This is a genomic window from Pseudomonas sp. BN411 (assembly GCF_029871235.1).
Classification (GTDB): Bacteria; Pseudomonadota; Gammaproteobacteria; order Pseudomonadales; family Pseudomonadaceae; genus Metapseudomonas.
On record NZ_SSOM01000077.1, the window covers coordinates 1 to 42,971 of the forward strand.

Annotated in this window: 44 protein-coding genes; 13 read left to right on the forward strand and 31 right to left on the reverse strand. The window is 64.5% G+C overall.

Features of this window, described 5'->3' with window-relative positions; translation table 11 throughout:
- The 7 genes from phnX to phnD form a co-directional block, all read right to left on the reverse strand.
- On the reverse strand, positions 1–677 hold a 677-nt coding region (phnX, locus tag E8F06_RS22200), incomplete at its 3' end, for a phosphonoacetaldehyde hydrolase (protein ID WP_280366638.1).
- An 87-nt stretch (positions 678–764) separates the two neighbouring features.
- Complete coding sequence (locus tag E8F06_RS22205; protein ID WP_280371087.1) at positions 765–1,646, reverse strand: LysR substrate-binding domain-containing protein; 882 nt, start codon at positions 1,644–1,646, stop codon at positions 765–767.
- 41 nt (positions 1,647–1,687) lie between these two features.
- Positions 1,688–2,989: an MFS transporter gene (locus tag E8F06_RS22210; protein WP_280371089.1), complete on the reverse strand. Its 1,302-nt coding sequence runs from the start codon at positions 2,987–2,989 to the stop codon at positions 1,688–1,690.
- A gap of 108 nt (positions 2,990–3,097) precedes the next feature.
- The gene (psrA, locus tag E8F06_RS22215) at positions 3,098–4,189 is read right to left on the reverse strand and encodes an iron-containing alcohol dehydrogenase PsrA (protein WP_280371091.1); all 1,092 of its coding nucleotides are present in this window, start codon (positions 4,187–4,189) and stop codon (positions 3,098–3,100) included.
- 168 nt (positions 4,190–4,357) lie between these two features.
- A complete protein-coding gene (phnE, locus tag E8F06_RS22220) occupies positions 4,358–5,176 on the reverse strand; it encodes a phosphonate ABC transporter, permease protein PhnE (protein WP_280371093.1) in 819 nt (272 codons plus the stop codon).
- A gap of 1 nt (position 5,177) precedes the next feature.
- Positions 5,178–5,975 carry a phosphonate ABC transporter ATP-binding protein gene (gene phnC / locus E8F06_RS22225; protein ID WP_280371095.1) on the reverse strand — a complete coding sequence of 266 codons (798 nt, stop codon included), beginning with the start codon at positions 5,973–5,975 and terminating at the stop codon, positions 5,178–5,180.
- On the reverse strand, positions 5,972–6,841 hold the full coding sequence (gene phnD / locus E8F06_RS22230; RefSeq protein ID WP_280371097.1) for a phosphonate ABC transporter substrate-binding protein: 870 nt from the start codon (positions 6,839–6,841) through the stop codon (positions 5,972–5,974). Before phnD ends, phnC begins: the two co-directional genes overlap by 4 nt.
- 109 nt (positions 6,842–6,950) lie before the next feature.
- Here phnD and E8F06_RS22235 point away from each other — a divergent pair, with 109 nt between their 5' ends.
- Complete coding sequence (locus tag E8F06_RS22235) at positions 6,951–7,835, forward strand: LysR substrate-binding domain-containing protein (protein ID WP_280371099.1); 885 nt, start codon at positions 6,951–6,953, stop codon at positions 7,833–7,835.
- 550 nt (positions 7,836–8,385) lie between these two features.
- On the opposite strand, the gene E8F06_RS22240 is transcribed toward E8F06_RS22235, so the two are convergent.
- Positions 8,386–8,964: an ABATE domain-containing protein gene (locus E8F06_RS22240; RefSeq protein ID WP_280371101.1), complete on the reverse strand. Its 579-nt coding sequence runs from the start codon at positions 8,962–8,964 to the stop codon at positions 8,386–8,388.
- Positions 8,965–9,142: 178 nt separating this feature from the next.
- On the opposite strand from E8F06_RS22240, the gene E8F06_RS22245 reads away from it, so the two are divergent.
- From E8F06_RS22245 to E8F06_RS22255, 3 genes are all read left to right on the forward strand, one after another.
- Complete coding sequence (locus tag E8F06_RS22245; protein ID WP_280371103.1) at positions 9,143–10,030, forward strand: alpha/beta hydrolase; 888 nt, start codon at positions 9,143–9,145, stop codon at positions 10,028–10,030.
- 190 nt (positions 10,031–10,220) lie between these two features.
- Entirely contained in the window at positions 10,221–10,853 is a 633-nt protein-coding gene (locus tag E8F06_RS22250) for a TetR/AcrR family transcriptional regulator (RefSeq protein ID WP_280371105.1), read from the forward strand.
- Positions 10,854–10,918: 65 nt separating this feature from the next.
- The gene (locus E8F06_RS22255) at positions 10,919–11,902 is read left to right on the forward strand and encodes an MDR family oxidoreductase (protein WP_280371108.1); all 984 of its coding nucleotides are present in this window, start codon (positions 10,919–10,921) and stop codon (positions 11,900–11,902) included.
- 16 nt (positions 11,903–11,918) lie between these two features.
- Here the strand turns inward: E8F06_RS22255 and E8F06_RS22260 are convergent, their stop codons facing one another.
- The 11 genes from E8F06_RS22260 to E8F06_RS22310 form a co-directional block, all read right to left on the reverse strand.
- Positions 11,919–12,785, reverse strand: a complete 867-nt coding sequence (locus tag E8F06_RS22260) for a methyl-accepting chemotaxis protein (RefSeq protein WP_280371110.1) — start codon at positions 12,783–12,785, stop codon at positions 11,919–11,921.
- A 178-nt stretch (positions 12,786–12,963) separates the two neighbouring features.
- Positions 12,964–14,223: an OprD family porin gene (locus tag E8F06_RS22265; protein ID WP_280371111.1), complete on the reverse strand. Its 1,260-nt coding sequence runs from the start codon at positions 14,221–14,223 to the stop codon at positions 12,964–12,966.
- Between the two features lie 130 nt (positions 14,224–14,353).
- Positions 14,354–15,568, reverse strand: coding sequence for a benzoate/H(+) symporter BenE family transporter (locus tag E8F06_RS22270; protein WP_190834696.1), 1,215 nt, complete (start codon positions 15,566–15,568; stop codon positions 14,354–14,356).
- Between the two features lie 119 nt (positions 15,569–15,687).
- Entirely contained in the window at positions 15,688–17,019 is a 1,332-nt protein-coding gene (locus E8F06_RS22275) for an MFS transporter (protein ID WP_280371113.1), read from the reverse strand.
- Between the two features lie 188 nt (positions 17,020–17,207).
- The gene (locus tag E8F06_RS22280; protein WP_280371115.1) at positions 17,208–17,984 is read right to left on the reverse strand and encodes a 1,6-dihydroxycyclohexa-2,4-diene-1-carboxylate dehydrogenase; all 777 of its coding nucleotides are present in this window, start codon (positions 17,982–17,984) and stop codon (positions 17,208–17,210) included.
- A gap of 105 nt (positions 17,985–18,089) precedes the next feature.
- On the reverse strand, positions 18,090–19,103 hold the full coding sequence (benC, locus tag E8F06_RS22285) for a benzoate 1,2-dioxygenase electron transfer component BenC (protein ID WP_280371117.1): 1,014 nt from the start codon (positions 19,101–19,103) through the stop codon (positions 18,090–18,092).
- Between the two features lie 10 nt (positions 19,104–19,113).
- A complete protein-coding gene (gene benB / locus E8F06_RS22290) occupies positions 19,114–19,602 on the reverse strand; it encodes a benzoate 1,2-dioxygenase small subunit (protein WP_280371119.1) in 489 nt (162 codons plus the stop codon).
- On the reverse strand, positions 19,599–20,957 hold the full coding sequence (gene benA / locus E8F06_RS22295; RefSeq protein WP_280371121.1) for a benzoate 1,2-dioxygenase large subunit: 1,359 nt from the start codon (positions 20,955–20,957) through the stop codon (positions 19,599–19,601). Before benA ends, benB begins: the two co-directional genes overlap by 4 nt.
- A gap of 254 nt (positions 20,958–21,211) precedes the next feature.
- Positions 21,212–22,171, reverse strand: a complete 960-nt coding sequence (locus E8F06_RS22300; protein ID WP_280371123.1) for an AraC family transcriptional regulator — start codon at positions 22,169–22,171, stop codon at positions 21,212–21,214.
- Between the two features lie 168 nt (positions 22,172–22,339).
- On the reverse strand, positions 22,340–23,689 hold the full coding sequence (locus E8F06_RS22305) for an MFS transporter (protein ID WP_280371125.1): 1,350 nt from the start codon (positions 23,687–23,689) through the stop codon (positions 22,340–22,342).
- 374 nt (positions 23,690–24,063) lie between these two features.
- The gene (locus E8F06_RS22310; RefSeq protein WP_151133526.1) at positions 24,064–24,906 is read right to left on the reverse strand and encodes an IclR family transcriptional regulator C-terminal domain-containing protein; all 843 of its coding nucleotides are present in this window, start codon (positions 24,904–24,906) and stop codon (positions 24,064–24,066) included.
- Positions 24,907–25,469: 563 nt separating this feature from the next.
- Here E8F06_RS22310 and E8F06_RS22315 point away from each other — a divergent pair.
- The gene (locus E8F06_RS22315) at positions 25,470–26,822 is read left to right on the forward strand and encodes a hypothetical protein (protein ID WP_280371127.1); all 1,353 of its coding nucleotides are present in this window, start codon (positions 25,470–25,472) and stop codon (positions 26,820–26,822) included.
- Positions 26,823–26,879: 57 nt separating this feature from the next.
- Here the strand turns inward: E8F06_RS22315 and E8F06_RS22320 are convergent, their stop codons facing one another.
- The 9 genes from E8F06_RS22320 to E8F06_RS22360 all read right to left on the reverse strand — a co-directional run bounded on the left by E8F06_RS22320 (position 26,880) and on the right by E8F06_RS22360 (position 33,285).
- Positions 26,880–27,512: a malonic semialdehyde reductase gene (locus tag E8F06_RS22320; RefSeq protein WP_280371129.1), complete on the reverse strand. Its 633-nt coding sequence runs from the start codon at positions 27,510–27,512 to the stop codon at positions 26,880–26,882.
- Positions 27,513–27,909: 397 nt separating this feature from the next.
- The gene (locus tag E8F06_RS22325) at positions 27,910–28,839 is read right to left on the reverse strand and encodes an AEC family transporter (RefSeq protein ID WP_280371130.1); all 930 of its coding nucleotides are present in this window, start codon (positions 28,837–28,839) and stop codon (positions 27,910–27,912) included.
- A gap of 14 nt (positions 28,840–28,853) precedes the next feature.
- The gene (gene zapE, locus E8F06_RS22330; protein WP_280371132.1) at positions 28,854–29,954 is read right to left on the reverse strand and encodes a cell division protein ZapE; all 1,101 of its coding nucleotides are present in this window, start codon (positions 29,952–29,954) and stop codon (positions 28,854–28,856) included.
- Positions 29,944–30,549: a protocatechuate 3,4-dioxygenase subunit alpha gene (pcaG, locus tag E8F06_RS22335; RefSeq protein WP_280371134.1), complete on the reverse strand. Its 606-nt coding sequence runs from the start codon at positions 30,547–30,549 to the stop codon at positions 29,944–29,946. Before pcaG ends, zapE begins: the two co-directional genes overlap by 11 nt.
- A gap of 12 nt (positions 30,550–30,561) precedes the next feature.
- The gene (gene pcaH / locus E8F06_RS22340; RefSeq protein ID WP_280371136.1) at positions 30,562–31,281 is read right to left on the reverse strand and encodes a protocatechuate 3,4-dioxygenase subunit beta; all 720 of its coding nucleotides are present in this window, start codon (positions 31,279–31,281) and stop codon (positions 30,562–30,564) included.
- 117 nt (positions 31,282–31,398) lie between these two features.
- Positions 31,399–32,328, reverse strand: a complete 930-nt coding sequence (gene pcaQ, locus E8F06_RS22345) for a pca operon transcription factor PcaQ (RefSeq protein WP_280371138.1) — start codon at positions 32,326–32,328, stop codon at positions 31,399–31,401.
- Positions 32,329–32,491: 163 nt separating this feature from the next.
- Entirely contained in the window at positions 32,492–32,776 is a 285-nt protein-coding gene (locus E8F06_RS22350) for a Rho-binding antiterminator (RefSeq protein WP_280371140.1), read from the reverse strand.
- Positions 32,777–32,786: 10 nt separating this feature from the next.
- Positions 32,787–33,041: a DUF2024 family protein gene (locus E8F06_RS22355; RefSeq protein ID WP_190834725.1), complete on the reverse strand. Its 255-nt coding sequence runs from the start codon at positions 33,039–33,041 to the stop codon at positions 32,787–32,789.
- A gap of 13 nt (positions 33,042–33,054) precedes the next feature.
- Positions 33,055–33,285 (reverse strand): thioredoxin family protein, encoded by a 231-nt coding sequence (locus E8F06_RS22360; protein WP_280371142.1) that lies wholly within the window; start codon positions 33,283–33,285, stop codon positions 33,055–33,057.
- Positions 33,286–33,392: 107 nt separating this feature from the next.
- Here E8F06_RS22360 and E8F06_RS22365 point away from each other — a divergent pair, with 107 nt between their 5' ends.
- A complete protein-coding gene (locus tag E8F06_RS22365) occupies positions 33,393–33,962 on the forward strand; it encodes a MarR family winged helix-turn-helix transcriptional regulator (protein WP_280371144.1) in 570 nt (189 codons plus the stop codon).
- 8 nt (positions 33,963–33,970) lie between these two features.
- On the opposite strand, the gene E8F06_RS22370 is transcribed toward E8F06_RS22365, so the two are convergent.
- Positions 33,971–34,231, reverse strand: coding sequence for a hypothetical protein (locus E8F06_RS22370; protein ID WP_280371146.1), 261 nt, complete (start codon positions 34,229–34,231; stop codon positions 33,971–33,973).
- 267 nt (positions 34,232–34,498) lie between these two features.
- Here E8F06_RS22370 and E8F06_RS22375 point away from each other — a divergent pair, with 267 nt between their 5' ends.
- Both E8F06_RS22375 and E8F06_RS22380 read left to right on the forward strand, forming a co-directional pair.
- Positions 34,499–34,933: a carboxymuconolactone decarboxylase family protein gene (locus E8F06_RS22375; protein WP_280371147.1), complete on the forward strand. Its 435-nt coding sequence runs from the start codon at positions 34,499–34,501 to the stop codon at positions 34,931–34,933.
- Between the two features lie 191 nt (positions 34,934–35,124).
- Positions 35,125–36,558: a PLP-dependent aminotransferase family protein gene (locus tag E8F06_RS22380; protein WP_280371149.1), complete on the forward strand. Its 1,434-nt coding sequence runs from the start codon at positions 35,125–35,127 to the stop codon at positions 36,556–36,558.
- 342 nt (positions 36,559–36,900) lie between these two features.
- On the opposite strand, the gene E8F06_RS22385 is transcribed toward E8F06_RS22380, so the two are convergent.
- Both E8F06_RS22385 and E8F06_RS22390 read right to left on the reverse strand, forming a co-directional pair.
- The gene (locus E8F06_RS22385; RefSeq protein WP_280371151.1) at positions 36,901–38,280 is read right to left on the reverse strand and encodes an aldehyde dehydrogenase family protein; all 1,380 of its coding nucleotides are present in this window, start codon (positions 38,278–38,280) and stop codon (positions 36,901–36,903) included.
- 252 nt (positions 38,281–38,532) lie between these two features.
- Positions 38,533–38,979: a hypothetical protein gene (locus E8F06_RS22390; RefSeq protein ID WP_280371153.1), complete on the reverse strand. Its 447-nt coding sequence runs from the start codon at positions 38,977–38,979 to the stop codon at positions 38,533–38,535.
- Positions 38,980–39,788: 809 nt separating this feature from the next.
- Here E8F06_RS22390 and E8F06_RS22395 point away from each other — a divergent pair.
- The 5 genes from E8F06_RS22395 to E8F06_RS22415 all read left to right on the forward strand — a co-directional run bounded on the left by E8F06_RS22395 (position 39,789) and on the right by E8F06_RS22415 (position 42,729).
- A complete protein-coding gene (locus E8F06_RS22395) occupies positions 39,789–40,001 on the forward strand; it encodes a hypothetical protein (protein ID WP_280371154.1) in 213 nt (70 codons plus the stop codon).
- Between the two features lie 240 nt (positions 40,002–40,241).
- The gene (locus E8F06_RS22400) at positions 40,242–40,553 is read left to right on the forward strand and encodes a DUF2282 domain-containing protein (RefSeq protein ID WP_280371155.1); all 312 of its coding nucleotides are present in this window, start codon (positions 40,242–40,244) and stop codon (positions 40,551–40,553) included.
- 24 nt (positions 40,554–40,577) lie between these two features.
- Complete coding sequence (locus E8F06_RS22405; RefSeq protein ID WP_280371157.1) at positions 40,578–41,447, forward strand: DUF692 domain-containing protein; 870 nt, start codon at positions 40,578–40,580, stop codon at positions 41,445–41,447.
- On the forward strand, positions 41,444–42,220 hold the full coding sequence (locus E8F06_RS22410; protein ID WP_280371159.1) for a DNA-binding domain-containing protein: 777 nt from the start codon (positions 41,444–41,446) through the stop codon (positions 42,218–42,220). The genes E8F06_RS22405 and E8F06_RS22410 overlap by 4 nt, the downstream gene beginning before the upstream one ends.
- A complete protein-coding gene (locus E8F06_RS22415) occupies positions 42,217–42,729 on the forward strand; it encodes a DoxX family protein (RefSeq protein ID WP_280371162.1) in 513 nt (170 codons plus the stop codon). The genes E8F06_RS22410 and E8F06_RS22415 overlap by 4 nt, the downstream gene beginning before the upstream one ends.
- The last annotated feature ends 242 nt before the right edge of the window (positions 42,730–42,971 follow it).

Sequence of the window (42,971 nt, forward strand, 5' to 3'; positions counted from 1 at the left end):
TTCGGCAGCGCCTTGAACTGTTCGTACGTCAGGCCCAGGGCGTTGCCCGAGCAGGTCAGGGCCACGGTCCACATGCCGGCGCTGCGGCCTTCGAGGATGCCCGGCCAGGTGTCGTCCACCTTCACGCAGGCGGCGACGTCGTCGATGCCGAGGGCGATCACGTTGGCCAGAGACTGGGCCGGGTACGGACGGCCGTTGGGCACTTCGTCGGTCGCCACCACGTGGTCCGGCGTGTAGCCGTTCTCGCGGGCCAGTTCCACCACCTTGGCCATCACCACCGCCGGGTAGCCGGAGCAGGTACCGATCTTCAGGCCCTTGCCGCGCAGGGTGGCGATGGCGTCGAGGGCGCCGGGGATCAGGGCCGAGTGCAGGCCGATCTTCTCGATCTGCAGCGGCATGAAGCGTTCGTAGATGGCGGTGACGTCATCGTCCGTCGGCAGGCGGCCGAAGGCAGCGCGGTAGCGTTCGCCGATCGCCGGCACGTCGCAGAGGGTGCGGATGTGGTCCCACTTGCCCATGCCCATCGGGCCGCGGGCTTCTTCCAGGGAGACGGCGACGCCGAACTCACCGAAGGCCTCGACGAAGATCTGGGTCGGCGCGAAGGAACCGAAGTCGACGACGGTACCGGCCCAGTCGAGGATGGCGGCTTTCAGTTGGGTGGGTTGCTTGTAGTGCATGGTGAATCTCCGGTTTTTCAGGGATGAGAGGGGCCGCTCCTTGCCGCTGGCAGGAGTCGGGCTGTGTGGCTGGAATGTCGTTTCAGGTCAGGGAGGCGTTGACTCGGGCACCGCGCAGGAGTCGAACAGTTCGCCAATGATCGGCCGCTTGCGGCGGATGCCCAGGCAGCACAGGTAGTAGTCGATGTGGAACGGGTGATCGACGAAGGTGATGGGCCGCGTACCCGGCGTCTGCGCATACTCCACCGCCGACACGAAGCCGATGCCGATCCCCTGGGCGATGGCATGGACAATGGCCTCGCGGCTGTTCAGCTGCATGACGCAGTCGAGTCCGATGCCACGCCGCTGGCACTCCTCCTCCACCAGTTGGCGCGTCCGCGAGGCACGTTCGCGCAGCACCAGGCGCTGGCCGCTGATCTCTTCGACGTGAACCTGTTCCTGGCTGGCCCAGGGATGGTCGTCGCGCACCACCGCGATGATCGGATAGCTCCGGTAAAGCTGGGTACTGAGCCTGTCGTCGAACTCCGACAGCGCGAGGATGGCGACGTCTATGTCGAAGTTGTACAGCCGCTCCAGCGTCCCACCCTCGGTGGTGAAGGAGGTTTCCAGTTCGATGTCCGGGTAGCGCTGCATGAGCTGGTAGGTGAGGCTCATGGCGATTGGCGGCGACACCGCGCCCAGGCGCAGCATGCCCGCCTTGCGCTGTTTGAAGCTCTGCAGCAGTTGCACCGCTTCGTCCTCCTGGCCGAACAGCCCCTGGGTAATCGCGTGGAGCTGGCGTCCTGCCTCGCTCAGTTCGATGAAGCGCCCACGCCGATGGAACAGTTCCACCGAAAACTGCTTCTCCAAGGCACTCACCTGTTCGCTCACGGTCGGCTGGCCGACGCTCAGGAAGTCCGCCGCCAGGGTAAAACTGCCAGTCCTGGCGACGGCGTGAAAGGAGCGGAGCCACTTGTGATACTGGTACATGGAGTCTTCCTGTTCCCGAGGCGTCAGCAGCCGATCATGCATCAACGCCGAACGAAGAGCGCGACCAGCGCACTACTGAGGCAGGCACCGGTGACCACGATGAAGATGAGCGAGGTGTTGCCGCTGATATCCAGCAGGCGCCCGATCAGGGGTTCGGCGAGACCGGCGAACAGATAGGACGAGAAGTTCATCACGCCGGTCGCGGTCCCCGCGCGCTTCGCGCCCACCAGGTCCGGGCACAGCGCCCAGAAGCTGGATGCCGGGCCATAGACGAAAAAGCCGCAGAGGAACAACGCCACGAGGCCGATGGTGCTGTGGGCCGGCAGGCTCCACATCCACAGACTGGTCAGGGCACCGAGCACCATGTAGAGCATGATCGCCAGGTAGCGCTTGGAGCCGAACAGTTTGTCCGAGACCCAGCCGTTGCTCAGCGCACCCACCGCCATGCCCACCGGAAGCGCCACGGTGATCCACTTCGGGTCGAGCCAGCCGTCGCCGCCGCTTTTCCAGTCGGCGCCGAGGAAGTGCACCGGCACCCAGACGATCAGGCCGTAACGCGCGGCATTCTGGAAACCGAGGGAGACGGCCGCGATGATCAGCTTGGCGTTCTTCAGCACCGCCTTGTAACGCTGGGCCGAGGTTTCCGACTCGCCCTGCGCCACTTCCTGACCCTTGTCGTCGGCATTGGCCACACCCGTGTCGGCAAGCGGATCGAAGCCCAGGTCCTGCGGTCGCTCGCGGGCCACCAGGAAGAACATGATGCCGCCGGCCAACATCAGCAGCACCGGCAGGCGGAAGATCCAGCGCCATTCCAGTTGCAGCACTTCCAGCACGACGATGGAGGTGACATAGGACAGGATCGAGGCGCAGCCGGCGGCGAATACATAGAAACCGTAGACCTTGCCCCGCTCCGACACGCCCCACCAGTTGGACAGCAGACGGCTACCCGGCGCCCAGCCAAGGGCCTGGAAGTAGCCGTTGATGCCCCAGGGCAGGATCAGGCTCATGAAACCACCGGCGAAACTGGTGACCCAGTTGGCGCCGCAGGACAGCACTGCGCCCAGGCTCATGATGCGGCGCCCGCCGAACTTGTCGGCGAGGTTGCCGTTGATGGCCTGGCCAACGGCGTAGGTCCAGAGCATGGCGGTGGAAATCCAGCCAAGGGTTTCCTTGCTCAGGCCAAACTCGGCCTGCATGCCGGGAATGGCGAAACCGAAGGTCTGTCGTCCGGTGTAGAAAAACAGGTAGCAGAACATCGCCGCCAACAGCATGCGCCATTGCGCGACACGGAACGAAGGTGAATGGGACATCGTCAAGCCAGACAGGGTATCTGCACGATTCATGGTGTTTTCCTTTTGTACGGTCCTCCGGTCAAGCCGGGGGCGGCACTCTTTTTCGGTGCAACAGGAAAGGGGCGGCCGAAGCCGCGCTCAGATCGGGGAGGCAGGTCCCTATGCGGCATGCGAGCCGATGAAGTTCCTGCCCCGCGCGCCCTGCATGGCGTACTCGATGATGGCTTCGGCCTCCTTCGGCGTTACGCCGTAGTCACCGAATTCGGTTTTCACCTCGAGGCTGTGAAGGAATTCCCGCAGGCGCGCCTGGGCCTTGCGCAAGTCGGAGCCGAATACCCGCTGCAGCGTGCGGTCGCGTTCCTGGTCACGCCCCCAGGCCAGTCCCAGTACCAATGGCAGGGTGAAGGAACAGGCGATGCCGTGGGGCAGCCCGTAGCGCAGGGTCATCTCGTAGGAAATCGAATGGGCCAGCGCCGTCTTGGTGTTGGAGAACGCCATGCCGGCCTTCAGTGCCGCCAGGGCCATGCGCGTGCGCAGCTCGCGGTTGCCGAGGTCGCGGCGCAGTAGCGGCAGGCATTCGAGGATGTCCTCGATGGCGGAGATGGCGAAGGTGTCGGAAATCGGATTGGCGTTGTGGTTCCAGATGGATTCCAGGGCGTGGGACAGTGCATCCAGCCCGGTGGAAACGGTGACGCCGGCCGGCACCGTCATCATCAGTTCCGGATCGACGATGGCCACCTTCGGCCAGGTGCAGTCCAGGTGCAGGGAGTACTTCTTCTGGCTGGCGGAATCCCAGATGGTGGCCCAGGGCGTCACCTCGCTGCCGGTACCGGCAGTGGTGGGCGCGGCGATCAGCGCCTTGGCACGGGCCGGCACGAAGGGTTGGCCGGTGGAGAGCAGCGCCAGCAGCTCGTCGAAGCTGCCGCTGGCGGTGCCGACGATCAGCGCCTTGGCGGTGTCGATGGCGCTGCCGCCACCTACGGCAACCACCGTCTGGCAGTCCCCCGCTTCACGCCAGAAGGCTTCGTAGGTACGGCGCAACCAGGCCACGTCCGGGTTGGGCTGGACATCCTCCACCACATGCACCAGGCGTTCGCCCAGCAGCACCTGAAGGCGGTCCAGCAGCCCAAGGGCGCGGGCTTCTGGGAAGACCACCAGGGCGACCTTCTGGTTCTCGGTCAGGGCGGCGAGCTGGCGGAGGCTGCCGCAGCCGAATCGTGTATCGACGGGGTTGTGAAAACGGGCGGTCATGGTGAGCACCTTTCTTGTTGTTGTCGGAAGCTGGGCAGATAGTCGACGGCCCACGACAACGGCTCAAATCGATTGTTTGCAGGTCTGCATCGGCCTGACCGATACAGCCGGGCACGCCTGGGCCCGCCGCACCGGAAGCGATCCGGGCAGCGGTCATGGCAGGTCAGGTCAGTGGGAGGCGCCGCGCTGGATGGCGTTGCGCAGTCGGCTTGAGGCCGTGTCGGCGATGATCACCATCAGGGTGATCACGATGATGCAGGTAGCGGTTTCCTGGTACTTGAACAGCTTGAGACTGCTCACCAGCTCGAAGCCCAATCCGCCGGCACCGACCATGCCAAGCACGGTGGCCGAGCGCAGGTTGACCTCGAAGCGGTACAGCACCACCGCAATCCAGGCGGTGATCACTTGCGGCAGTACCCCGAAGACGATCACCTGCAACGGCCGCGCGCCGGTGGCCTGTAGCGCCTCGATGGGGCCCTGGTCGATCTCCTCGATGCTTTCGGCGAAGAACTTGCCGAGCATGCCCAGGCCATGGAGTGCCAGGGCCAGCACACCGGGGAAGGGTCCCAGCCCCACCGCCGAGACGAACACCAGCGCCAGGATCAGCTCGTTGATGCTACGGGTCAGGTTGAGGAACTGCCGGGTGGCGCCATAGAGCAGCCGGTTGCGAGTGAGGTTGCGCGCCGCAAGGAACGACAGCGGGATCGCCAGCAGCACGCCGAGCAACGTGCCCCAGATGGCGATCTGAACGGTTTCCAGGGCCGGCGCAACGAGCCGCGGCAGAATGCTGAAGTCCGGCGGCATGGTGCGGCTGAGGAAGTCGCCGATCTGCGGCAGGCCGGCAGCCAGCTCGCCCAGGCTGAGCTGCGCGCCTTCGGCGCTCCAATGCAAGGTGAGGATGACCGCCAGCACCAGGGCACCGGTGCTGAGCCAGCCACGGGAGCCTTGTGGCAGGTCGACGGTCCAGAGGTAGTTGCGTGGTTGCATGTCAGTTCCCCAGTCCGGTGGCGTAGCGCATCCGCGCCTGGTTGGCCGGGTGCAGGTCTTCCGCCTCAGCGGCCTGGCCCGGATAGATGCGTTGCAGGTCGGCATCGGTCAGGCTCTCGCCAACGCCGTCGAATACCAGCCGACCGTGAGCCAGGCCGACGATGCGGTCGCCGAACTCGCGGGCGTAGTCCACCTGGTGCAGGTTGCAGACCACCGTGATACCCAGCTCGCGGGTTGCGTCGCGCAGGTACTGCAGCACCAGGCGCGCGGTCTTCGGGTCGAGACTGGCCACCGGCTCGTCGGCAAGGATCACCTTGGGCCGCTGGGCCAGGGCACGGGCGATGCCCACGCGCTGCATCTGCCCGCCGGACAGCGCATCGGTGCGCGAATGGGCCTTGTGCGCGAGTTCCACGCGCTGCAGGCAGTCCATGGCCAGGGCCACATCTTCACGGCGGAACAATTGCAGCACCGAGGACAGGGTGGACACCGCGCCAAGGCGGCCGGTGAGCACGTTCTTCAGTACCGAGAGACGCGGCACCACGTTGTGGTGCTGGAAGATCATCGCCACCTGGCGGCGCAGTTCGCGGGTATCGCGGCAGGCCATGGCATCGATCCCGGCCACTTGCAGCGCGCCGGAATCGGCCTGGGCCAGACGGTTGATGCAGCGCAGCAGGGTCGACTTGCCCGCCCCCGACTGGCCGAGCACCACCACGAACTCGCCCGCCCCGATCTCCAGGTCGATGCCGCGCAGCACGGCATTGCTGCCGTACTGCTTGGCCAGTTGGCGAACGCTGATCATTTCATGCTCCGCAGGTCGAGATCGAGGACCTTGGCGGTTTCGCGGACCACGTCGTAGGCCGCGTCATTGGTGGGCTGGAAGCCGTCCAGCTGGCCCTGGTCGCCCCAGGGTACGTCCTTGATCGAAGCCAGGGCGCCGGCGACCTTCTTCTTCAGTTCCGGGTCCATGTCCTTGCGCCAGACCATGGGCGACTCGGGGATCGGGCGGGAGGTCCAGACCACCTGGAAGTCGCCCTGCTTCACCATGCCCTTGGCCACGGCGTTGGCGAGGATGCGGTCGGCCACGGCAGCAGCGTCCACCTTCCGGTTCTCCACGGCGAGGATGCTGGCGTCATGGGAGCCGGAGAAGATTACCCGCGAGAACAGCTTGTCAGGTTCGAAGCCGGCCTGCTCCAGGCCGGCCTTGGGGAACAGGTGACCGGATGCGGAACTCGGATCGACGAAGGCGAAGGTATGGCCCTTGAGGTCGGCAAGGTCGCGAATGCCGCTGTCCTTGCGCGCCAGGATCAGGCTCTTGTACGCGCTCTGCCCGGTCTTCTTGGTCACCGCGACGGAGAACGCCTCGACATCGGCAACTGTGGTGGCCAGCACGTAGGAGAACGGGCCGAGGTAGGCCACGTCCAGCTTGCCGGCGCGCAAGGCTTCGATGATGCCGTTGTAGTCGGTGGCGACGAAGGGTTCCACCTCCATGCCGAGCTGTTGCTGCAAGCTGGCGAGCACCTGTCTGCTGGACTCGATCATGGCCTGGGAGTCTTCGGAGGGGATCAGGCCGATGGTCAGTTTGTCGGCGGCGAGCGCCTGACCAGCAGCGACCAGGGGAAGGATGGCGAAACCGGCGACGCGGAGGAACTTGGCAAGGGTTTTCATGGCATTCCCAGCGGTTGTGGTTGATGGACACAGGCTAGGAACGTCACGTGACAGTCATACCATCAATTCAATATGGGATTCAGTAGCCAAGTATTGATGGAGTCTATGGATGTCCAGCGCCAAGTTGCGGGCGTTCCTGGCCGTTGCCCGGCATGGAAGTTTCAGTGCGGGAGCCCGTGCCCTGGGCCTCAGCCAGCCCACCCTCACCACCCAGGTGCAGAGCCTGGAGCGCCAGCACAACGTCGAGTTGTTCCACCGCCGTGGCCGGCGCATCGAGCTGTCCGACGTGGGTCAGCAATTGCTGCCCATCGCCCAGCGCCTGGCCGCGCTGGAACTGGAGGCGCACAACCTGTTGCGGGACTCCGGAAGGCTGGACAGCGGCCAACTCAAGCTCGGTGCCGTGGGGCCTTTCCATGTGATCGAGATGGTGGACAGCTATCGCCAGCGCTACCCGCGCATCGACGTGTCGATCCGCGTGGGCAACTCGGCCGAAGTGCTGGCCGACCTGGAGCAATACGTCACCGACATCGCCGTGCTGGCCGGCCTGCATGAAGATCCGGGGCTCTGCGCCGTGCGCTATGCGCGCCACGCCATCATCCTCTTCGCTCGCAACGACCATCCCCTCGCCCGGCGCGGCAGCATCGCCATCGAAGAGTTGGAGGGGCAGCCATTGCTGCAACGCGAGCCGGGCTCCACCACTCGCGCAGCGCTGGAACGGGCACTGGCCGAAGCCGGCGTGACCCCGCGCATGGCGATGGAGATCGGCAGCCGCGAGGCCCTGCGCGAAGCCGTGGTGCGCGGCATCGGCCTTGGCGCGGTGTCCGAGGCGGAGTTCATCCCCGACCCGCGCATCCAGCCGATCCGCATCGACGGCGACCCGGTGCACACCGAGACCTACCTCTACTGCCTGGCGGAACGGCGCGGCAGCCGCCTGATCTCGTCCTTTTTCGATGCAGCAATAGATGCGGGTCGGGCCCAGGGAGCGGTCAGCTAGTGAATTCGCCCTCACAACAGGCGCCAAGCCCTCGGCCATTGTAGGTTGCGGCTGAGGCCACGAAGCCCAACGTGCGAACTCAAATCCGGAGTGTTGGGCTTCGCTGCGCTCTGACCAACCTACGGGAGGCCTGCGGCCTCCTCCGCGAATGAATTCGCCCCCACAAAAAGGCAATAGGCCAAGCCCGGCACAAACCCTGTGGGGGCGATTTCAATCGCTGAGCGGACCGAAGGTTCGCCATACGAACCCCACAGCAGGCGCCAAGTCTTCGGCCATCGTAGGTTGCGGCTGAGGCCACAAAGCCCAACGCGCGAAGTCGAACCCCGCTGCGTTGGGCTTCGCTGCGCTCTGCCCAACCTACGGGAGGGCCCGATCACGATCGGCGCAAACACTGTAGGGGCGAATTCAATCGCCAAGCGGACCGAAGGTTCGCCATTCGAGCCCCCACCCGCGGTCATCGTACGGGAGGCCTGCGGCCTCCTTCGCGAATGAATTCGCCCCCACAAAAAGGCAAAAGGCCAAATCCGGCACAAACCCTGTAAGACCTGAATCACTGCTGCTTGCGTTTGCGGAACTCGGCCACCTTATGCCTGTTGCCACACAGCGCCATGCTGCACCAGCGGCGGCGGTGGGACTTGGTGCGGTCGTAGAACCAGAGCACGCAGTCCGGGTGCTCGCATTCGCGTACCAGGTTGAAGTCGCCTTCCACCAGCAGCTCCGCCGCCGCCTCGGCCAGGGGTGCCAGGTACTGTTCGGCGGTGGCGCTCGTCCGCACCTTTTCCAGACGCAGGTCTCCGTTTGCCGACCAGTCCAGCCTCAGGTGGCTGGGCGTTCCCAGGAAACGATTGAGTACATCCGGCGCCCCCTGACCTCCCGCCTTGCGCTGCTCCACCAGTTCGCGCACCGCTTCACGCAGTGTCACCGCCGCCTTCAGCAACTCGCCCTTGGCGAAGCTCGCCTCGGGCAGACCCCAGCCAGTAAGGGCCAGCCAGGCCCGGACATCCTCATCGCTGCGCCAGAACTCAAGGGGAGCGCCATCCACCGCGGCCTGGGTGTTGAGCATGTCCAGCACGGGGTGGTCGGCCAATACGAAGGGTTCAAGGGGCGACGAGGAAGCGGCGGTGGTCATGGTGACGCTCCGGAAAGTTGAATGGCGAAAGAGTAACCCCATAAAGCACAAATGAACAGTTACGACGAATGGCACGAGTAACCGTTATTTATTCTATTGACAGGTTACTTTACGGAGCCATACTCAGCCCCCAGCAGTAACCCTCAATGTCTACTTTACAAGTTACGGAGTGATCGCCATGACCTCGCCCATCGTGCATACCCCGGTTCGCCACCAGTTCGTCGAAGCAGACGGTGTTCGCGTCTTCTACCGTGAAGCCGGAGACCCAGCCGCGCCCACGCTGCTGCTGGTGCACGGCTATCCCAGCTCGTCACACCAGTTCCGCGACCTGATCCCGCTGCTCGCCGACAAGTTCCACATCGTCGCGCCGGACCTGCCGGGGTTTGGCTTCACTGAAGTCCCCGCAGAGCGCGAATACCGTTACAGCTTCGATGCCCTGGCCGCCACCCTCGGGGCCTTCGCCGAGAAGCTGGGCCTCGAACGCTACGCCCTCTATGTGTTCGACTACGGCGCTCCCACCGGCCTGCGCTTGGCCCTGGCCCATCCCGAACGGGTCACCGGGCTGATCTCGCAGAATGGCAACGCCTACCTGGAGGGCCTGGGCGATGCCTGGGAGCCGATCCGCGCGTACTGGGCCCAGCCCGGCAACCCGGAACGTCGCAAGGTGGTGCACGATGCCGTACTGAACCTGGAAGGCACCCGCTGGCAATACGTGCATGGCGTGAAGGACCTGGCGCTGGTGGCCCCCGAGTCGTACTACCTGGATGCGCTGCTGATGGAACGCCCGGGCAACAAGGACATCCAGCTCGACCTGTTCCTCGACTACGCGAACAACCTGAAGCTCTATCCGGCGTTCCAGGCCTTCTTCCGCGATACCCGGCTGCCGACCCTGGTGATCTGGGGCGAGCACGATCCCTTCTTCATCCCGCCGGGCGCCGAGGCCTTCAAGCGCGACAACCCCAATGCGGTGGTAGAGCTGCTGGATACCGGGCACTTCGCGCTGGAAACCCATGTCGGCCATATCGCCCAGCGGATTCGTGAGGTGTTGGGGGATATTCCGGCCTGACCTTCCGGCACGGCCTGGATTTTTTGTGGGGGCGAATTCATTCGCGAAGCAGGCCGAAGGCCTGCCAACCATGCCAGGGGCTGCTACGCAGCCTTCAGCGAATGAATTCGCCCCCACAGTAGTACGGCCCCCAATTTTCGACATTCGTAGCGATTGACCTTCTAGACGATCAGTCTAAAATCCCTTCCCCATGACTGACATCCAACCCAAACCCCGTCGCGGCCGGCCGCCCAAGGTTGAACGCGATTTCGACGATACCCGTGCCGCACTGATCCGTTGCGGCATGGAAATCCTTACCGAGCAGGGTTTCATGTCCACCGGCATCGACGCGGTGCTCAAGCGCGTGGGCGTGCCCAAGGGCTCCTTCTATCACTACTTCGACAGCAAGGAAGCCTTCGGCCAGGCAGTGCTGGAGAGCTACGCCGGCTACTTCGCCCACAAGCTGAACCGTTACCTGCTACAGGACGACGTGTCCCCGCTGCAGCGCCTCTGCAACTTCGTCGAGGACGCCAAGGCCGGCATGGTCAAGCACCAGTTCTGCCGGGGCTGCCTGGTGGGCAACCTGGGGCAGGAAGTGGCCATCCTGCCGGAGGGTTTCCGCCTGCAACTGGAAGCCATCCTGTGCAGTTGGCAGGACCGCCTGGCCGAGTGCCTGCGCGAAGCCCGCGCTGTTGGCGAGCTGTCGGCCAATGCGGACTGCGAGGGGCTGGCTGCGTTCTTCTGGATCGGCTGGGAAGGCGCCGTGCTGCGTGCCCGGCTGACGCGGGACAACGTCCCGCTGGATGTGTTCTTCAAAGGTTTTATCGCCGGACTGCCGCGCTAGCCCCCAGGGGCGGCGCGGTTTTTCGGGCCTATTTATAGACGACTGGTCTAATTGGAGGTGTGAGCATGTTCAACGCAATCCTGATCGAGAAGGACGAGGCCGGTTACCGCGCCCGCAATGCACAGCTGGACGAGGCGCAACTGCCCGAGGGCAACGTCACCGTTCGTGTGGACTACAGCACGCTGAACTACAAGGACGGCCTGGCCATCACCGGCAAGATCCCGGTGGTGCGGCAGTTCCCCATGGTGCCGGGCATCGATCTGGCTGGCACGGTGGAAGCCAGCGGCCACCCGGACTACAAGGTAGGCGACGCGGTGCTGCTCAACGGTTGGGGCGTGGGTGAAACCCATTGGGGCGGACTGGCCCAGAAGGCACGCCTGAATGGCGACTGGCTGATCCCGCTGCCCACCGCCTTCAGCCCGCGCCAGGCCATGGCCATCGGCACCGCCGGATACACCGCCATGCTCTGCCTGCTGGCCCTGGAACGTCATGGCCTGAAACCCGGCCAGGGCGACGTGCTGGTCACCGGTGCCAACGGTGGCGTGGGCAGCTTCGCTATCGCCCTGCTCGCCCGCCTCGGCTATCGCGTGGTGGCCGCCACCGGCCGTACCAGCGAAGCGGACTACCTGAAGGGCCTGGGCGCCGCCGAGATCATCGACCGCGCCGAGCTTTCCGAACCGGGCCGTCCGCTGGCCAAGGAGCGCTGGGTTGCCGCTATCGATTCGGTAGGCAGCCACACCCTGGCCAACGTCTGCGCCGGCCTGCGCGCGGATGGCGCCGTGGCCGCCTGCGGCCTGGCCCAGGGCATGGATTTCCCCGCTACCGTGGCGCCCTTCATCCTGCGTGGCGTGAGCCTGCTGGGGATCAACAGCGTCACCCGCCCGCGCGCCGAGCGCATCGAAGCCTGGGACCGCCTGGCGCGGGACCTGGACTTCAAGCAGCTGGACGCCATCACCCGCGAAATCGGCCTGGGCGATGCCGTCGCCGTGGCCGACGACCTGCTGGCCGGCAAGGTGCGCGGCCGCATAGTGGTGAACGTGAACGCCTAACGCCGGAGGGCGCCGCTCAGGCGCCCTCTTCCAACAACCCCGCCATGCGCTGCGCCAGGCTCCGCTGCCCGGCCAGGCGCTGGACGATCCGCTCGACGATCTCCACCCGCGCCGCCGCTCCCGCACGCATCTCACCCATGGCCTGCAGGGCGGCGGCGGATTTCTCCAGACCGGCGCGGGTGGAGCCGCTGACATGCTCCATCCCCGCCCTCGCATCGATGGCCGCCTTCTGCAAGCCTTCGGCGATCAGGCGGATCTGGCCACTGGACTCGTTGGCGCGCAGCGACAGGTTGCGCACCTCGTCCGCCACCACGGCGAAGCCGCGTCCGTGGCTGCCGGCCCGTGCCGCCTCGATGGCGGCATTGAGCGCCAACAAGTTGGTCTGTTTTGCGATGTCCTGGATGCTCCCGACGATGGCGCCGATGCGCATGGACTGGCTGCCCAGCTCGTTGAATACCTGGCCGATATGCGCCATGTAGGCATCCAGCTCACCGATGGCACCGGCCGTGGCTTGCATGCTTTCTGCGCCCAGCTGCACCTTCTCGCCAGCCGCGCGGGCCAGGCTGTTGGCGTACTGCATGTCCGCTTCGCAGTGGAGGATGGCGTCGAGCAGCTCGCCCAGGGGTGCGTTCAGATGCATGTTCGAGGTGGCCGGTGCAGGCTCCGGACGGGATTCGCTGACGACCGGGCGCGCCGGCTCGTATACGGGAACCTCGACTCGCACCTCGACCAGCCAGGGCGGCTGCAGGTGGTAAAGCACGCCGCCTGCGGCGATGGCAATCAGGGACAGGCCCAGCAACCACGCGCTGGTGGCGAGAAAGGCGAGAAGACAAAGAAGGACGCCACTGCCAAGCAACAGTGCGGCCAGGAGATTGCGGGGCATCAAGAAAGCTCCTTCTACATTGCGGGATACAAGGTCCTGTAGGGGCGAATTCATTCACCAAGGGCAGCGCACTGCCCCATCTGGGCCTGAACGTGGCGGGCCTCCGGCCCGCCTGGCGATTGAAATCGCCCCTACAGGTAAAGCAGGCCGCGCCCATGCCAGGCAGCGGCACCCGATATCAGAACAGCGTCCAGGTGTAAGACAGGATCAAGCGGTTCTCGTCGATATCGGTACGGTAGTTGGAGCGCGCGGTGACGTTACGCACGCGCACGCCCAGACCCTTGAGGGTGCCGCTCTGGACGGCGTAGCTGATGTCCAGGTCGCGCTCCCAGTCCTTGCCTTCGAAGCCGAGGCCCGTGTCCACGTTGTCACCAGTGATGTAGCGGGTGCTGGCCACCAGGCCGGGAATGCCGAGAGCGGCGAAGTCGTAGTCGTAGCGCGCCTGCCAGGAGCGTTCGTCGGCGAAGGCGAACTCGTAGGTCGGCACCTCGTTACCCAGGGGGCTGACGTTGGCGAACACCCGTGGGAAGGAGCTGTCGCCGAACATGGCCTGGTAGCCGACGAAGAAGGTGTGGCCGCCACGCTTGGCCGACAGCAGCGAGAAGAAAGCCTGGTTGTCGATGTCGCCGATCAGTTTCTTGCCATCCTCACTGGAGTCGAAGTAACCGACGTTGGCGCCCAGCACCCAGTCGCCCACCGGCTCACTGTGCTTGAGGCCGAAGAAGCGCTGGTCGTAGATGTCTTCCAGCTGCGCAAACCAGGCGCTGACCGTCGTGCGGTTGGCATTGAACGCGTAATCGGCACCCGCGTAGTTGAAGGCGTCGCTGGACGCCTGGCGCTGCGGCAGATGGCCGAGCATGGCCTGCATCTTGTCGTCGCCGGCCTCGTTGCGCAGGCTGGTACTGGTGAGGTGGCCGCCCTGCAGAGTCAACCCGGCGATCTCGTTGGAAGTGATGCTGGCGCCCTGGTAGCTGGGCGGCAGCAGGCGGATATCGCTGAACACCAGCACCGGCAGGTTGGGCTGCAGCTCGCCGGCCTTCAGCTCGGTCTTGGAGAAACGCATCTTCCCGGCCACGCCGAGGCGGCTGTATTCGTCAGCGGCTTCGCCGTCTTCCTGTACCGGCAGCAGGCCGGTGTTGACCCGGTCGGGGCTGCTGTCGAGCTTGATGCCGAGAGTGCCGATGGCATCCAGGCCGAAGCCCACCGGGCCCGGGGTGTAGCCGGACTTGAAGTTGAGGATGAAGCCCTGGGCCCACTCCTCGGCCTTGGACTGTTTGTTCGGGCCGACGATGTCCGAGTAATCACGGCTGAAGTAGTAGTTGCGCGCCTGCAGGGTCGCGGTGGAGTCGGCTATGAAACCTGACTCGGCGGCCTGGGCGAATCCGGCGCTCACGCCGGCGGAAAGCAGTACACAGAGTTTGCTTGTGTTGTGGGTCATGTCGTCGCTCTTGTTTTTATAGGGACAGAACTCCCCCGCAGGCCCTCTTTCGGGGCCTCTGCACGCAAGTCGGGAGAGGTGTGGTGATGGCTGCGGACAGCTCCCGCAGCAGGTCCATCACCGGGTTCGGTCAGGGATTGGCTTCGAGTGCCTCCTCCCGTTCCGGTGTTGCCTGGGGCGCACGGCGCGCCTTCAGCAGCAGGTGGGCGAAGAGGCCGAAGATCAGCCCCCAGAAGGCCGCCGACAGTCCAAGGAAGGACATGCCGGAGGCCGTTACCAGGAAGGTCACCAGTGCCGCCTCGCGGTCATCCGGTACCGCCATTGAGCCGGCCAGCGCACCGGCGATAGCGGCGAAAAGGGCCAGCCCAGCCAGGGCCGCAATCAGCTCCTTGGGAAAGGCGCTGAAGATGGACACCAGGGTGGCGCCGAAGATGCCCAGCAGCAGGTAGAACAGCCCGCCGATCACCCCGGCCACATAGCGCTTGTCGCGGTCTTCGTGGGACTCGCGGCCGGTACAGATGGCGGCGGTGATCGCCGCCAGGTTCAGGCCGTGGCAACCAAACGGCGCCAGCAGCAGGCTGCCCAGAGCGCTGGCGGAAATGATCGGGCTGGCCGGGGTCTGGTAACCGTCGTTGCGCAGCACGGCGATGCCCGGCACGAACTGCCCGGTGAGGGCCACCATCACCAGCGGCAAGGCGATGTTGAGCATCGCGTGCCAGCTGAATTCCGGCGCAATCCACACCGGCGTGGCGAAGCCGATCACCAGGGCCGAGGTGTTCAGCTCGCCCGCCGCGAACGCGAAGGCGCAGCCCACCACCAGCACGGCCATCACCGCATAGCGCGGCAGCAGGCGGCGGAACACCAGGTAGGTGACGAACATCGCCAGCACCATTGCCGGTTTGTCCTTCAGCGAGACGAACAGCTGGGTGCCGAAGCTGAACAGGATGCCCGCCAGCATGGCTGCCGAGATCGCCGCCGGCAGCTTGCCGACGATGCGGTCGAAGGCGCCGGACAGTCCCACCAGCAGGATCAGCGCATTGGCCAGGATGTAGGCCCCCACCGCCTCGTTGAGACTGATGTCCGGCAGCATCGATACCAGCAACGCCGAGCCGGGCGCCGACCAGGCGATCACGATGGGTACGCGGAAGCGGATGCTGAGCACGATGCCCAGCACCGCGCTGCCGATGGAGATGGCCCACACCCAGGAAGACAGCACCTCGGCTGGCAGCCCGGCGCTCTTGGCGGCCTGGAAGATGATCACCAACGGACCGGCGTAGGAGATCACCGTGGCGATGAATCCCGCCACCAGCGCGGACAGCGAGAAGTCCCTGAACAGACGGGTCATGGCCTCGGTCCCTGAATCGTTCGACGTCGAGGCGCACGCCGCTGGGCGGCGGTGAAAGCGGCCATTTCGGCTCTCCTTTTTCTCATCGGGCAAGGGGCGCCGAAGCGCCCCGTGGTGGATCAACCCTGTGCGGCGGTCGCCAACGGCGCGGCCTTGGGCTGGCGCTGGTTAACGAAGCACATGGCCAGGGCGGCGATGGCACCCGGAATGGCGAAGGCCATGAAGTTCAGTTGCAGCGGCAGGTTGATGCCCAGCAGCGCGCCACCCAGCAGCGGGCCGACGATGGCGCCGTTGCGGCCGATGCCCGAGGCCCAGCCGAGACCGGTGGAACGGAAGGCCAGCCCATAGAGTTGCGCGGCGGTGGCATACAGCAGGATCTGCGTGCCGATGGTGGTGGCGCCGGCGATGGCGATGAGCAGGTAGAGCACCGGGGTCGGGCTCTTGAAACCCAGCAGGCTGATGGACACGGCAGCGACGATGAAGAAGGCCACCACCACCCTGGGCAGGTTGAAGCGGTCACCCAGCCAGCCGCCAGCGATGGCACCGAACATGCCGCCGAAGTTCAGGGCCAGCAGGAACGACAGGCTGGAGCCCAGGCTGTAGCCGGCGTTGGCCATCAGTTTCGGCAGCCAGGAACTGAGCGCGTAGACCATCAGCAGGCAGCAGAAGAACGCCACCCAGATCATCAGGGTGTGCAGACCACGGCCTTCGCGGAAGAGTTCCAGCACCGGGGCGCCCTGCACTTTCACTTCGTTCAGGACCAGTTCGTCCTTGTCACTGATGGACGCTTGCGGGTCGATGCGCTTGAGGATGGCGCGAGCTTGCTCGGTGCGGCCCTGGCGCAGCAGGAAACCCACGGATTCCGGCAGGTACCAGAGGATCAGCGGCAGCAGCAGGAGCGGCAGCAGTGCGGCGAAGAACATGGCTTCCCAGCCGAAGCGCGGCAGCATGTAGATGCCCACGCCAGCCGACAGCATGCCGCCCAGGGAATAGCCGCTGAACATGATGGCCACCAGGGTGCTGCGCAGTTTCTTCGGTGCGTACTCGTTCATCAGCGCCACCACGTTGGGCATCAGCCCGCCGATGCCGAGGCCGGCGATGAAGCGGCAGATACCGAACTCGGTGGGCGAACTGGCGAAACCATTGAGCACGGTGAAGCCGGAGAAGAGCACGAAGCAGATGGCGATCCCCTTTTTGCGGCCGATCTTGTCGGCCAGGGAACCGAAGGTCAGGGCGCCGAACATCATGCCGAACAGCGCATAGCTGCCCAGGGCACCGGCTTCCAGCGGGGTCAGGCCCCATTCCTTCATGAGCACGGGCAGGACCACGCCGTAGATGAACAGGTCGTAGCCGTCGAAGATGAGCAGGAGTGCGCACCAGCACATCACCATCCAGTGGAACGGTGTGAAGCGCGCGTTATCGATGATCTCGTGTACGTCGAGTTTTCGCATGGCATGTGTCTCTTTTGTTTTTGTTGTGTAGAAACCGCAGGGACGGGCGCGTGACGGTGCCCTTCCGGTAAAACGCCTGGCTCTGAATCTGATGGGTTTCGCAGGCTCTACCCATCCTACGGGGGCCCTCCGCAGCACGTGGGCGATCGTAGGATGGGTAGAGCGGAGCGAAACCCATCACCGAGCTGTTAACCCAGGTCACCTCCGCCCACCGGCAGGGTGACGCCGGTGACGTAGGTGGCTTCGTCGGAGGCGAGGAAGAGGATCGCCCCCACCTGCTCGTCGATGGTCCCGTAGCGTTTCATCAGGCTGCTATCGATGGTCTGGTCCACGATCTGCTGGTACCAGACCTTTTCCTCTTCGCTCTGCTGCGCGGTGTTGCGCGGGATACGGCGCGGCGGTGCTTCGGTGCCGCCCGGTGCGGTAGCGTTGACGCGGATGCCGCGCTCGGCGTTCTCGAAGGCCAGGCAGGCGGTCAGGGCATTCACCCCGCCCTTGGCCGCGCCATAGGGCACGCGGTTCACGCCACGAGTGGCGATGGACGACACGTTGACGATGGCGCCCGCGCCCTGCCCCAGCATGTAGGGCAGCGCGGCGTGGCAGCACCAGAGGGTGGGGAACAGCGAGCGGCGCACTTCGGCCTCGATCTCGTGCTCCTGGTAATGCTCGTAGGGCTTGGCCCAGATGGTCCCGCCCACGTTGTTGATCAGGATGTCCAGCCGGCCGAAGCGTTCCACGGCGGCGGCAGCCACGCGATGGCACTCGGCGAACTGTTCGAGGTCGGCGGTCAGGGCCAGCATCGACGCGCCGGAACCCAATTCGTCCTGCAGTTCGAAGACCAATTCGGAGCGGTCGACGGCCACGACATGCGCGCCCTCTTCCACCAGCCGCTCGACCACTCGGCGACCGATGCCCTGCGCCGCGCCGGTGACCAGCGCGACCTTGTTCTGGAATCTCTTGTACATGGCAGCCTCTTCAGATGGCTTTTGTAGGAGCGAGCTCTGCTCGCGAACGGCTCGGTGCGAATCCTTTCGCGAGCAGAGCTCGCTCCTACAGGGAATCGCGTGGGATCAGGCCGCGCTGGCGGCGAACTTCTCGTAGTAGAAATTCGCGGGCGAGATGCCCTGCTCGCGGATGTACTGGCTGACCGCCTCGACCATGGGCGGCGGGCCGCACAGGTAGACATCCACGTCGCCGTCATTGAGGTGCTTCGGCGCGATGTGCTGGGTCACGTAGCCCTTCTGCGGGTAGCTGCTTTCCGGGTTGGCCACGCAGGCGCTGTAGGTGAAGTTGGGGATGCGCGCGGCGAAGGCTTCCAGCTTGTCCATCTCCACCAGATCGAAGTCGTTGGTCACGCCGTAGATCAGGTGCAGCGGGTGCTCGCTGCCCTCTTCCGCGATCTTTTCCAGCATCGCGGTGAAGGGCGCGAGGCCCGTGCCGCCAGCCAGCAGCAGCAGCGGACGACGGATGTCGCGCAGGTAGAAGCTGCCCAGCGGGCCGGCCAGGGACATGCTGTCGCCAGCCTTGGCCAGGCCGGTGAGGAAGCTGCTCATCAGACCGCCCGGGACGTTGCGGATCAGGAAGCTGACCTCGCCGTCCTTCTGCAGGGAGCTGAAGGAATAGGCGCGGGTCTGCTCGCTGCCCGGCACTTTCAGGTTCACGTACTGGCCCGGCAGGAAGGCCAGCTTGCTCAGGGACTCGCCCTTGATGGACAGCGCGATGGTGCTGTCGGACAGCTGGCGAACCGCGCTGATGCTGGCCTCGAAGCTCGCCTGCTGGGTCTTGCACACATCGGAGGATGCCGGCACGCGCACCACGCAATCGCTCTCGGCGCGCATCTGGCAGGTGAGCACATAACCCTGGGCGGCTTCGTCTTCGCTCAGTGCGTCTTCGATGTAATCCTGGCCCAGGTCATAGCGGCCGGCTTCGGCAAAGCACTTGCAGGTGCCGCAGGCGCCGTCGCGGCAGTCCAGCGGAATGTTGATGCCCTGGCGATAGGCCGCATCGGCCACGGTTTCGCTGGGAGTGGCGTCGATGAAACGGGTGACGCCGTCTTCGAAAGTCAGTGCGATCTTGTGAGTCATGGCAGGCACCCTAGATGTGGTAGACGTCGATGACCTGACGTACGTAATCGTTTTTCAAGACCACCTTCTTCGCCTTGATCAGCGGGCTCTCGCCGCGCACGTCGAGGGTGTAGAAGCTGGTGCCGAAATAGCTGTCCACGGTCTTGTAGCGGTAGCTCAGGGTGTGCCAGTTGAAGCGCACCTTGCACTGGCCGTCAGCCACTTCGAGGATCTCGATGTTGCTGATGTTGTGGGAGGTACGGGTGTCCGGCATGGTCGCGCTGGAGCGGTCGGTCTTGATGCGGAAGACGCGGTCTTCCAGGCCACCACGGTTGCCGTACCAGATCAGCGAGATTTCAGTCTGCGGGTCTTCGGTCAGCTCATCGCGGTCATCCCAGGACGGCATCCAGAAGCTGGCGTCGCTGGCATACAGCTCCAGCCAGTTGTCCCAGTCCTTGTCGTCCAGGTAGCGCGCTTCGCGGTAGAGGAAGTCGCGCACGGCGTCGTAAGAGATGCTCATTGCACGGCCTCCACGGGGATCAGTTGCTGCTCGGCCGCGGCGGCCTTGAGCATGGTCTCCTGCCAGTACTTGTGTTGCAGCACGAACAGGCCTTCGTCTTCGGTGCGCACGCCGGAGAGCAGCGGGTGCAGGTCGATTTCCTGGGCGGCGGCGTCAGCGCCTTCGACCCAGTGCTCGGCACCACGGGACATATCGTTCCAGCCACGGCTGCCCTGGTAGCCCAGTTGGCAGGAGCGGAATTCTTCGAGGTCGTCCGGGGTGGCCATGCCGCTCACGTTGAAGAAGTCTTCGTACTGGCGGATGCGCTTGGCGCGGGCATCGGCGCTCTCGCCTTTCGGCGCGATGCAGTAGATGGTGATTTCGGTCTGGTTGACGGAGATCGGCCGGGCGATACGGATCTGCGAGCTGAACTGGTCCATCAGGTAGACGTTCGGGTACAGGCAGAGGTTGCGCGAGTTCTCGATCATCCAGTCGGCGCGAGCCTTGCCGAAGTCCTGGGCGAGCTCGTCGCGGCGCTCGTAGAGCGGACGGTCTTCCGGGTTGGCCCAGCGGGTCCAGAGCAGCAGGTGACCGTGGTCGAACGAGTAGAAACCACCGCCGTTCTTGGCCCAGCTGCCGGCGCTCATGGTCTTGATCTCTTCACCCGCTTCGCGCTGCTTGCGCTGGTTCTGGGTGGCGGCGTAGTTCCAGTGCACGGAACTCACGTGGTAGCCGTCGGCGCCGTTCTCGGCGGTCAGCTTCCAGTTGCCTTCGTAGATGTAGCTGGAGGAACCACGCAGCACTTCCAGGCCTTCAGGGGACTGGTCGACGATCATGTCGATGATCTTGGCGGACTCGCCCAGGTGCTCGACGAGGGGCTTCACGTCGGCATTCAGGCTGCCGAAGAGGAAGCCGCGATAGGACTCGAAGCGGGCGACTTTGGTCAGGTCGTGGGAGCCTTCGCAGTTGAAGCTGGACGGATAGCCGGCTTCAGCCGGGTCCTTCACCTTCAGCAGCTTGCCGGAGTTGTTGAAGGTCCAGCCGTGGAACGGGCAGGTATAGGAGGAGCGGTTACCGCTCTTGTGCCGGCACAGTTGCGCACCGCGATGGCTGCAGGCGTTGAGGAAGGCATTGAGCTCACCGTCCTTGTTGCGCGCGATGAAGATCGGCTGGCGCCCCATGTTGAGGGTGAGGTAGTCGTTCTTCTCGGGAATCTGGCTCTCGTGGGCGAGATAGATCCAGTTGCCTTCGAAGATGTGCTTCATCTCGAGTTCGAACAGGCGCGGGTCGGTGAACATCTCCCGCTTGCAGCGGTAGACGCCCTTCTCTTTGTCATCCTCAAGCAGCGAGTGCAGGAAATCGAATCCCAGGGACATGGCCAGGGCCTCCGTTGTTATTGTTCAGGCCAGGTCAGGTTAGGGAGGCGGGAGAAACGGCAATATCCGCTTTGTGCAGATCGCTATCCGTTTTTTGCAAAGCGGTGGTGGATGTCAGGAAAGGTTTGTACGGGCGCAGCTTGTGGGGGCGAATTCATTCGCTGAGGGCAGCGCAGCTGCCCCCATCAAGGTCTCAGGGCAGACCTGCGGTCTGCATAGCGAATGAATTCGCCCCCACAGAAAAGCAGGAGCAGCTACAGCCCCCGCCGCTTCAAGGTGTCCGACGGCAGCTCGCCAAACAGGCCCTTGTAGCTCTCGGAGAAACGCCCCAGGTGCAGGAAGCCGTAATCCAGCGCCAGTTCGGTGACGTTGCGGACGTTGCAGCTGGGGTCGGCCAGGCAGGCGCGGATGCGCTCCAGCTTCTTCTGGCGGATGTAGTGCTTGGGCGTGGTGCCCAGGTGGCGCTCGAACAGCGCGTAGAGGGAGCGCAGGCTCATGCTGGCCTGGCGGGCCAGGAATTCGCTGCTGATGTCCTGTTTCAGGTTGTGCTCGATGTAGGCCAGGATGCGCTCGAAGGACGCCTCCTGGCAGCCCAGGCTTTCGCGGCTGACGTTGGTCTTCATCAGGCTGAGCATCTTGCTCGCGACGATCTGCGCGTAATGCTCCTGCACCCTCGGCAGTGCGTCGCTGGCTTCCGCCTCCTGGCAGACCATGGCCAGCAGGCTGACGAAGCCTTCCAACTCGTTCAGCTGGTAGTTGTTCTGCAGGAAACGCACGCCGGGGCTCGGCCGATGCCAGCGCTGCTCCTCGCAGATGCTTTCCAGCAGCGTGGTCGGCATCTTCAGGATGAATTTTTCGCAATCATCCGAGTACGTCAGGTCCACCGGGTCGTCGGGGTTGATCAGCAGCAGTTCGCCGGGTGCCAGGTAGTGCTCCTGCTTGTGGCCGCGCCAGAGGCAATGGCCGCTGAGGAGAATCTGCAGGTGGTAGATGGTTTCCAGCGCCGGTGAGGTGACGCGCACGGCGCCGCCATAGCTGATGCGGCAGAGATCGAGGTTGGCGAACTTGCGGTGGTTGAGGCTGGCCTGCGGATGTCCGGCTGAGGGCAGCCGGATGCAGTGTGACCCGACATGCTGGTTCACATATCCGGACACGGCATAGGGGTCCGCACGCTCGAACACCCTACTGCGTTCACTCAGCAGGCGACTATCCATGGATCAGGCACTCTTCTCGTTGTTGTACGTCGCAGGCGTCATGCCGGTTGGCAAGCGCCCGCGATCTTCGTTTCCGGATTCTATGTGAGCCTTTTCCTACATGCTGTGGCCAGGGATAAACGGTTGAGGATAAGTGCGACCGGTTGTAACAACCGGTCGCGAACCGACTCAGGTTGCGTCGGCGTGGCTCACGATCCCCTTTATCACCACGGCAGTAGTCGCGATGGCGGCCGGCACCACCAACGCGGTCAACACTTGTTCGAAGTTCCAGCCCAGGCCCAGCAGGGTCGCGCCGATCCAGGCACCCAGGATAGCGCCGAAGCGGCCGATGCCGAGCATCCAGGACACGCCGGTGGCGCGGCCCTGGGTCGGGTAGAAACGCGCCGCCAGGGACGGCATGGCCGATTGCGCACCGTTGACGCACATGCCGGCCAGCAGGACCAGGGTGGCCAGCAGGGTCACTTCACCCAGGCTCTGCCCCACGAAATACGCGAACACGCCCGCCATCAGGTAGAACGCGCCGATCACCTTGTGCGGATTGAAACGGTCCATGGCCCAGCCCACGCCAACGGCACTGAGCACGCCGCCAAACTGGAACAGCGCGCCGATGAAGGCGGCCTGTTCCATGCTGGCGCCGCTGTCGCGCATCAGGGTGGGCAACCAGCTGGTGAGCAGGTAGACGATCACCAGGCCCATGAAATAGGTCAGCCAGAGCAGCAGGGTTCCGGCGCTGTAGGTGCCGGAGAAGATCACCTTGAAGACGTTGCGGCTCTGTACGGTCTTCTGTTCCGGCACGCTGAAGCCACTGGCGGTGGCCACTTCACCCGGCGCGATGGGAGCAAGCACCTTGCGCACCTGGTCCGCGCCCTTGTTGCGCACCACCAGGAAGCGCGCCGACTCCGGCAGCCAGATCAACAGCACCACGGCAAGCGCCAACGGCAGGATGCCGCCGAGCAGCAGCAGGCTGTGCCAACCGTAGGCCGGGATCATCGAGGCGGAAACGAAGCCGCCGGACGCCATGCCGAGGTTGAAGCCGCAGAACATGCTGGTCACTAGCAACGACTTGAGGCGCTCCGGGGTGTATTCGGAGAGCAGCGTGGTGGCGTTGGGCATGGCGGCGCCCAGGCCAAGGCCGGTGAGGAAGCGCAAGAACAGCAGTTGTTCGAGATTGGCGCTGAAGGCGGAAATCAGGCTGAACAGACCGAACAGAAACACTGCCGTTACCAGCACCACCTTGCGCCCGAAGCGGTCGGCCATGGGGCCGGAACCGAGGGCGCCGAAGACCATGCCGATGAGCGCGGCGCTCATCACCGGGCCGAGGCTGGCGCGGTCGATGCCCCAGTCCTGGGTCAGCGCCGGGGCGATGAAGCCCATGGCGGCGGTATCCAGGCCGTCGAGGAAAACGATGAGGAAACACAGCAACACGACGCGCCATTGATAGGCGGATAGCGGCTGGGCGTTGATGAAGGATTGGACATCTAGGGTGCCCGTGGCGGGCAGGTGGGCTGGGCTGGTCATGCAAGAATTCCTGCTTTGGCCCTCCTCCGCATACGGACCGTTCTCTGCGGTCTCTGACGGGGAAGACCCGGACTGGACAGGAATGAGGGCGTGTCCGGTGCTTCTGGTGTCACCGGATCGAACTCTCATTGTTGTTATTGGCCGCGCTGGCTGGTGGCGCGGCTGTGCAGACCATACGAAGAGCAGGCTGGGCGTTCAATTCGATAATCGGCAAAGCGTTCGAATATCGAACAATGTTTGGTCAGGGCGATAAAACCCTTGTAGGGGCGAATTCATTCGCCAAGCAGGCCGAAGGTCTGCCCTGCTATCGGGGGGCAGCTTCGCTGCCCTTGGCGAATGAATTCGCCCCTACAGATGCCCTGACGACTGAACATTCAGTGGAACAACCGCGTACTCAGGTCCTTGCTGGCTTCCAGCAGTGCTGGCAGGAAGCGGGTTTCCAACTCCTGGCGGCTGATGCGGCCGACGTGGGTGCCCACGTTCAGCGCGGCGAGCACCTGGCCGGCGGAATCGCGTACCGGAACCGCCACCGAGCGCAGGCCCATTTCCAGTTCCTGGTCGATGATCACCCAGCCCTGACGGCGGATTTCCGCGATGCTGGCGCGCAGCCCTTCAGCGGTGTGCACGGTGCGGCTGGTCTTCACCTGCAGGTCGGCGTGTTCGAGGTAGTCGTCCAGGGCGGCGTCATCCAGGGCGGCAAGCAGGATGCGGCCCATGGAGGTGCAGTAGGCCGGGAGGCGGCTGCCGACGCTGAGGTCCACGGAGATTAACCGGTTGGGCGTGGCCGAACGGGCGATGTAGAGGATTTCGTCGCCTTCCAGGGTGGCCATGGAGCAGGCTTCGTGGAGCTGGTCGCTAAGGCGGTCGAGGATCGGCTGTGCGGTAACCGCCAGGGGCGTCGAGGACAGGTAGGCGTGGCCCAGCGTCAGCACCTTGGGCAGCAGCGAGTAGGTCCGTCCGTCGGTGGTGACGTAGCCCAGCTTCATCAGCGTATGCAGGCAGCGGCGCACGGCGGCACGAGGAATCTCGGTGCGGTGGCTGATCTGGGCGATGGTCAGGTGGCGCTTGCGCTCCTGGAATGCATGGATTACCGCGAGCCCCCGAGCCAGGGAGGTCATGAAGTTGGGATCACCGGTGAAGGCTTCGATGCGCTTGGCCGGCGAGGCAATGATCGGCGGGGCAAGGGGCGGCAGCGGAGAGCGTAGTTCGTCGGTCATTCTTGTTGTCCTTGGTGGATCGCAGACACGGCAGGTGCGGCCGATTATCGAACCAAAGTTCGATAATCGCAATTGACCCTGACGCCCCCGGCTCTTACTTTTGCCCCCGCCACGCGGCGCCCCGGTTTGATCAGGTACCTCGGCGCCTGGCAACGGCTCCGCTCAAGAGGCGCCAGCCGGAATCCCCCTCGCAGACGCCACCACCCCGGCGCGCTATCCGCGCGTTCGGGGCTGGCAATTCCCAGATTTGGGCAGCCGCATCCAACCCGAACTTCAATTCATGGATGAACGGCAATATTGACTCTCGATTATGGGCGCAGAGTGATATCGCCATTTCGTATTGCTCAAACTTGGAAAACAACTCAACTCGTTGCTAGCGTAATCTGGAAAACAATAACAACACTGTCTTGGTTCTTCTTTCATCCCCATCCATACCCTGCACCACAGAGCGTCAGATAAACCCCACATTCATTTCTGCCACCAGGTGAAATCCCGGCGGTACCGCTCGCGCATTCGTCGCGTCCTCGGCCTTCCTGACCAGTCATCTGGAGATAAGGTCGAGCATGGAACAGATCGAGCATATGACTGAAATGAAACCTGAGGATCGCGCCATGAGAATAATAAGCGTGAGACTTGAGTGCGGTTTGAAGTTGATGCGCATCATAGTCTGTGCGGCAATTTCAATTCTTGGTCTGGTTATAAATAACCCAAGTTACGGCGAGGACATACTTTATGTCGGCGACGCCGGCGACAACTCCGTAAAACGATTCGATGTTGTTACGGGCCGGTTCCTGGATGATGACTTGAATCCCGCCAATGACCCGGATGCCTTCGTCCGCCCGGGTAGCGGCGGACTGGCTGGGCCGCGCGGGATACTGCTTGACGGGAATCTCCTGGTGGTAAACCAGAACGTCAATCTCGGCATTCCTGGCGAGGTACTGCGTTACGACAGCCTGACTGGGGCTTTCCTGGGCAAGCTGGTCTCGTCCGCGAACAAGAACGCGCCATTCGTACCGCGTGGAATCGTCCGTGATGGCAAGGACGTGCTCTACGTGGCCGAGCTCACCACGGCCAATGGCAGGTCGCCGGGCAGGTTGCCTACCTATGATGCAAACGGGGCCTTCATTCGGGACCTGACCTTTGATCGCTTCAGGGCCGCAGATCGGAATCCGCGCTCCGTAGTGTTCGGGCCGGACGGTTTCCTCTATGTCTCGCTCCGCAACCTGAAGAACGACGGTCTGGGCGGCCATGTGGTGCGCTTCACCGCTGCCGGCACCTTTGCCGGTGTTTTCATCGAGGACGTGGGCGGCGTGGGACGACTCAATCGACCCGAAGGATTGGTCTTCGGCCCTGACGGACGTCTTTATGTCACCAGTTTCCAGGCGAACCCGCAGGACACCGATTCCATTCGTATCTATGACGGCCAGGGCAAGTTCGTCGACAAGATCCCGCTCAACCTCCCTGGAGAGACCCGGGCATTTGCCCAGGCCCTGCTCTTCGGGCCGGGCGGGCGACTCTTCGTGGCAGTGACCAGCACCGGTGAGGTGCGAAGCTACGATGTGGCTACCAAAGCGTACACATCCTTCGTCTCGACCACGGCAACGGGCGGGCCACTGAAAGAGCCCTGGTACATGACCTTCGGTCAAACCGACCCCGCAACCTTGAGCTACGTGGAATCGGGCCCACAGGGGAGCGGCCCGAACCTGGTGCGCTGCTTCTGCGGGAACGGTACGGTGGTCGACTTCTGTGCTGCACTGGACTGTTTCTCCAGCCCGGAGCAGGACGCAATCTGCGGCCCCGGCTGCGCTCCACGCGGAGGTGAGACCGGTACAGCCTGCTTCCCGCTGGACAACCGCTGCCCTGCCGCTACGCCCACCGGGCTCCGCCAGCCAGTACCACCACTGATGCTGAAGTGATACCCCGCGCAACGGTTTGAGGAATGGGGCGGTTTCGCCGCCCCATTCCTTCGCCCCCTAAAGCAACTTGCACGCCTCGTCGAAGTCCAGGCGCGGCCCGCGCGCATGCAGCGTCGACGCATCGCCATAGCCCAGGTTGACGAGGAAGCTGGACTTCACCTGGCTATCCGGGAAGTGCTCCAGCTGGAAGGCATCCGCGCGCCCGTCGGCGGGGAAAAATTCGTGATCGACCAGGGCATTGTCGAACCCCGACATCGGCCCGCAGTCCAGCCCCACCGCCCGCGCCGCCAGCATGAAATAGGCCCCCTGCAACGAGCTGTTGCGCCGCGCGGTGAGCCCGGCCAGTTCCGGCGTGTTGGCGAACCAGGCACGCGCATCGGTGTGGGGGAAGAGCTTGGGCAGCTGCTCATAGAACTTCAGGTCGTAGGCGACGATGGCGGTGACCGGAGCCGCCATGGTCTTGTCGACGTTGCCTGGCGCCAGTGCGGGTAACAGGCGGTGCTTGGCCTCTGGCGTGCGCAGGAAGAGGATGCGCGCGGGACTGCAGTTGGCGCTGGTGGGGCCCCATTTCATGAGGTCGTACAGCTCACGCAACGTGTCGTCGCTTACCGGTTTTTCCAGCCAGGCACTGTAGGTACGTGCCTGGCGGAACAGCAGGTCCATGCCTTCATCGCTCAATCGCTTGCTCATCGCTGCCTCCTCTTGCCAGGTTGGTCGCACGCTCGTGCGGATGATCTAGAGAGGATAGTCAGCGCAGCGCTCCACCTGTGGGGGCGAATTCATTCGCCAAGGGTGGCGAAGCAGCCCCAGAGAATCTCCAGGGCAGACCTGCGGCCTGCTTGGCGATTGAAATCGCCCCTACAGAAAAGCAGCCCGCGCCTCAGGTCAGCAATCGGATGAACAAGCTGATGCTTTCGGTGGCCGCACGCGCGTGCGGATGATCTAGAGAGGATAGTCAGCGCAGCGCTCCACCTGTGGGGGCGAATTCATTCGCCAAGGGTGGCGAAGCAGCCCCAGAGAATCTCCAGGGCAGACCTGCGGCCTGCTTGGCGATTGAAATCGCCCCTACAGAAAAGCAGCCCGCGCCTCAGGTCAGCAAACCGATGAACAGGCTGATGCTGACGAAAGCCAGCACGGTGCACACCACCAGCGCCGCCGCGCAGCGGCCTTCCAGGCCGTAGCGCTGGCCGAGGATGGGGTAGATGCTCATCATCGGCGAACAGGCGAAGAGCACTCCGGCTACCCGCAGCACCGGGTCCACTGGTGGCAGCAGCTGGAAGCAGAGCAGCACCGCCAGCGGGTGCAGGACCAGCTTGCCGATGCTGAGCTGGGCCACGTCCTTGACCAGGCCGCCGGCCTTCAGCCCGTCCAGGCTCGCACCGATGACGAAGAGCGCCACCGGCGCCGAGGCCATCGCCAGCATCTCCACCACCTTGGCTGGCACCGCCGGCAGGCGAACCCCGAGCAGGGCCAGCGCAAGACCGACGCTGATGGCGATGATCACCGGATTGCGCAGCAGGCGCATGAAGGTGTCCAGCAGCGCCGCGCGCAGCCCGCCTCCGTTCTGCCGGCCGAGTTCGGCAATGGCCAGGGCCAGCGGAATCATCAGCAGGTTCTCCACCATCATGCCCAGCGCCAGGGCCACCGCGGCGGGTGAGCCCAGCACCATGGCGACGATGGGATAGCCCACGAAACCGCTGTTGGATACCGACATGCCCATGCCACTCAGGGCGCTACCGCTGAGGCTGTCCTTGCGCACCAGGCGCGCGAACAGGAAGCCGCCCCAGAACACCAGCTGGGAGCCGATACCGTAGGCCAGCAGGTAGGTGGCGTCGAACACCTCGTCCAGGGGTTTTTCCAGCAGTGCGCGGATCACCAGCGCCGGCAGGGCGAAGGTGATGACGAATTTTCCGAGCCCCAGCACCTGCTCGGGGCTGACCAGCCGCCCACGGGCGGACAGGTAGCCAATGCCGATCAGGATGAAGATGGGCGCGGTAATACCAAGGATCTGGAGCATTCAGGGCTCGTCGGTCAGTTGCTCCCCTGCCCTGGCTGGACCGGTTCCAGCTGTTGCAACCGGCTGCGGGTACGGGAGAAGTCCATATGGGGTTTGCCCCGGCACAGGTCGTCGAGGCTGGCCTCGCTGGCCAGTAGCAGACGGATGCCAGCGTCGTAGGCGATGTCGATCAGATTGACGAAGCGCTGTTGCACGTCGATGGCTTCCTCGCCCAGGCAAGGCACACCGCTGATGGCGAGTTGCCCGAAGCGCTGGCTGAGCCAGAGGAAGTCGGCGCTGGAATGCGGACGTCGGCACAGCTCGTCGAAGTCCAGCCAGGCATGCTCGCCTTCCATCGCCCGCACGCGCAGGGGATGGTGGTTGACCGCCACCTCCACGTCGCGCGCGGCAGCCGGCGTCAGCCCCAACTGCTGGTCGATCCAGCCAGCGGTGAAGCCCGACAGCGGCCAGCAGTAACGGCCCCAGGCTTCCAGCACCCCGCGACGCTGGCGGTAGTCCTCGCCACCATCGAGGTTGAGCACGTCGAAGCGTTTCTCGATCAGGGCGATGGCCGGCTTGAAGCGCTCGCGGTAGAGCGGATTCGGGCAGAGCCCATCCGGGTGGTAGTTGGAGGTGCAGACCATGCCCACCCCCTCCTCCACCAGCACCTTGAGCAGGCGCCCGAGGAGCACGGCGTCACCGATGTCGTGGACGTGGAATTCGTCGAAGCACAGCAGCCGCGTTTCTTCGGCCAGTGCCCGTGCGGCCAGGGCCAGCGGGTCGGGTTGCCCGGCGAAGTCGCGCATGCGTTCCTGCAGTTCCTGGAGGAACGCATGGAAGTGCACGCGACGCTTGGCGGCAAGTGGCGCGGCGGCGAAGAAGGCGTCCATCACGAAGCTCTTGCCGCGCCCCACTCCACCCCAGAGATACAGGCCTGCGGCGGGGCGCCGAAGCCAGCCTTTCTTCCCCGCCAGAAACGACTCCAGCCATTGCCCGAGACGGCCAATGGCTGTGCGTTGCGCCGCGTCGGCCCGGTAACCCCGGGCCTCCAGCAGTGCGTCGAAGTGCCGTTCGATGCGCCGGCCAGCAGGCTCGCTCAGCGCATCGAATGCGGGCTCCAGTTCCCTAGAAGTCAAAGAACACCGTTTCCCCTTCGCCCTGGATACGGATGTCGAAGCGATAGGCCAGCTTGCCGCCCACCTCGCAGCGGCGCGCCACCAGGGTTTCGCGGCGTTGCGGCTGCTCGATCAGGTTGAGCACCGGATCCACGGCGTTGGCGGCGGCTTCGTCGTCGAAATAAAGGCGCGTCTGCAGGTGGATGTTGATGCCACGGGCAAACAGCGACACGTTGATGTGCGGCGCCATGGGCACACCGGCAGCGTTTTTCACCACGCCCGGCTTGATGGTCTGCAGGGTCCACTCGCCAGCATCGAAAGTGGTGGCGGTACGGCCGAAGCTGTTGAACGGCTTTTCCAGGTCGAAGGCAGTGTCGTAGACGCCTTCGTGGTTGGCCTGCCAGAACTCCAGGAAGGAGTCGCGCACCAGGTGGCCATTGCCGTCATAGACATTGCCCAGCAGCAGGATGTGCTGGCCGGGGGCGTCGGCCTTGGCCATCTGGTTCCAGATTTCCTGGTCGCGGGTCGGGTTGCCGGCCGCTTCCAGGGCCAGGCCGATGTGCACGTAGGGGCCGGCGGTCTGCGAGGGGGTTTCCGGCAGCAGTTCGATAGGCATGCGCGTATCTCCTCAGCGGTTTTCGAAGTGGGTCTTGCGCTGGCCGCGCAGGACGATGTCGAAGCGGTACGCCAGGCAATCCATGGGATTGGCGTTGCTCATGTCGAGCTTGGCGATCAGCGTCTGAACCGCGTCGGGGTTGGCGATGCTCTTGACGATGGGGCACATCGGAATGAGCGGGTCACCTTCGAAATACAGCTGGGTGATCAGGCGGGTGGAGATCGACGGCCCGCTGATGGAGAAGTGGATGTGCGCTGGGCGCCAGTCGTTCGGGCCGTTGCGCCAGGGATACGGACCCGGCTTGATGGTGCGGAAGATGTAGCGGCCTTCGCTGTCGGTCAGGGCGCGGCCGACACCGCCGAAGTTCGGGTCGAGCGGCGCCAGGTAGCGGTCGTTCTTGTGGCGGTAGCGGCCGCCGGCGTTGGCCTGCCACATTTCCACCAGGGTGTGGGGAACCGGTTTGCCGTACTGGTCCATGACGCGGCCGGAAACGATGATGCGCTCGCCGATGGGCAGCCCGCCGTTGTTGAAGTTGAGCAGCAGGTCGTTGTCGTGCTCGCTCATCTTCAGGTGGGAGAAATCGGGGCCGCTGGTCTCGGAGACGGACTGCGGAATGCTCACCAGCGCCTGGCGCGGGGAACGGGCAATGGACGTCTTGTAGTCGGGGGTCAGAGCCTTGGGGTGCCAGTTTCGGTCACGAATGACGAAGCGGCTGTTTTCCGCATCGGACATCACGGTTTCCTCTTGTTGGATTTATCGAGCCGCCAGGCAGCGGGCCATGGAGCGCAGTTTCATCCAGTAGAGGTCGGCGGAAAATTGAAATCCTTCCGGCCATCCATAACCGTTTGGTTATGTAAGACGCCCCTCGCGATAGTCCAGCGCTGCCTCGCGCAGGGTCTCCACCGCCCATTGCGCCGCCAGGGAAAGCGGCAGCGACGCATTACTGCAGATCCCCACCGAACCGCCGGGTTCCTTGAAGCCCAGGTCCAGTTCCACCAGTTCGCCGGCGGCCAGGTCCAGGCGCACCGCGTCCAGGGGGGCGATCCAGACCGCATCGCCGCTCTGCACGTAGCGCCGGCTCAGGGCGAGCGACAGGGTTTCCAGGCGTTGGCGCGGCGGGCTGATGCCGCTTTGCACAAAGAATCCGTCGGCATGCTTGCGAATGGTGGTGCCGGCCAGCGGCAGCACCAGGGGGAAACCGTCCAGGGTGCGGCGATCAGCGCCCTCCTCCAGCAGCGGATGGCCGGCACGAACCACCAGGGTCATGGATTCGCTGTACAGGTGCTCGAAGGTCAGGCCGTGAATTTCCGGGTTGTCGGTCATGCGCCCGACCACCAGGTCCAGCTCGCCCACCCGCAGCTGCGACAGAAGGTAGGCACCGGGCCCGGTGAGCACGCTGACCACCAGCGAGGGATGCTGCTGATGCAGACGCCGCACCATTTCCGGCACCAGCAGGCCTTCCACGGTCGAGAGCACGCCGAGCCGCACGGTGCCGGCGGCGTACTCGCCTTCGCGCAAGCTGTTGACCCCGTCGCGCAGGGCCTGGACGCAGGGGCCTGCATAGCGCATGAAGGCCAGCCCGGCCTCGGTCAGGCTGGCGCCGCTCTTGCTGCGGTCGAACAGGCTGGCGTCGAGGATTTCCTCCAGCTCCTTGAGGGTCTTGGAGATGGCCGGCTGGCTCACCGCCAACTGATCCGCGGCGCGGGCCAGGCTGCCCTGGCGCGCTACTTCGAGGAAGCACAGCAAGTGGCGGAATTTGATGCGGGTATCGATATTCAACGGCGGGTCCTGTAGCGGCTGGCCTGCGAAGGCTAGCTCAAGGACGGGGCCCACAGCCAACTCCTATTTGAACCTGGGAAAACCACGTCTGGACCGAACTCGTGTAGGAGCGAGCTTGCTCGCGAAAGATGACGCTCGGACTGTTCGCGAGCAGAGCTCGCTCCTACAGATCCAGCGGCACCGCGCAGATCTTCCCGGCCAACTCCACGCGGCCGAACCGGGCACCGGCTTCCAGTGGGGTGATCGCCAGCAGGCGATCCATGCGCACGGAGCAAGGGCCATCCTCCACCTCCAGCACGAAGAATTCTTCCTTCTCCGCGCTGGTGTGGGTGGTCAGCGCCCTGGCCTCGAATCCGCCGCCGTCCACCAGCTCCACCTTCACCAGGTAGCGATACAGGCAGGCGATTTCCAGCAGGTCGTGCAGGTCGCAATCCAAGGGCTGATACATGGTTTCCTCCTCAGCAACCTTGCAGCGGAATGATGGAGTAGCCCTGCCGGCCGATGGCCTCGGCCACCTGCGGGCTGGCGATCTCGCTGTGGCAGAACAGGCACTCGCTGGCGGCGATGTCTGCATCCTGCACGCCACGGCCGGCCAGCCATTCGGCGGCGAAGCGCCCCGCCTGGAGCTTGTCGCCGCCGCTGGTGAGCACATCGAAGTGCAGGTAGCGGCCATCGCGGGTACGGACATGGGTATCGAAGACTTTCACCTGCATGTCGACGCCCTCCTCACTTCAGGTCGGCAATCGCGGCGCCGAAGTTGATGTGCAGCACCTGGCCGTCCACCACCAGGGCGGGAACCGACTGCACGCCGGCGGCTTCGGCCTCGGCGACACGGGTGGGCGCTTCACCCAGGTGCACCACTTCCACCTTCACGTCGGGGGCAAGCAGGTTGAGCAGGGTCTGTTCAGCGGATACGCAAACCGGGCAGCCAGCGTGGTAGTAACGGGCGGTGGTCATTTTTCAGGTCTCCTGATTAGTTAGTATCGATTCGATACGTTTATCAGGTTACCCGCAGGCGCCCCTTTGTCAATATAGTTTTTACTCGATACTATTTATCGACGGAGGTGAACATGACCGACCTATTCGACCTGTTCGAACGACTCACCAGCCTGATGCGCATCTGGCATCGCGAGCACCCGCTGCTGGCTGACCTTCAGCCCGTGCAGCTCAGCGCCCTGGAGTACCTGGCGCGCTGCAACCACTACTCGGACACGCCGCTGGCGGTGACCGAGTACCTGGGACTGACCAAGGGAACGGTGTCGCAATCGCTGAAGGCCTTGGAAGCCAAGGGCCTGATCGAGAAGCGTCAGGACCAGCAGGACAAACGCAGCGTGCACCTGGAGCTGACGCCGGCCGCGCGTGAACTGCTGGCTGCGGTGACACCACCGGAGTTCCTGGCGAACGCGGTGGCGGAAATGGGACAGGACGCCGTCGACCTGGAGCGACTGCTGGCCGGGTTGTTGCGCACCGTGCAGCGCCAGGCGGATGTGCCCGGCTTCGGCCTGTGCAAGACCTGCCGCTTCCACCAGCAGCGGGATGGCGAGCCATTCTGCGGGTTGACTCAGGAACCCCTGGCTCGCCCGTCCATCGAGCTCATCTGCCGCGAGCACCAACCCCGCGAGGAAGCGGCCTGATCAGGTCTTCAGGCGCTCTTGCGAAATAGCTCGCGGCCTTCGTCCAGATACTGGTCCACCAGCCATTTCCCGTGTGCGATGGAGGCGTGCTGGGCCTTGCCCAGTTCAGAGAGGAAGGCGTACCTCACCGGCAGCGCGAGGCGGCGGGTGGTCTCGCCTTCGGGGGAAGTGATGTGGCAACCGGCGGCCCAGGGTGTGGGGATGCCCGGATGCTCAAAAACGTCGGCGACAATGACATGGTTGCGGTGAACGCATTGCAGGGTGCTCATGGGGTCTACCTCTTTGTTGAAGGCCCGGAGCCACAGGGTCAGCCGGCCCGGCGGGCGTGGGTTGAAGGTTCAACTGAAGGTCGGCACATGCCTTGCCTTGCTCACTACCGGATATAGCACAGGAGGTTTTCCGCGCCGTTGCACCTGACCAAGGGTCGCCCCATTGGCCTGCCGAGTTTCCCCCGAATTGGCTATTCGGCCGGGACCGGCTGCCGGATAACTTACGTCCATCCCCCCGCATCCCGCGGGCCAATCTGGAGAACGTAGATGAGCGCACGAATCGAATGGGCCAAGCAGGCTCCCGATGCCTACAAGGCGATGGTCGGTCTGGAACAGGCCCTGGCCAAATCCGGTCTGGAAACCGCCCTGCTCGAACTGATCCGCCTGCGTGCCTCGCAGATCAACGGCTGTGCGTACTGCATCAACATGCACGCCAATGACGCCCGCAAGGCCGGCGAGACCGAAGCACGCTTGCAGACCCTGAGCGTCTGGCACGACACCCGCTTTTTCAGCGAGCGCGAACAAGCCGTCCTGGCCTGGACGGAAAGCCTGACCCTGCTGCCCGAGCGCCATGCCCCGCAGGACCAGTACGAACGCCTGCGCGAGCATTTCAGCGAAGCCGAGATCGTCAATCTGACCCTGGCCATTGCCACCATCAACGCCTGGAACCGCTTCGGCGTGGGCTTCGCGATGATCCCCTGAAGCACCCCTGCCTCACTGAAAATGGGCCGCATCGAGCGGCCCTTTTCATTCTCACGGTACACCCTGCCCACGAACGACGGAGCCGACTTGGTAGGGTGCGCCGCGCGCACCAGTGAAATGCTCCGCGCAATCAAGGTATTCACCTCGAACGATTGCGCTATTTTTCTGCCATTCCCCCGCCGGAGCCATGCATGGAACTGCACATCGTCATCCAGGGCAGCAAGGACCTGTCCGGGCAGCTGTATCGCCAATTGCGCGAGGCCATCGAGTCCGGCCGCCTCAAGGCTGGCACCCGGCTGCCGCCGAGCCGCCTGCTGGCCGAGCAACTGGGCATCTCGCGCAAGACGGTGGCGGACACCTATGCCCTGCTCACCTACGACAACCTGCTCACCGGCAAGGTGGGCTCGGGCACCTTCGTCAACGCCCAGGCCACCGGCCAGGGCCGCAAACAGGGCCACGAGTCGCTGGCCAGTGCCGCGATCATCTCCAAATGGCACAACATCTCCACCTCCCTGGGCCATCCGTCCATGGACGCGATATTGCGCTACGACTTCATCGGCGGCGCCACCACCCGCAATCAGTTTCCCCAGGACGACTGGCGCCGCTGCGCCCAGCACGCCCTGCGCCAGACCGCGAAATCCCGCGGCCTCTACAGCCAGCCCGCGGGCCTGCCCGCGCTGCGTGACGCTATTGCCCGGCATGTGGCGTTTTCCCGCGGGGTGCACTGCAACGTCGAAGACGTGCTGGTCTGCCACGGTGCCCAGCAGGCCCTGGACCTGCTCGCCCGCGTGCTGGTGGAACCGGGCTGCAGCGTGGCGGTGGAAGATCCCGGCTACCCGCCGGCGAGGCAGAGCTTCGCCGCCCAGGGTGCCGAGGTGATCGGCATACCGGTGGATGCGGAAGGCATCTGCGTCGACGCCATACCGGAGCACGTGCGGCTGATCTACGTGACCCCCTCGCACCAGTTCCCCCTCGGCATGCCCATGAGCCTGGCACGGCGCGAGGCGCTGCTGGAGAAGGCCCTGCGCATCGGCGCGGTGATCATCGAAGACGACTACGACTGCGAGTTCCGCTACGAGGGCCGGCCCAGCGAGACCCTGCAGAGCCTCGACAGCCACGGCGCGGTGGCCTATGTCGGCACCTTCTCCAAGTCCCTGCAACCGGAGCTGCGCCTGGGCTACTGCATCCTGCCGCCGGCGCTGATCGAAGCCGTCACCGCCGCCAAACAGCTCAGCGACTGGCACTGCTCCACCCTCACCCAGTGGACCCTGGCCAAGTTCATCGACGACGGCTGCCTGCAGAAGCACATCCGCCGCTGCCACGCCATCTACGCCAGCCGGCGGGAGCGCATCCTCGATCGCTTCAATGGCGACCTGGCGCGCTGGTTCGAGCTGGTGCCCTCGGTGGCCGGCTTCCACCTCGCCGCCCAGGCCAGGGTGCCGCTGGACATCCCGCTGCTGGTGGAACTGGCCCGCAAGCTGGACGTGGGCCTCTACCCGCTGGCCGGATTCTCCTACCAGGCGCCACCGCGCAACGGCCTGTTCCTCGGCTACGGCGCCATCGAAACCCTGGACCTCGACCCGGCGCTGGACCGGGTGCGGGATATCCTGGAGCAGATTGCGTAAGGGTCGACACAACCACCTGTAGGGGCGAATTCATTCGCCAAGCAGGACGCAGTCCTGCCGTAGGTTGGTCCGAGGAACGAGGCCCAACATTGCAGAGCCGGTCGATAGAAAAAGCGCTGGCTGGCCACACCGACGTAGCAACGTAGGATGGGTTGAGCCTGCGATACCCATGCCGTTGGTTGGGGCCGATGGGTATCGCTTCGCTCCACCACATCCTACGAACGTCATCCTGATAGCCCGAGCATTTGAATTCGCCCCCACAAGAGCAAGCCCGCGAGCATCTTTCGCAGAAAGAAAAAGGGGCTGAACACGTCAGCCCCTTTCTTCGTCCACCCCGGTCGATCAGCCGCGATCGCGCCAGATGGTCTGCACATTCAGGAACTCGCGCAGGCCAAAGTGGGACAGCTCGCGGCCGTAACCGCTCTTCTTCACGCCACCGATCGGCACGCGCGGGTCGGAAGCGGTGAAGCCGTTGATGAACACCGCGCCGCTGACGATTCGGCGGGCCAGCTTCTGCGCCTTGGCCGCATCGGTGGTCCAGAGCGCACCGCCCAGACCGAACTCGCTGTCGTTGGCCAGCTCCACCGCATGCTCGGCATCGCGAGCGACGATCAGCGAAGCCACCGGGCCGAAGATTTCCTTGCGGAAGGCGGTCATGTCCGGGGTCACGTCGGCCAGGATGGTCGGCGCGTAGTAGTTGCCTTCGCCTTCCAGCTTGTGGCCGCCCAGCAGCAGCGTCGCGCCTTCGGCCAGGGTGGCCTGGACCTGGCCATCGAGCTCGTCGCGCAGGTCGAAGCGGGCCATGGGGCCGACGAAGGTGGAATCAGCCTGCGGATCGCCAATCTGCAGCGCCTTGACCGCCGCCACGAAGCGCTCGGTGAAGGCTTCGGCGATGGGGGCTTCGAGGATGATGCGCTTGGCGGCAATGCAGACCTGACCGGCGTTGTTGAAGCGGCTGGTGACCGCAGCCTTCACGGCCTGGTCCAGGTCGGCGTCAGCCAGGACGATGAAGGGATCGGAACCGCCCAGCTCCAGCACGCACTTCTTCAGTGCCGCACCGGCCTGGGCAGCGATAGCGGCGCCGGCACCAACGCTACCGGTCACCGCCACCATGGCGATGCGCGGGTCGGCGATGGCCACGGAGACCAGCGGCGGCTCGACGTTGATCACCTCGAACACGCCTTCCGGCAGGCCAGCTTCGGCCCAGACGGAGGCCAGCAGGCGAGCGCAGCCCATGACGTTGGGGGCGTGCTTGAGCACGTAGGTGTTGCCGCCGAAGATGATCGGCACGGCGCCGCGCATCACCTGCCACACCGGGAAGTTCCAGGGCATCACCGCCAGCACGGGGCCCAGCGGCAGGTAGGCAACCACGGCCTTGTTGTCTTCCACCAGGGTCGGTTCGTCCGCGACCATGGCCGGGCCGTGCTCGGCGTACCACTCGCAGAGCTTGGCGCACTTCTCGACCTCGCCACGGGACTGGCTGATCGGCATGCCCATCTCGGTGGTGGTCATCCGCGCCATGGCTTCGGCGTTGGCGCGCAGGGCCTTGGCCATGCGCAGCAGCGCAGCACTGCGCTCCTCGACGCTGAACTGGCTCCAGGCCGCAAAACCACGCTGGCTGGACGCCAGGCTGGCCTCAAGGGCAGCGGCATCCTGGTAGGGATAACGGGAAATTTCTTCGCCGGTGGCGGGGTTGCGGGAGATGGCGGCAGGCGTAGTCATGCTGTCCTCGTTGTACGTGAGAGCCGGTCAGGGCTCGCGATCAGTCTTGCGGCGAAAGTAAGGCAGCGACCGATTCACGTAAAACGAATAATCCAGAAGAAAGTATTCACAAAAAGAGAATAGCCAAGGCTGAACTCGATGACCTTCGCAGGCAGCTGTAGGAGCGCGCTTGCTCGCGAAAGGTTCTATCCCAACGCAACAGGGGCGGACGCCCTTCATCGCCGTCGGTGGATGGAAAAGGCGCCATCCACCCTACATAACAGCGGCCAACCGACTCGTCCGCCTATGTCCGCGCGTCAGCGGCCAGTTGCGGTGTTCCGCATCGGGCGCCTCGGTGGTGACCACATACACGCGCTGTTCATGGCCGTGGCGCAGCAGCACGCACTGCAGCGACTTGCCGTCTTCCACGTCGAACCAACGGGGTTCCCCGTCACGGGTCATTTCCATGAAGCGCGCCACCCGTGCGAGCACCGTGGCGGGGCTGTAGCGATCCCAGCCGTCCGGCAGTGCATCGCCCCCTGGCAGCCAGCCGGTCGCCGGAAGCTCGCCATGTTCCTGGCTGCGGCGTCCCCAGGGAATCCACACCACGCCGCGCTGCGGGTCATGGATGGGCAATGCCGCGTCGCTATCGGGGTAATTGATGAGTTGCCGGCTCCCTTCGGCGGTGTAAAGCCCACTGACTTCCACTGCATGACACATGACTGCCTCCCCTAGCCGAAGCAATTGTCATCGTTGCCAGTACCGCTGGTTGAGGGCTGAGCGTTGGCGAATCTGTAGTTTTTATCCGGCCCCTGACGCCTGAGTTTCGTAACCTGGCAAGAGCCGTCAAGGTGGTATCCCGGCGGCATTGACAGGAGGGCAAGAGACGCGACGAAACGCAGAAGGCCTTCCAGGGAAGTTGAGGCGTACAAACCAGGCGCAAGGCTGGAAAAACAGCGCTTGTCGAAGCAACGGAACGATTTTCAAAGTCACCGGGTCCACTTCGATTGTGGAGGTGAAACGCCATTATTTTGACCACTCCGGCCCTGGAGTGAGTCCATCGTTCGTTGCACCAAACATTGCACCAAACCGCGGACGTGCCGCTCGATTCGAGCGATTTCGCACGAAGACAGGCTCGTCCTTGTTTCCCTTAAATGAACGCTGCATTGGGGGGAGGGAGAACCCATGAATAGCTCCCTTGAACATTGCAATGGAACCTCTGGCGAAACGCTGGTCGAGCCCAGGAGGACCTTTCTCAAACTTTCCGCCGCCGCAATGGCGACGCCACTGATAGCGCGGTCCATACCCGCCATCGCCGAGGGTGGCGGCAGTGACCAGTCCAGCCCACCCACAACGCCCTGGGCGGTCGAACTGCCCACCGAAATCACCCCGATCCAACCGACGACGCTCAATCCCGCGCCGGCCGAATTGGCCAATACAGCCGCCGGGGAAGTGGGGCGTGCGCCGCCAAGCACAGGGTACTGCCCGGCTGGCAGTTCCTCACCGGCTCGCCTGACGACATCCGTCGGGTGCGCTTCAGCATGGGCTTCTACGACCCGATGCCGGAGGTGGATGCCAACCTGGCCACCCACACCGGCATGGTGCGCATCGGCAACGACGCCACCAGACGCTGGACCATGGCGCCCGCGCTGTGCGACGCCGAGCGCATCATCACCACCATCAACCACGTGGACCGGCGTATGGTGGAAACGGCCTATCCGAATGACCGCAGGTCAAGCTAGGCCGGGATGACGAGCCGCCTCACCCCCGCGCGGAGGGCCGGGGTGAGGGACGGTAGCGTTGCCGGACCAGTGTTCCAGGAGTGCCATTCCCCCAAGCTCCCGGAAAATTTTTCTCGCCCCCTGTAACGCCACCCGGATAGCCTTGTCTCCTATCTCGAAGGCGATGCATCCAGCGGTATGAATCGCCACCTCTGGGCAACCAGCCCTTCATTCGACCCACCAGAAACGGAGAGAACAATCATGAAAACCCCGACTGCCAGTGTCGTATCCGCAACCGGTCTCGCCCTTGCCCTGAGCACCGCCATTGGCCTGGCCGTGGCCCCCGTGGGCGCACAGGCCGCCGACAACGAGAAATGCTTCGGCGTCGCCATGAAAGGCAAGAACGACTGCGCTGCCGGCGCGGGCACTTCCTGCGCGGGCACCCAGAAAATGGACTACCAGGGCAACTCCTGGAAATTCGTGCCGAAAGGCACCTGCGAGAAGACCGCTTCCCCCACTTCGCCCACCGGCAACGGCCAGCTCCAGGCATTCAAGGAAGAGAAGAAGAGCTGACCACCCCCGGCAGGAGCGCACGCCATGACCCCCTCCCCTCTGCCCCACGCTCCTGCTGCCCAGTTGCCGGCCCGGGCCGGCATCGGGCTCAAGTCCCTGCATCACCGGGATGTGCTCGATGCCCGTCCGGACGTCGGCTTCTTTGAAGTCCATGCCGAGAACTACATGGTGGAAGGCGGGCCCTTTCACCACTACCTGGGCGAGATCCGCCAGCACTACCCGCTCTCCATCCACGGTGTCGGCCTGTCCATCGGCGCCGACCAGCCACTGGACAAGGCCCACCTGCACCGCCTCGCCACGCTGCTCGGGCGCTACCAGCCGGAGTCGTTCTCCGAGCATCTGGCCTGGTCCACCCATGGCGACTACTTTCTCAACGACCTGCTGCCGCTCGCCTATGACCGGGCCAGCCTGGAGCGGGTCTGCCAACACATCGACCAGGTGCAGGACCATCTGCAGCGGCGAATGCTGCTGGAAAACCCAGCCACTTACCTGGAGTTCGACAGCTCCAGCCTGGACGAGGCTGAGTTCATTGCCGAGGTGGTGAAGCGCACCGGCTGCGGCCTGCTGCTGGACCTGAACAACGCCTATGTAACCTGCATCAACCACAACCGCGACGTCCGCGCTTACCTCAATGCCCTGCCCCTGCATGCGGTGGGCGAGATTCACCTGGCGGGCTTTGCCGAAGACCGCGATGCGGCCGGCGCACGCCTGCTGATCGACCACCACGGTTCGCCCGTGGACGCTGCCGTCTGGAGCCTCTACGACGAGATGATCAGCCGCCTCGGCCCGCTGCCCACGCTGATCGAGCGGGACAACGATGTCCCCGCGTTGGAGGTGCTGGTGCGCGAAGCGCAACACGCCGAGCGGCGGCTGCGCCAGGAGCAGGCAGCATGAACGCCGACACCTTCGCCCATGCCCTGCTTGACCCTGAGCAGCCCTGCCCACCAGGCCTGCGGGCCTGGAATGGGTCCGACCCGGCACAGCGCTTTGCCGTGTACCGCAACAACGTGCTGGCTTCGTTGATCAACGCCCTGGCCGACACCTTCCCGGTGGTTCGGCAACTGGTGGGCGATGAATTCTTCACGGCCATGGCACGCTTGCACGTGCAGGAGACGCCGCCCCGTTCGCCGCTGCTGACGCTCTACGGCGAGGACTTCCCGGCGTTCATCTGCGCCTTCCCGCCGGCCTCCGGCCTGCCCTATCTGGCGGACGTGGCGCGGCTGGAACTGGCGCAGGTGCACGCTTACCACGCAGCCGACCTGTCGGCGGTGGATACGGCCAGCCTGGCTGCCGTCCTGTCCGACCCGGAATGCCTGCCCGGCATGCAGCTCTGCTTGCATCCCTCAGTGACGGTGGTCTCATCCGACTACGCCATCGCCTCCCTCTGGGCCGCCCATCAGGGGCTGCTGGACCTGGCCGAGGTGAATCCCGACCGGGCCGAATGCGCGCTGGTACTGCGCAATGGCCTGGAGGTGGAAGTCAGCCGCATCGGCACAGGCACGGCGGCCTTCATCCAGGCCCTGACGGCTGGCAGCCCACTGGGTGCCGCCGTGGGCGCCGCGCTGGCCATCGACGCCGGCTTCGACCCAGGCTCCACCCTCGCGCGCCTGCTGGCAGGTGGCGCGATCACGCGGTTCACCCTCCATAGCGGGAGTCAGATGCCATGAACGCCACCATCCAGATCCACTACAGCCATTTGCCGATGAAACTGGTGTCCCAGGCCGTCGAGCTGTGCAAGCGGATCCCCTACAGCCTGGTGGCCTTCGTCGCGCGTTTTTCCATTGCCGCGATCTTCTGGAAATCCGGGCAGACCAAGGTGGAAGGCCTGGTCATCGACCTGGTGGACGGCACCTTCCAGCTGGGCATCCCGCACCTGTCGGCCTCGGCCATTCCGCTGTTCACCGAGGAATACAAGCTGCCCTTCCTCTCGCCTGAACTGGCGGCCCACGCGGCGGCCTTCTCCGAGCACTTCTTCCCGCTGCTGATCCTGATCGGCTTCGCCACGCGCTTCTCGGCCCTGGCGCTGCTGGGCATGACCCTGGTGATCCAGACCCTCATCTACCCCGACGCCTACCCCACCCACGGCGTCTGGGCCGCCAGCCTGTTGCTGCTGGTCAGCCAGGGGCCGGGGGTGATTTCCATCGATCACCTGATCGCCAGGCGGTATCAGGGCTGATTTTTTTCTTGTGGGGGCGATTTCAATCGCTATGCGGACCGCAGGTTCGCCCCTCAACTTCCCAGGGGCAGCTGCGCTGCCCTTGGCGAATGAATTCGCCCCCACAGGAAAAGCGGTCGCCGGATCGGCACCCCACAACCTTCACTCGCTCCTGTTGTGGGGGCGATTTCAATCGCTACGCGGACCGCAGGTTCGCCCCTCGATCTCCCAAGGGGCAGCTGTGCTGCCCTTGGCGAATGAAT

Bases quoted from the DNA above. Each gene is read 5' to 3' on its own strand.
- E8F06_RS22410 (WP_280371159.1), top strand. From the start codon at position 41,444: ATGAACGCCGACACCTTCGCCCATGCCCTGCTTGACCCTGAGCAGCCC.
- E8F06_RS22260 (WP_280371110.1), bottom strand. From the start codon at position 12,785: ATGCCCCGCAATCTCCTGGCCGCACTGTTGCTTGGCAGTGGCGTCCTT.
- E8F06_RS22305 (WP_280371125.1), bottom strand. From the start codon at position 23,689: ATGACCAGCCCAGCCCACCTGCCCGCCACGGGCACCCTAGATGTCCAA.
- phnE (WP_280371093.1), bottom strand. From the start codon at position 5,176: ATGCAACCACGCAACTACCTCTGGACCGTCGACCTGCCACAAGGCTCC.
- E8F06_RS22250 (WP_280371105.1), top strand. From the start codon at position 10,221: ATGACTGACATCCAACCCAAACCCCGTCGCGGCCGGCCGCCCAAGGTT.
- E8F06_RS22300 (WP_280371123.1), bottom strand. From the start codon at position 22,171: ATGGATAGTCGCCTGCTGAGTGAACGCAGTAGGGTGTTCGAGCGTGCG.
- phnD (WP_280371097.1), bottom strand. From the start codon at position 6,841: ATGAAAACCCTTGCCAAGTTCCTCCGCGTCGCCGGTTTCGCCATCCTT.
- E8F06_RS22390 (WP_280371153.1), bottom strand. From the start codon at position 38,979: ATGTGTCATGCAGTGGAAGTCAGTGGGCTTTACACCGCCGAAGGGAGC.
- E8F06_RS22210 (WP_280371089.1), bottom strand. From the start codon at position 2,989: ATGAATCGTGCAGATACCCTGTCTGGCTTGACGATGTCCCATTCACCT.
- E8F06_RS22380 (WP_280371149.1), top strand. From the start codon at position 35,125: ATGGAACTGCACATCGTCATCCAGGGCAGCAAGGACCTGTCCGGGCAG.
- pcaG (WP_280371134.1), bottom strand. From the start codon at position 30,549: ATGCCTATCGAACTGCTGCCGGAAACCCCCTCGCAGACCGCCGGCCCC.
- E8F06_RS22360 (WP_280371142.1), bottom strand. From the start codon at position 33,285: ATGACCACCGCCCGTTACTACCACGCTGGCTGCCCGGTTTGCGTATCC.
- E8F06_RS22275 (WP_280371113.1), bottom strand. From the start codon at position 17,019: ATGCGAAAACTCGACGTACACGAGATCATCGATAACGCGCGCTTCACA.
- E8F06_RS22245 (WP_280371103.1), top strand. From the start codon at position 9,143: ATGACCTCGCCCATCGTGCATACCCCGGTTCGCCACCAGTTCGTCGAA.
- psrA (WP_280371091.1), bottom strand. From the start codon at position 4,189: ATGACCGCCCGTTTTCACAACCCCGTCGATACACGATTCGGCTGCGGC.
- E8F06_RS22325 (WP_280371130.1), bottom strand. From the start codon at position 28,839: ATGCTCCAGATCCTTGGTATTACCGCGCCCATCTTCATCCTGATCGGC.
- pcaH (WP_280371136.1), bottom strand. From the start codon at position 31,281: ATGTCCGATGCGGAAAACAGCCGCTTCGTCATTCGTGACCGAAACTGG.
- E8F06_RS22280 (WP_280371115.1), bottom strand. From the start codon at position 17,984: ATGTACAAGAGATTCCAGAACAAGGTCGCGCTGGTCACCGGCGCGGCG.
- E8F06_RS22370 (WP_280371146.1), bottom strand. From the start codon at position 34,231: ATGAGCACCCTGCAATGCGTTCACCGCAACCATGTCATTGTCGCCGAC.
- benA (WP_280371121.1), bottom strand. From the start codon at position 20,957: ATGTCCCTGGGATTCGATTTCCTGCACTCGCTGCTTGAGGATGACAAA.
- E8F06_RS22400 (WP_280371155.1), top strand. From the start codon at position 40,242: ATGAAAACCCCGACTGCCAGTGTCGTATCCGCAACCGGTCTCGCCCTT.
- E8F06_RS22265 (WP_280371111.1), bottom strand. From the start codon at position 14,223: ATGACCCACAACACAAGCAAACTCTGTGTACTGCTTTCCGCCGGCGTG.
- benB (WP_280371119.1), bottom strand. From the start codon at position 19,602: ATGAGCATCTCTTACGACGCCGTGCGCGACTTCCTCTACCGCGAAGCG.
- phnC (WP_280371095.1), bottom strand. From the start codon at position 5,975: ATGATCAGCGTTCGCCAACTGGCCAAGCAGTACGGCAGCAATGCCGTG.
- E8F06_RS22385 (WP_280371151.1), bottom strand. From the start codon at position 38,280: ATGACTACGCCTGCCGCCATCTCCCGCAACCCCGCCACCGGCGAAGAA.
- E8F06_RS22375 (WP_280371147.1), top strand. From the start codon at position 34,499: ATGAGCGCACGAATCGAATGGGCCAAGCAGGCTCCCGATGCCTACAAG.
- E8F06_RS22355 (WP_190834725.1), bottom strand. From the start codon at position 33,041: ATGCAGGTGAAAGTCTTCGATACCCATGTCCGTACCCGCGATGGCCGC.
- E8F06_RS22205 (WP_280371087.1), bottom strand. From the start codon at position 1,646: ATGTACCAGTATCACAAGTGGCTCCGCTCCTTTCACGCCGTCGCCAGG.
- E8F06_RS22235 (WP_280371099.1), top strand. From the start codon at position 6,951: ATGTCCAGCGCCAAGTTGCGGGCGTTCCTGGCCGTTGCCCGGCATGGA.
- E8F06_RS22270 (WP_190834696.1), bottom strand. From the start codon at position 15,568: ATGACCCGTCTGTTCAGGGACTTCTCGCTGTCCGCGCTGGTGGCGGGA.
- E8F06_RS22415 (WP_280371162.1), top strand. From the start codon at position 42,217: ATGAACGCCACCATCCAGATCCACTACAGCCATTTGCCGATGAAACTG.
- E8F06_RS22310 (WP_151133526.1), bottom strand. From the start codon at position 24,906: ATGACCGACGAACTACGCTCTCCGCTGCCGCCCCTTGCCCCGCCGATC.
- E8F06_RS22240 (WP_280371101.1), bottom strand. From the start codon at position 8,964: ATGACCACCGCCGCTTCCTCGTCGCCCCTTGAACCCTTCGTATTGGCC.
- E8F06_RS22350 (WP_280371140.1), bottom strand. From the start codon at position 32,776: ATGTATCAGCCCTTGGATTGCGACCTGCACGACCTGCTGGAAATCGCC.
- E8F06_RS22320 (WP_280371129.1), bottom strand. From the start codon at position 27,512: ATGAGCAAGCGATTGAGCGATGAAGGCATGGACCTGCTGTTCCGCCAG.
- E8F06_RS22405 (WP_280371157.1), top strand. From the start codon at position 40,578: ATGACCCCCTCCCCTCTGCCCCACGCTCCTGCTGCCCAGTTGCCGGCC.
- E8F06_RS22255 (WP_280371108.1), top strand. From the start codon at position 10,919: ATGTTCAACGCAATCCTGATCGAGAAGGACGAGGCCGGTTACCGCGCC.
- E8F06_RS22315 (WP_280371127.1), top strand. From the start codon at position 25,470: ATGGAACAGATCGAGCATATGACTGAAATGAAACCTGAGGATCGCGCC.
- benC (WP_280371117.1), bottom strand. From the start codon at position 19,103: ATGACTCACAAGATCGCACTGACTTTCGAAGACGGCGTCACCCGTTTC.